The sequence below is a fragment of the Streptomyces canus genome, from assembly GCF_001514145.1.
GTDB classification, from domain to species: Bacteria; Actinomycetota; Actinomycetes; order Streptomycetales; family Streptomycetaceae; genus Streptomyces; species Streptomyces canus.
Genome location: NZ_KQ948671.1, coordinates 57,301 through 112,696, shown reverse-complemented (window position 1 = coordinate 112,696; position 55,396 = coordinate 57,301). Strand labels below are relative to the sequence as shown.

58 protein-coding genes (1 of these 58 cut by a window edge) are annotated in these 55,396 nt (G+C 68.0%); 30 read left to right on the top strand and 28 right to left on the bottom strand.

Annotation, left to right across the window (positions count from 1 at the left end; translation table 11 throughout):
- The 3 genes from AQJ46_RS38870 to bcp form a co-directional block, all read right to left on the bottom strand.
- Positions 1-71, bottom strand: the 5' end (the start) of a protein-coding gene (locus tag AQJ46_RS38870; RefSeq protein ID WP_059210060.1) for an HNH endonuclease. Its footprint begins 607 nt before the window's first position; only the first 71 of its 678 coding nucleotides appear in the window; it begins with the start codon at positions 69-71; the stop codon falls past the left edge of the window.
- Positions 68-709, bottom strand: a complete 642-nt coding sequence (locus AQJ46_RS38865; RefSeq protein WP_059210059.1) for an HNH endonuclease signature motif containing protein — start codon at positions 707-709, stop codon at positions 68-70. Before AQJ46_RS38865 ends, AQJ46_RS38870 begins: the two co-directional genes overlap by 4 nt.
- A 140-nt stretch (positions 710-849) precedes the next feature.
- Positions 850-1,317 carry a thioredoxin-dependent thiol peroxidase gene (gene bcp / locus AQJ46_RS38860; protein WP_059210058.1) on the bottom strand — a complete coding sequence of 156 codons (468 nt, stop codon included), beginning with the start codon at positions 1,315-1,317 and terminating at the stop codon, positions 850-852.
- A 93-nt stretch (positions 1,318-1,410) separates the two neighbouring features.
- Between bcp and AQJ46_RS38855 the strand changes: the two genes are divergently transcribed.
- Positions 1,411-1,740: a DUF3618 domain-containing protein gene (locus AQJ46_RS38855; RefSeq protein ID WP_057610870.1), complete on the top strand. Its 330-nt coding sequence runs from the start codon at positions 1,411-1,413 to the stop codon at positions 1,738-1,740.
- Between the two features lie 92 nt (positions 1,741-1,832).
- Positions 1,833-2,135: a GroES family chaperonin gene (locus tag AQJ46_RS38850; protein ID WP_202477632.1), complete on the top strand. Its 303-nt coding sequence runs from the start codon at positions 1,833-1,835 to the stop codon at positions 2,133-2,135.
- Between the two features lie 63 nt (positions 2,136-2,198).
- On the opposite strand, the gene AQJ46_RS38845 is transcribed toward AQJ46_RS38850, so the two are convergent.
- Positions 2,199-4,610, bottom strand: coding sequence for a transglycosylase domain-containing protein (locus AQJ46_RS38845; protein ID WP_059210057.1), 2,412 nt, complete (start codon positions 4,608-4,610; stop codon positions 2,199-2,201).
- A 202-nt stretch (positions 4,611-4,812) separates the two neighbouring features.
- On the opposite strand from AQJ46_RS38845, the gene AQJ46_RS38840 reads away from it, so the two are divergent.
- Genes AQJ46_RS38840 through AQJ46_RS38825 form a run of 4 tightly spaced genes read left to right on the top strand, consistent with a single transcriptional unit; the run spans position 4,813 to position 8,240 of the window.
- A complete protein-coding gene (locus tag AQJ46_RS38840; RefSeq protein WP_059210056.1) occupies positions 4,813-5,613 on the top strand; it encodes an ABC transporter permease in 801 nt (266 codons plus the stop codon).
- A complete protein-coding gene (locus tag AQJ46_RS38835) occupies positions 5,606-6,427 on the top strand; it encodes an ABC transporter permease (RefSeq protein ID WP_057610872.1) in 822 nt (273 codons plus the stop codon). The genes AQJ46_RS38840 and AQJ46_RS38835 overlap by 8 nt, the downstream gene beginning before the upstream one ends.
- 2 nt (positions 6,428-6,429) lie before the next feature.
- Positions 6,430-7,425, top strand: coding sequence for an ABC transporter ATP-binding protein (locus AQJ46_RS38830; RefSeq protein ID WP_225887502.1), 996 nt, complete (start codon positions 6,430-6,432; stop codon positions 7,423-7,425).
- Between the two features lie 32 nt (positions 7,426-7,457).
- On the top strand, positions 7,458-8,240 hold the full coding sequence (locus tag AQJ46_RS38825) for a DUF1707 SHOCT-like domain-containing protein (protein WP_059210055.1): 783 nt from the start codon (positions 7,458-7,460) through the stop codon (positions 8,238-8,240).
- A 39-nt stretch (positions 8,241-8,279) separates the two neighbouring features.
- Here the strand turns inward: AQJ46_RS38825 and AQJ46_RS38820 are convergent, their stop codons facing one another.
- Complete coding sequence (locus AQJ46_RS38820; protein ID WP_059210054.1) at positions 8,280-9,614, bottom strand: SGNH/GDSL hydrolase family protein; 1,335 nt, start codon at positions 9,612-9,614, stop codon at positions 8,280-8,282.
- Positions 9,615-9,809: 195 nt separating this feature from the next.
- Between AQJ46_RS38820 and AQJ46_RS38815 the strand changes: the two genes are divergently transcribed.
- Positions 9,810-11,177 (top strand): DUF445 domain-containing protein, encoded by a 1,368-nt coding sequence (locus tag AQJ46_RS38815; protein WP_057610963.1) that lies wholly within the window; start codon positions 9,810-9,812, stop codon positions 11,175-11,177.
- A 67-nt stretch (positions 11,178-11,244) separates the two neighbouring features.
- A complete protein-coding gene (locus AQJ46_RS38810; protein WP_059210053.1) occupies positions 11,245-12,702 on the top strand; it encodes an MFS transporter in 1,458 nt (485 codons plus the stop codon).
- A 548-nt stretch (positions 12,703-13,250) separates the two neighbouring features.
- Here the strand turns inward: AQJ46_RS38810 and AQJ46_RS38805 are convergent.
- Positions 13,251-14,696 (bottom strand): alginate lyase family protein, encoded by a 1,446-nt coding sequence (locus tag AQJ46_RS38805; RefSeq protein WP_404828514.1) that lies wholly within the window; start codon positions 14,694-14,696, stop codon positions 13,251-13,253.
- 112 nt (positions 14,697-14,808) lie between these two features.
- Between AQJ46_RS38805 and AQJ46_RS38800 the strand changes: the two genes are divergently transcribed.
- On the top strand, positions 14,809-15,180 hold the full coding sequence (locus AQJ46_RS38800; protein ID WP_059210052.1) for a VOC family protein: 372 nt from the start codon (positions 14,809-14,811) through the stop codon (positions 15,178-15,180).
- A 4-nt stretch (positions 15,181-15,184) separates the two neighbouring features.
- Here AQJ46_RS38800 and AQJ46_RS38795 read toward each other — a convergent pair whose 3' ends face one another.
- Positions 15,185-15,487, bottom strand: a complete 303-nt coding sequence (locus AQJ46_RS38795; RefSeq protein ID WP_059210151.1) for a hypothetical protein — start codon at positions 15,485-15,487, stop codon at positions 15,185-15,187.
- Between the two features lie 186 nt (positions 15,488-15,673).
- Between AQJ46_RS38795 and AQJ46_RS38790 the strand changes: the two genes are divergently transcribed.
- Both AQJ46_RS38790 and AQJ46_RS38785 read left to right on the top strand, forming a co-directional pair.
- Complete coding sequence (locus AQJ46_RS38790) at positions 15,674-16,099, top strand: Hsp20/alpha crystallin family protein (RefSeq protein ID WP_208617053.1); 426 nt, start codon at positions 15,674-15,676, stop codon at positions 16,097-16,099.
- 90 nt (positions 16,100-16,189) lie between these two features.
- Positions 16,190-16,606 carry a DUF2267 domain-containing protein gene (locus AQJ46_RS38785; protein ID WP_059210050.1) on the top strand — a complete coding sequence of 139 codons (417 nt, stop codon included), beginning with the start codon at positions 16,190-16,192 and terminating at the stop codon, positions 16,604-16,606.
- Positions 16,607-16,619: 13 nt separating this feature from the next.
- Here the strand turns inward: AQJ46_RS38785 and AQJ46_RS38780 are convergent, their stop codons facing one another.
- Positions 16,620-17,000: a hypothetical protein gene (locus AQJ46_RS38780; protein WP_059210049.1), complete on the bottom strand. Its 381-nt coding sequence runs from the start codon at positions 16,998-17,000 to the stop codon at positions 16,620-16,622.
- A gap of 188 nt (positions 17,001-17,188) precedes the next feature.
- Here AQJ46_RS38780 and AQJ46_RS38775 point away from each other — a divergent pair, with 188 nt between their 5' ends.
- Both AQJ46_RS38775 and AQJ46_RS38770 read left to right on the top strand, forming a co-directional pair.
- Positions 17,189-17,998, top strand: a complete 810-nt coding sequence (locus AQJ46_RS38775; protein WP_059210048.1) for an alpha/beta fold hydrolase — start codon at positions 17,189-17,191, stop codon at positions 17,996-17,998.
- Positions 17,995-18,570 carry a GNAT family N-acetyltransferase gene (locus AQJ46_RS38770; protein ID WP_059210047.1) on the top strand — a complete coding sequence of 192 codons (576 nt, stop codon included), beginning with the start codon at positions 17,995-17,997 and terminating at the stop codon, positions 18,568-18,570. The genes AQJ46_RS38775 and AQJ46_RS38770 overlap by 4 nt, the downstream gene beginning before the upstream one ends.
- Positions 18,571-18,681: 111 nt before the next feature.
- On the opposite strand, the gene AQJ46_RS38765 is transcribed toward AQJ46_RS38770, so the two are convergent.
- From AQJ46_RS38765 to AQJ46_RS38750, 4 genes are all read right to left on the bottom strand, one after another.
- Positions 18,682-19,347 (bottom strand): nitroreductase, encoded by a 666-nt coding sequence (locus AQJ46_RS38765; protein WP_059210046.1) that lies wholly within the window; start codon positions 19,345-19,347, stop codon positions 18,682-18,684.
- Between the two features lie 89 nt (positions 19,348-19,436).
- Complete coding sequence (locus AQJ46_RS38760) at positions 19,437-20,096, bottom strand: MSMEG_1061 family FMN-dependent PPOX-type flavoprotein (RefSeq protein WP_059210045.1); 660 nt, start codon at positions 20,094-20,096, stop codon at positions 19,437-19,439.
- Positions 20,097-20,244: 148 nt separating this feature from the next.
- Positions 20,245-21,024 carry a hypothetical protein gene (locus tag AQJ46_RS38755; protein ID WP_059210044.1) on the bottom strand — a complete coding sequence of 260 codons (780 nt, stop codon included), beginning with the start codon at positions 21,022-21,024 and terminating at the stop codon, positions 20,245-20,247.
- 46 nt (positions 21,025-21,070) lie between these two features.
- Positions 21,071-21,487: an SsgA family sporulation/cell division regulator gene (locus AQJ46_RS38750; RefSeq protein WP_059210043.1), complete on the bottom strand. Its 417-nt coding sequence runs from the start codon at positions 21,485-21,487 to the stop codon at positions 21,071-21,073.
- Between the two features lie 196 nt (positions 21,488-21,683).
- On the opposite strand from AQJ46_RS38750, the gene AQJ46_RS52935 reads away from it, so the two are divergent.
- Complete coding sequence (locus tag AQJ46_RS52935) at positions 21,684-23,207, top strand: sigma-70 family RNA polymerase sigma factor (RefSeq protein WP_079072609.1); 1,524 nt, start codon at positions 21,684-21,686, stop codon at positions 23,205-23,207.
- Positions 23,208-23,245: 38 nt separating this feature from the next.
- Entirely contained in the window at positions 23,246-24,043 is a 798-nt protein-coding gene (locus AQJ46_RS38740) for an SAM-dependent methyltransferase (RefSeq protein ID WP_059210042.1), read from the top strand.
- Between the two features lie 4 nt (positions 24,044-24,047).
- Here AQJ46_RS38740 and AQJ46_RS38735 read toward each other — a convergent pair whose 3' ends face one another.
- Positions 24,048-24,350 carry a zinc-ribbon domain-containing protein gene (locus tag AQJ46_RS38735; protein WP_059210041.1) on the bottom strand — a complete coding sequence of 101 codons (303 nt, stop codon included), beginning with the start codon at positions 24,348-24,350 and terminating at the stop codon, positions 24,048-24,050.
- 64 nt (positions 24,351-24,414) lie between these two features.
- Positions 24,415-24,648 (bottom strand): NUDIX hydrolase, encoded by a 234-nt coding sequence (locus AQJ46_RS38730; RefSeq protein WP_059210040.1) that lies wholly within the window; start codon positions 24,646-24,648, stop codon positions 24,415-24,417.
- A 294-nt stretch (positions 24,649-24,942) separates the two neighbouring features.
- Here AQJ46_RS38730 and chvE point away from each other — a divergent pair, with 294 nt between their 5' ends.
- On the top strand, positions 24,943-26,037 hold the full coding sequence (gene chvE / locus AQJ46_RS38725; protein ID WP_059210150.1) for a multiple monosaccharide ABC transporter substrate-binding protein: 1,095 nt from the start codon (positions 24,943-24,945) through the stop codon (positions 26,035-26,037).
- 33 nt (positions 26,038-26,070) lie between these two features.
- On the opposite strand, the gene AQJ46_RS55655 is transcribed toward chvE, so the two are convergent.
- Positions 26,071-26,274 carry a hypothetical protein gene (locus AQJ46_RS55655; RefSeq protein ID WP_159064107.1) on the bottom strand — a complete coding sequence of 68 codons (204 nt, stop codon included), beginning with the start codon at positions 26,272-26,274 and terminating at the stop codon, positions 26,071-26,073.
- Here AQJ46_RS55655 and AQJ46_RS38720 point away from each other — a divergent pair.
- On the top strand, positions 26,251-26,673 hold the full coding sequence (locus AQJ46_RS38720; RefSeq protein ID WP_159064106.1) for a hypothetical protein: 423 nt from the start codon (positions 26,251-26,253) through the stop codon (positions 26,671-26,673). The two genes, AQJ46_RS55655 and AQJ46_RS38720, sit on opposite strands and share 24 nt — an antisense overlap.
- A 21-nt stretch (positions 26,674-26,694) precedes the next feature.
- Here AQJ46_RS38720 and AQJ46_RS38715 read toward each other — a convergent pair whose 3' ends face one another.
- The 6 genes from AQJ46_RS38715 to AQJ46_RS38690 all read right to left on the bottom strand — a co-directional run bounded on the left by AQJ46_RS38715 (position 26,695) and on the right by AQJ46_RS38690 (position 31,782).
- The gene (locus AQJ46_RS38715) at positions 26,695-27,681 is read right to left on the bottom strand and encodes a BtrH N-terminal domain-containing protein (protein WP_059210038.1); all 987 of its coding nucleotides are present in this window, start codon (positions 27,679-27,681) and stop codon (positions 26,695-26,697) included.
- 105 nt (positions 27,682-27,786) lie between these two features.
- Complete coding sequence (locus tag AQJ46_RS38710; protein WP_059210037.1) at positions 27,787-28,299, bottom strand: nucleoside deaminase; 513 nt, start codon at positions 28,297-28,299, stop codon at positions 27,787-27,789.
- 40 nt (positions 28,300-28,339) lie between these two features.
- On the bottom strand, positions 28,340-28,888 hold the full coding sequence (locus AQJ46_RS38705) for a hypothetical protein (protein ID WP_059210036.1): 549 nt from the start codon (positions 28,886-28,888) through the stop codon (positions 28,340-28,342).
- Positions 28,885-30,633 carry a hypothetical protein gene (locus AQJ46_RS38700; RefSeq protein WP_059210035.1) on the bottom strand — a complete coding sequence of 583 codons (1,749 nt, stop codon included), beginning with the start codon at positions 30,631-30,633 and terminating at the stop codon, positions 28,885-28,887. Before AQJ46_RS38700 ends, AQJ46_RS38705 begins: the two co-directional genes overlap by 4 nt.
- Positions 30,634-30,708: 75 nt before the next feature.
- A complete protein-coding gene (locus tag AQJ46_RS38695; RefSeq protein ID WP_059210034.1) occupies positions 30,709-30,936 on the bottom strand; it encodes a DUF397 domain-containing protein in 228 nt (75 codons plus the stop codon).
- A complete protein-coding gene (locus tag AQJ46_RS38690; RefSeq protein WP_059210033.1) occupies positions 30,937-31,782 on the bottom strand; it encodes a helix-turn-helix domain-containing protein in 846 nt (281 codons plus the stop codon).
- 218 nt (positions 31,783-32,000) lie between these two features.
- On the opposite strand from AQJ46_RS38690, the gene AQJ46_RS38685 reads away from it, so the two are divergent.
- The 12 genes from AQJ46_RS38685 to AQJ46_RS38630 all read left to right on the top strand — a co-directional run bounded on the left by AQJ46_RS38685 (position 32,001) and on the right by AQJ46_RS38630 (position 47,261).
- The gene (locus AQJ46_RS38685) at positions 32,001-32,633 is read left to right on the top strand and encodes an ATP-binding protein (protein WP_059210032.1); all 633 of its coding nucleotides are present in this window, start codon (positions 32,001-32,003) and stop codon (positions 32,631-32,633) included.
- A gap of 99 nt (positions 32,634-32,732) precedes the next feature.
- Positions 32,733-34,034: a restriction endonuclease gene (locus tag AQJ46_RS38680; protein WP_063803886.1), complete on the top strand. Its 1,302-nt coding sequence runs from the start codon at positions 32,733-32,735 to the stop codon at positions 34,032-34,034.
- A gap of 189 nt (positions 34,035-34,223) precedes the next feature.
- A complete protein-coding gene (locus tag AQJ46_RS38675; RefSeq protein ID WP_059210030.1) occupies positions 34,224-34,616 on the top strand; it encodes a very short patch repair endonuclease in 393 nt (130 codons plus the stop codon).
- Between the two features lie 279 nt (positions 34,617-34,895).
- Complete coding sequence (locus tag AQJ46_RS38670; RefSeq protein ID WP_059210029.1) at positions 34,896-37,460, top strand: Z1 domain-containing protein; 2,565 nt, start codon at positions 34,896-34,898, stop codon at positions 37,458-37,460.
- Positions 37,457-38,482 (top strand): PD-(D/E)XK motif protein, encoded by a 1,026-nt coding sequence (locus AQJ46_RS38665; protein WP_059210028.1) that lies wholly within the window; start codon positions 37,457-37,459, stop codon positions 38,480-38,482. Before AQJ46_RS38670 ends, AQJ46_RS38665 begins: the two co-directional genes overlap by 4 nt.
- The gene (locus AQJ46_RS38660; protein WP_059210027.1) at positions 38,479-40,452 is read left to right on the top strand and encodes a hypothetical protein; all 1,974 of its coding nucleotides are present in this window, start codon (positions 38,479-38,481) and stop codon (positions 40,450-40,452) included. Before AQJ46_RS38665 ends, AQJ46_RS38660 begins: the two co-directional genes overlap by 4 nt.
- On the top strand, positions 40,449-41,345 hold the full coding sequence (locus AQJ46_RS56640) for a hypothetical protein (protein ID WP_208617052.1): 897 nt from the start codon (positions 40,449-40,451) through the stop codon (positions 41,343-41,345). The genes AQJ46_RS38660 and AQJ46_RS56640 overlap by 4 nt, the downstream gene beginning before the upstream one ends.
- A gap of 116 nt (positions 41,346-41,461) precedes the next feature.
- Positions 41,462-43,171, top strand: coding sequence for a DNA cytosine methyltransferase (locus tag AQJ46_RS58845; protein WP_318656735.1), 1,710 nt, complete (start codon positions 41,462-41,464; stop codon positions 43,169-43,171).
- 9 nt (positions 43,172-43,180) lie between these two features.
- Positions 43,181-44,539 carry a DNA cytosine methyltransferase gene (locus AQJ46_RS38645; RefSeq protein ID WP_059210026.1) on the top strand — a complete coding sequence of 453 codons (1,359 nt, stop codon included), beginning with the start codon at positions 43,181-43,183 and terminating at the stop codon, positions 44,537-44,539.
- Between the two features lie 69 nt (positions 44,540-44,608).
- Positions 44,609-45,226, top strand: a complete 618-nt coding sequence (locus AQJ46_RS38640; RefSeq protein ID WP_059210025.1) for a hypothetical protein — start codon at positions 44,609-44,611, stop codon at positions 45,224-45,226.
- A 68-nt stretch (positions 45,227-45,294) separates the two neighbouring features.
- Positions 45,295-46,059 (top strand): SDR family NAD(P)-dependent oxidoreductase, encoded by a 765-nt coding sequence (locus AQJ46_RS38635; RefSeq protein WP_059210024.1) that lies wholly within the window; start codon positions 45,295-45,297, stop codon positions 46,057-46,059.
- A 752-nt stretch (positions 46,060-46,811) separates the two neighbouring features.
- Positions 46,812-47,261 carry a hypothetical protein gene (locus AQJ46_RS38630; RefSeq protein ID WP_159064105.1) on the top strand — a complete coding sequence of 150 codons (450 nt, stop codon included), beginning with the start codon at positions 46,812-46,814 and terminating at the stop codon, positions 47,259-47,261.
- Between the two features lie 423 nt (positions 47,262-47,684).
- Here AQJ46_RS38630 and AQJ46_RS38625 read toward each other — a convergent pair whose 3' ends face one another.
- From AQJ46_RS38625 to AQJ46_RS38595, 7 genes are all read right to left on the bottom strand, one after another.
- On the bottom strand, positions 47,685-48,533 hold the full coding sequence (locus AQJ46_RS38625; protein ID WP_059210022.1) for a hypothetical protein: 849 nt from the start codon (positions 48,531-48,533) through the stop codon (positions 47,685-47,687).
- 655 nt (positions 48,534-49,188) lie between these two features.
- Positions 49,189-49,440, bottom strand: a complete 252-nt coding sequence (locus AQJ46_RS38620) for a hypothetical protein (RefSeq protein WP_225887501.1) — start codon at positions 49,438-49,440, stop codon at positions 49,189-49,191.
- A 173-nt stretch (positions 49,441-49,613) separates the two neighbouring features.
- Positions 49,614-49,796, bottom strand: coding sequence for a hypothetical protein (locus AQJ46_RS38615; protein WP_159064104.1), 183 nt, complete (start codon positions 49,794-49,796; stop codon positions 49,614-49,616).
- Positions 49,797-49,867: 71 nt separating this feature from the next.
- On the bottom strand, positions 49,868-50,983 hold the full coding sequence (locus AQJ46_RS38610; protein WP_059210019.1) for a WXG100 family type VII secretion target: 1,116 nt from the start codon (positions 50,981-50,983) through the stop codon (positions 49,868-49,870).
- A complete protein-coding gene (locus tag AQJ46_RS38605; RefSeq protein WP_059210018.1) occupies positions 50,980-51,315 on the bottom strand; it encodes a WXG100 family type VII secretion target in 336 nt (111 codons plus the stop codon). Before AQJ46_RS38605 ends, AQJ46_RS38610 begins: the two co-directional genes overlap by 4 nt.
- A 315-nt stretch (positions 51,316-51,630) precedes the next feature.
- Entirely contained in the window at positions 51,631-52,641 is a 1,011-nt protein-coding gene (locus AQJ46_RS38600) for an SEC-C domain-containing protein (protein WP_059210017.1), read from the bottom strand.
- Between the two features lie 100 nt (positions 52,642-52,741).
- Entirely contained in the window at positions 52,742-54,214 is a 1,473-nt protein-coding gene (locus AQJ46_RS38595; protein ID WP_059210016.1) for a glycoside hydrolase, read from the bottom strand.
- 278 nt (positions 54,215-54,492) lie between these two features.
- Between AQJ46_RS38595 and AQJ46_RS38590 the strand changes: the two genes are divergently transcribed.
- Positions 54,493-55,290: a class E sortase gene (locus tag AQJ46_RS38590; RefSeq protein ID WP_059210015.1), complete on the top strand. Its 798-nt coding sequence runs from the start codon at positions 54,493-54,495 to the stop codon at positions 55,288-55,290.
- Positions 55,291-55,396 lie beyond the last annotated feature (106 nt).

Genomic DNA, 55,396 nt, shown 5'->3' with positions numbered 1-55,396 from the left:
TCATCGATGTCCGAACACCGCGCGGCGGCCTCCGCCAGTTGTTCCTGTGTGTACCGTACGCCGTTGCTCATGAGGTCCTGGCCTTGCCCCGGCCTCGGTAACGGTCCGTCGTCGAGTGGCAGTTGGGACACAGGAACCGCAGGTTCTCGATGCGGTTGTCGCGCCAGTTGCCATTGATGTGGTCGACTTCCAGAGGGAGTGGACGTCCTCGCCAGACCGCTTCCGTGCCGCACAGGGCGCAGCGCTCCCGTACACCTGTCTCCTTCATCGCCCACCGGAGGCGATCACTGGGGATGCGTCGAGCCTGCCCGTGCGGCTGCTCGACGAGCAGGTTCTCCGGCGTTCGGGGCCGCCAGGTCTTGCCCCGCTGTGAAGGCGCCCGGAAATGCGAGACGTCGATGCCGTACGCCTTGATCCGCCGGCTGATGTGTGTGTGGTGCCCGCCCACCACCTCGAGTCCTAGCCGGCGCAGCACCTCGCACATGTTCGTCGACGCCGAGACGGCTTCCTGGAGGATCTCCCGCGTCCACTTCACCCCCTCCCGCTCGAAGTGCGAGATGTCCACGCCCAGTTTCTTCATCCGCTCGACGACGTACCGCCGGGTCGAACTCCGCGGATCCACCCCCAACCTCTGCAACGCCTCGGACAACGTCCGAGCTCCCCGAGCCGCCTCCTCCAGCCGCTCCCTGGTGTACGCACTGGCCCCCACCGAACCCCCTCCATTCCCGACCGCATGTTCGCGACCTCGTACGGAGTAACGAACCGCTTATCGGACAGTCACGCCCGAAACGTAAAGCGGCCTGCACCCGGCATTCCGGTGCGAGCCGCTCGGCAGGGGGACGTGGAGGCTCAGATACCCAGGTCCTTGATGATCTTCGCCACGTGGCCCGTAGCCCGGACGTTGTACAGGGCCCGTTCGACCTTGCCCTCCTCGTCCACGATGATCGTGGAGCGGATGACGCCCACGTAGGTCTTGCCGTAGTTCTTCTTCTCGCCGTACGCCCCGTAGGCCTCGGTCACGGCCTTCTCCGGGTCGGCCAGCAGCGTGACCTTCAGGGATTCCTTCTCGCGGAACTTCGCCAGCTTCTCCGGGGCGTCCGGGGAGATGCCGAGGACGTCGTACCCGGCGCCGGCCAGCACCTCCAGGTTGTCGGTGAAGTCGCAGGCCTGCTTCGTGCAGCCCGGGGTCAGGGCGGCCGGGTAGAAGTAGACGATGACCTTGCGGCCCTTGTGGGCGGAGAGGGACACGTCGTTGCCATCGGCGTCGGGCAGGGTGAAGGCGGGGGCCACGTCCCCGGGCTGGAGTCGCTCGCTCATTGGGTCAGCGTAACCGGGGGTCCTGACAGTGCGGTCGCGGTCGGAACTGACAGACTGTCCAGGACACGTAGCAGCGACCCCGGAGGCCCCACCGTGGCGGACACGTCGGACATCAGAACCCCGGCGCAGATCGAGGCGGACATCAAGCGCCGCCGCGAGTTGCTGGCCGAGACGCTCGACGAGATCGGGGTGCGGGTGCACCCGAAGACGATCGTCGGCGACGCCAAGGCCAAAGTCGTCTCCAACATCGACCACACGCTCGGGCGGGCGTACGTCTCGGTCAACAAGGCCGTCACGGACGTGAAGGCCCAGTTCGTGGACGAGGAGGGCGCGCCCCGGCTGGAGCGCGTCGTGCCCGTCGCCCTCGTCGCCGTGGGACTCGTGGGGCTGCTCGCCCTGGGAACCCGGCGCCGCAAGGGCTGACCCGGCCGCGTACACGGGCGCCGAAGACAGGTAGGTTCAGTGGCGTGAGCGCGAAGAGAAACGACACCCCGCAGGACAAGCTGCCCATCCGGATGCTGCACGACCGCGTACTCGTGCGGCAGGAGAACGGTGAGGGCGAGCGGCGGTCGGGCGGCGGCATCCTCATTCCCGCCACCGCGGCCGTCGGACGCCGGCTGGCCTGGGCCGAGGTGGTCGCCGTGGGGCAGAACGTACGGACCGTGGAGCCCGGTGACCGGGTGCTGTACGACCCCGAGGACCGGGCCGAGGTCGAGGTGCGCGGGACCGGTTACGTCCTCATGCGTGAGCGTGACCTGCACGCCGTGGCGGCCGACCGGTTCGAGGGTTCCGAGGACTCGACGGGCCTGTACCTGTAGACAGCGGTCCGAAAGGGGCCGGTGACCGACGTCACCGGCCCCTTTCGCCGTGTCGCGGGACGGTCAGTCCCATCTGTACGTGCTGACCAGGCCCGCGCCCTCCGTCGTCGCCCCGCCGCTCGGTGTGTCTCCGGTGGTTCCCCCGGTCGTGTCACCCGTCGTGCCGCCGTCGGTCGTGGTGCCGCCGTTCGTGGTGCCCCCCGTGGTCCCGCCGGTCGTCGTGCCGCCGTCGGTCGTACCGCCACCGGTGGTCGTGTCGCCGGTGGTGCCGCCCGTCGTGGTGTCGCCGCCGGTCGTGGTCGTGCCGCCGTTGTCCTGGCCCTGGGTCTGGCCCTGGGTCTGGCCCGGGGTCTCCTCGCCGCCGGTGGTGTCGCCGGTGGTGCCGCCGTCGTCCTGGCCGCCCGTGGTCGGGTCGACGGGGGCCTGGCTGCTCGGGGCCTGGATCTCGGCGCCCGGCTGGAGCTCGAGGTCGAAGTCGGTGGCCTGCTTCCCCTTCAGGGCGGCCTTGGTGTACTGCGCCCAGATCTCGGCGGGCGGCCCACCGCCGTTGACGCGCTGCAGACCCATCGCGCCGTACAGCGACTTGTGGGCGGCGGTCACCGGGTCCTGGCCCATGACGGAGACGACCGTGGCGAGTTCGGGGGTATAGCCGGCGAACCAGGCCGCGGTGTCCTCCTCGGCGGTGCCGGTCTTGCCGGCGGCGGGACGGTCGGCGGCCTGGGCGGCGGTGGCGGTGCCGTTCTCGACGACGCTCTGCAGGATCGAGGTGGTGGTGTCGGCGGCCTGGCGGCTGACGGCCTGGCTGCTGCGCTGCTTGGGCAGCTCGACGGTGTCCGCGCCGTCCTTGGTGATCTTGTTGATCATCGTGTACGTGCCGTGCCGGCCGTGGTTGGCGAGGGTGGCGTAGGCCTCCGCCATGTCGAGGACGCTCGCGGTGTTCACGCCGAGCGCGATGGACGGGGAGGCCGTCAGGTCCGGGGTGTCGGAGGGGATGCCCAGGTCGATCGCGGTTTGCTTGACCTTGTCGGAGCCGACGTCGACGGCCATCTGCGCGTACACCGAGTTGACGGACTTGTCGGTGGCCTCGCGGACGGTGATCTCGCCGTAGGAGCCCTGGTCCTCGTTCTCGGGGGCGTAGGTGCCGCCGTTCCATCCCACGACCGGGCGTTTGTTGGTGCCGTCGTAGTAGGTGTTGGGGGTGATGGACTGGCCGTCCTGCGTCTCGGAGTCGTTCTGGACGGCCGCGGCGAACACGATGGGCTTGAAGATGGAGCCGACCTGGAAGTCGCCGCGGGTCGCGCCGTTCGTGTACTGCTTGACGTAGTCGACGCCGCCGTACATCGCGACGACCTTGCCGGTCTTCGGGTCGACGGAGGCGCCGCCCGCGCGGACGTAGTTGTCGACCTTGTTGTTCTTCTTGTCGAGTTTCTTCATCACCTGGTCGTTGACGGCCTTCACGAAGGCGTCCTGCTTGCTCTTGTCCAGGGTGGTGGTGATGCGGTAGCCGCCGGCCTCCAGCTGCTCCGCGGTGACGATCTTGTTGGTGGTGAGGTAGTCCTTGATCGCCTGCACGATGTAGCCGCGCTGCCCGGACAGGCCGGTGGAGACGGTCTGCTCCTTGGGCATCGGGAACTTCAGGCCGGTGCGCGCGGACTGGGCCAGCCAGCCCTTCTTGACCATGCCGTCCAGGACGTAGTTCCAGCGGGCCTCGGCCGCCGCCTTGTTCTCGGGGTGTGCGACGACGTCGTACTCGCTCGGCGCGTTGACCAGTGCGGCAAGGTAGGCGGCGTGGGCCGGGTCGAGGTCGACGGCGTCGATGCCGTAGTAGGCCTGGGCGGCGGACTGGATGCCGTAGGCGTTGCGGCCGAAGTAGCTGGTGTTGAGGTAGCCCTCGAGGATCTGGTCCTTGGACTGGGTGCGGTCCAGCTTGATCGAGATGAAGAACTCCCTGGCCTTGCGGGTGACGGTCTGCTCCTGGGCCAGGTAGTAGTTCTTCACGTACTGCTGGGTGATCGTGGAGCCGGACTGCTTGCCCTTGCCGGTGGCGGTGTTCCAGCCGGCGCGGAGCATGGCCTTGGGGTCGATCGCGGACTCGCTGTAGAAGTCGCGGTCCTCGGCGGCCAGTACGGCGTGCTGGGCGTCCTTGGAGATCTGTGCGAGGGAGACGTTCTCGCGGTTGACCTCGCCGTCGCGGGCGAGCTGGCTGCCGTCGGCGTAGAGGTAGACGTTGGACTGCTTGGTGGCGAGCGCGTTGGCCGGCGGGATCTTGACCATGGAGTAGCCGAGGAAGAACAGGCCGGCCAGGACGATCAGCCCGAGGACGAAGGTGCTCAGCACCATGCGCCATGTCGGGATCAGCCGTCGCCAGCCCGTACGCCGGGGCCGCTTGGCCTTCTTCTTCCCACCGGGCTGTTCAGCCGCTTGTGGGTCTGTCGGTGCCCAGCCCTCGGTCGGCTGCTGCGGCTGGTCGCTCATCTCGTGCACGGACTCCTGTTTCGCCTCGTACGTTCCCGTACGCCCTCGTACGCCTTCTGCGTCCCCTCTTGAAGACTCTCGCACCCTGCGTTCCGTTCCCGGATATGGCGCGCGTCTCGCCCGGAAAATGAGTGGCCCGCCCCGTCACCTGCGCACTAGGCTCCTGCGCTTTGGTGCCGGCGGGCCGAGGAGGGCTGTGGATGTGGGTTCCTGGCGGTTGTACGCGGCCGTCGCTGCGGGCGGATTCAGACGGTACGCGACATATCGCGCGGCCACGCTCGCAGGGGTGTTCACCAACACCGTCTTCGGTGTGATCCTCGTCTACACCTATCTCGCGCTGTGGGACGAGAAGCCCCATCTCGGGGGCTACGATCAGGCGCAGGCGGTCACCTACGTATGGCTGGGGCAGTGCCTCTACTCGACGCTGGCCATCCAGGGCGGCGGGGCCGAGAAGGACGTGATCGAGCGGATCCGCACGGGTGAGATCGCGGTCGATCTGTACCGGCCGGCTGACCTCCAACTGTGGTGGCTGGCCAGCGACTTGGGCCGCTCGCTGTTCCAGCTGCTGGGACGCGGCGTGATCCCCTTCGTGTTCGGCGCGCTGTTCTTCCCGATGGCGCTGCCCACGGACGTCACCTCGTGGGCGGCCCTGTTCGTGGCGCTGCTGCTCGCGATGGTCGTCAGCTTCGGGATCCGCTATCTGGCGGCCCTGAGCGTGTTCTGGCTGATGGACGGCATGGGCATCATGCAGGCCGTGATGATCACGGGCGTCTTCTGCTCGGGCATCGTGTTCCCGCTGAACGCCTTCCCGGGGGTGCTGGGTGACATCGTGCGGGCGCTGCCGTGGGCGGCGCAGCTCCAGATGCCGGCGGACGTGCTGATGGGGGAGGCCGATCCGCTCGGTGCGTACGCCTTTCAGGCGACGTGGGCGGTGGTGCTGCTGGCGGCGGGGCGGCTGCTGCAGTCGGCGGCGACGCGGCGGGTGGTGGTGCAGGGTGGCTGAGATGTCCCGTCTGGGTGAGGGTGTGCGGGCCTACTGGTTGATCGCGGGCATGTGGGTGCGCTCCTCCATGACCTACCGCACCTCCTTCGTCGTCACCATGTTCGGCAATCTGCTGATGACCGGCCTGGACTTCGTCGGGATTCTGCTGATGTTCTCGCAGGTCGACTCGCTGGGCGGCTGGGGCCTGCCGGAGATCGCCTTCCTCTACGGCCTCTCGGTCACCTCTTTCGGGATCGCCGACCTGGTGCTCGGCTCGATGGATGTGCTGGGCGCCCGGATCCGTGACGGCTCCTTCGACATCCTGCTGGTGCGGCCGGCACCGGTGCTCGCCCAGATCGGCGCGGACCGTTTCGCGGTGCGCCGGCTGGGCCGGATCACCCAGGGCACGGTGGTGCTGGTCTGGGCGCTGGCTTCGGTCGACGTCGACTGGAGTGCGGCGAAGGTGCTGCTGGTGCCGGTGATGGTGGTCAGCGGTGCGGCGATCTTCTGCGCGGTGTTCGTGGCGGGCGCGGCCTTCCAGATCTTCGCGCAGGACGCCTCCGAGGTGCAGAACGCGTTCACGTACGGCGGTACGACGCTGCTTCAGTACCCGCCGACGGTGTTCGGGAAGGACTTCGTGCGCGGGGTGACGTTCATGCTGCCCCTCGCCTTCGTCAACTGGGTGCCGGCCTCTTATGTCCTGGACCGGCCGTACCCGCTGGATCTGCCGCAGTGGGCGGCCTTCGCACCGCCGCTGGTGGCGGTGGCGTGCGGTGCGCTGGGCGGGCTCGCGTGGCGGGCGGGCCTCGGTTCGTATCGGAGTACGGGGAGTTAGGGGTGGACCAGGTGGTGGACGTGGCGGTGGATGCCTTCATCGAACTCGACCGCGTCGAGAAGGTCTTCGACGTGCGCAAGAAGACGGGTTTCCTCAGGCGGGAGCGGCGCCAGGTGCGGGCGGTCGACTCGATCTCCTTCACCGTGGCGCGCGGCGAGATGGTCGGGTACATCGGCCCGAACGGCGCCGGCAAGTCGACGACGATCAAGATGCTGACGGGCATCCTGACGCCGAGCGGTGGTCGGCTGCGGGTGGCGGGGATCGACCCGTCCCGGGAGAGGACGAAGCTCGCCCACCGCATCGGCGTGGTCTTCGGTCAGCGCACGACCTTGTGGTGGGACCTCCCGCTGATCGACTCGTACAAGCTGATGCACCGCATGTACCGCATCCCGGACGCCCGTTACCGCGAGAACCTCGACCGCTGCGTCGAACTCCTCGAACTGGCCGACCTGTTGGACGTCCCGGTACGACAGCTGTCGCTGGGGCAGCGGATGCGGGGCGACATCGCGGCGGCTCTGCTGCACGACCCCGAGGTGCTGTACCTGGACGAGCCGACCATCGGACTGGACGTCATCTCCAAGGCCAAGGTGCGGGGATTCCTTCGGGAGTTGAACACCGAGCGCGGCACGACGGTCCTGCTGACCACGCATGACCTCCAGGACATCGAGCAGCTCTGCTCGCGCGTGATGGTCATCGACCACGGGCGCCTGATGTACGACGGTCCCCTCACCGGCCTCCATGAGGTGGGCGAGAGCGAGCGGACCCTCGTGGTGGACCTGGAGCGGGAGTTGCCGCCGATCGAGGCGGCGCCCGCGCGCGTGGTGAAGGTGGAAGGGCCGCGGCAGTGGCTGGCGTTCCCGGCGTCCGAGTCGGCGGCGCCGCTGGTGGCGCGGGTCGCGGCGGAGTACCCGCTGGTGGATCTGTCGGTGCGGGAGCCGGACATCGAGGCGGTGATCGCGAAGATGTACGCGGGAGAAGCGGAGAAAGCGGTGTCGTAGCCGTGGGGAGGGGTTGCTCGTAGGCTGGCCCCATGACGGACGAACTCCCGGAGCTGCGTGCCTCCGACGCCGATCGTGAGCGAGTCTCCGAGGTCCTGCGGGAGGCCCTCGCGGAGGGGCGGCTCGACATGGAGGAGTTCGAGGAACGGCTGGACGCGACGTACAAGGCGAGGACGTACGGCGAGCTCGCGCCGATCACCCGGGATCTTCCGGTCGGTCAGGTGGCCGCTCCCAAGGTCGACATGCTGAAGCGGCCCGAGCCCGACGGGAGTTGGGCGTCCCGGATCGTCGGCGGTGAGGGCTCGTCCACGTGGGCCGTCGCCGTGATGTCCGGGTTCCAGCGCAAGGGGCGGTGGACCGTGCCCCGGCGGTTCAACTGCTTCGCCTTCTGGGGCGGTGGTGAACTCGATCTGCGGGAGGCGAACTTCGCCGACGGCGAGGTCGAGATCAACTGTGTCGCGATCATGGGCGGGGTGCAGGTGATCGTGCCGCCGGGGGTCGAGGTCGTGGTGCGGGGGATCGGGATCATGGGCGGGTTCGACCACCGTGAGCAGGGTGTCCCGGGGGAGCCGGGCGCGCCTCGGGTGGTCGTGACCGGGTTCGCGTTCTGGGGCGGGGTCGGGGTCGAGCGGAAGGTGACGAGGGCCGAGCGGCAGCGGCTCCGTGAGGAGCGGCGGCAGCAGCGGCTCGATCGCCGGGAGGCGGTCCGGGAGCTGAGGGAGTCGGTCCGGGACGACGTCCGCGACGCGCATCGGCGGATGATCGGCGGACACCACGACAGGATGCGCGACCGGCGCCGACGGGGTGAGGACTGAGGGGCCGGTGGGCAGCGACCGGCCCCCACCGACCCGCGGCTACAGCCGTGCCGCCGTCGACCCCTTCAGGTACTCCAGATCGAAGGTGTCCGCCATCCGCTCGTACCCCTTGTCGTTGGGGTGGAGCCGGTCCCCGGAGTCGTACATCGCGCGGAGCGCACGGGGGTCGTAGGGATCCCTCAGCGCCTTGTCGAAGTCGATCACCGCGTCGTAGACCTTGCCCGAGCGGATCTGCGCGTTGATGGTCTGGCGGACGTCCTCGCGGGCCTCGGTCCAGGTGGTGCGCTTGCCGACGGGCATGAGGGTCGCGCCGACGACCTTGATGCCGCGCGCGTGCGCCTGGCGGACCAGGTCGCGCAGGCCGGTGAGGATCTTCTGCGGGTCGGCGGTGCCCGGCGTGCGGAGGAGGTCGTTGATGCCGAGGTCGATGACCACGATCTTGACGTTGGGGCGGTCGAGCACGTCCCGTCGGAAGCGGCGGATGCCCGCCTGGTTCTCCAGGGGACGGCCACGGGCGTCCGAGAGGACCCGGTTGCCGCCGATCCCCGCGTTGACGACGCTGTAGCGGGGCAGATCCTGCCCGGCCACGAGCGCGGTGCGCAGGCGCCGGTTCAGGTAGTCCGGCCAGCGGGCGTTGGCGTTGGCGGTGGAGTTCTTGCCGTCGGTCAGCGAGTCGCCGAAGGCGACCACCGTGCCGTCGGCCTCGCCGCTGAGCACGTCCAGCGCGGTGAGATACCGCCAGTGGTCGACCTGCTCGGTGTACGGCGTCCCGGTCTCGTCCTCGGTGAGGTCGCCCTCGCCGGCGTACGACGTCTGCCGTGCCGTCGGGTGGTAGGTGACCGGCCCGGACAGGCTGGGGGAGTAGGTGGTGACGAGGACGTCGCTGCCCGCCGGGAGGGCCAGGGCGGCGGCGTCGCTGAGCACCTGCCCGCCCGCGGCGATGACGACCGTGGTGTTGCCGGCGAACGTGAGCGGCCGCAGGGTTCCCGCGCGCGCGGCGGCGGTCTCCGTGCCGGCGGCGAGGGCGATCGAGGCGTGGGTGATGGTCAGCGCGGTCCGGCCGTAGAGATTGGACAGCGTGACGCGGGCACTCGTACCGCCGACGGCGGCGTGCACGACGTTGCGGACGGAGCGGCCGGTCATGCCCTCGGCCTGGGTGCCGGGCTCGGCGCCGACCGGGGAGGCGGACCAGGTGCCGACCCAGACCCCGGTGGAGGCGGGTGCGGCGGAGGGGCGTGCGGGCCGGGAGCCGGACAGTGCGGTGCGGTCCCTGGTACCGGTGTCGGCCGCCACTCCGATGTAGATGGCGGTGGACATGGCCACGATCACGGCGATGATCGCGGCAAGCAGGGCGTAACCATGACGCCGAGTCATGTGGTGCTGTTCTCCTAGGGCGATGGGAGCCCGAGGCTCCGATCTGATCACCTCATGATGAGGCATGAACCTGAGAGCAAGGGACGAGACCCCCTGCGGTTCGCTCGTCCGGAATGACGCCGGGAACTCTTGTTCCGTTCCGGGAGTCGCTCAGGAAGGGACAATGTGTGAGGGATCACCGAACGGGTGGAGCGGATGGAACGCACGAAACCTCAGGAAACGGGACCATCTGACGTGGAGCAGCATGCCCGGCCGGACGGGGCCGTGAACCGTGCCGTCCCCGCTTCGGCCGTACGTGCGATGAACACCTTCAGCGAGGCGGACCTGGAGAAACAGCGCGGGGTGCGGCGCATGAAGCTCACCGCCACCGGACTGCTGCTCCTCGTGGCGGTGGTGTACGTGCTGGCCAAGTGGGCGCACAACTCCGGGGCCGGTCCCTGGGCCGGCTATGTCGCCGCGGCCGCCGAGGCCGGCATGGTGGGCGCGCTCGCCGACTGGTTCGCCGTCACCGCCCTCTTCCGCCACCCGCTCGGCCTGCCCATCCCGCACACCGCGATCATCCCCACCAAGAAGGACCAGCTGGGGGTGTCGCTGGGCGAGTTCGTCGGCGAGAACTTCCTCTCCGAGGCCGTCGTACGACAGCGGCTGCGTGCCGTGGGGATCGGCAGCCGGCTCGGGGCGTGGCTGGCCGAGCCCGAGCACGCCGACCGGGTCACCGCGGAGCTGTCGGCCGCGCTCAGGGGCGCGTTGACCGTCCTGCGGGACTCCGACGTCCAGGCCGTGGTCGGGGAGGCGATCACCCGGCGGGCCGACGCCCAGGAGATCGCGCCCGGCATCGGGAAGATGCTGGACAAGGTCGTCGCCGACGGCGGGCACCGGCGGGTCGTCGACCTGGTGGTGGCCCGGGCCCACGACTGGCTCGTGCTCCATGACGAGCAGGTCATGGACGCGGTGCAGGGGGGCGCGCCCGGCTGGACCCCGCGTTTCGTCGACAAGAAGGTCGGCGAGCGGGTCTACAAGGAGCTGCTGCGCTTCGTGACCGAGATGCGGGACATGCCGTCCCATCCGGCGCGCGGCGCGCTGGACCGGTTCCTGACGGACTTCGCCTCCGACCTCCAGTCCGACACGGACACGCGCGCGCGTGTCGAGCGGCTCAAGGGCGAGGTGCTGGGGCGCGGCGAGGTCCAGGACCTGATCGCGTCCGCCTGGACCGCCGTACGGTCGATGATCGTCTCCGCCGCCGAGGACGAGCGCAGTGAGCTGAGGCTGCGGGTGCGGGCGTCGCTGCTGTCGCTGGGGGCGCGGATGGCCGTCGACCCGAAGGTGCAGTCGAAGGTCGACGGGTGGGTGGAGGGGGCCGCGGTGTACGTGGTCACCACCTACCGGCGGGAGATCACCTCCCTGATCACGGACACGGTGGCCGGCTGGGATGCCGAGCACACGACGCGGAAGATCGAGGCGCACATCGGCCGTGACCTTCAGTTCATCCGGATCAACGGCACGGTGGTCGGGTCGCTCGCCGGGTTGTTGATCTATACGGTGTCGCGGGCACTGGGGGCGTAGGCGGCCTGGTCGAGGGCACCCGGGTGGCGTTCGCTCGACGATCGCCCGACGGGGAGGGGGCCCTTCCGTGACCACAGCCCAGGCCGATACCGGCCGTACCGTGACGACGAACATCCCCGCCAGACTCGACCGGCTTCCCTGGTCGCGCTGGCACTGGACGATCGTCATCGGACTCGGCACCGTGTGGATCCTCGACGGCCTGGAGGTCACGGTCGTCGGCAACATCGCGAGCCGGCTCTCGGAACCGGGGAGCGGACTGTCCATCTCCTCCGGGCAGGTCACCGGGATCGCGGCGGCGCTGTATGTGGCCGGGGCGTGCCTGGGGGCGCTGTTCTGGGGGCGGCTGACGGACAAGTGGGGCCGCAAGAAGCTGTTCATGATCACGCTGGCGGTGTATCTCGCCGCCACGGCGCTCACGTCGGTCGCCTTCGAGTCGTGGTGGTTCTTCCTGTTCCGCTTTCTGACCGGGTTCGGGATCGGCGGGGAGTACGCGGCGATCAACTCCGCGATCGACGAGCTGATTCCGGCGCAGTACCGGGGCCGGGTCGACCTGATGATCAACGGGAGTTTCTGGCTGGGAGCGGTGGGTGGCTCGCTGCTGTCGATCGTCGCGCTGAACACGGACATCTTCGCGAAGGACGTGGGGTGGCGGCTGACGTTCGCGCTGGGGGCGGTGCTGGCGTTCGTGATCCTTCTCGTACGGCGGCATGTGCCGGAGAGTCCGCGGTGGTTGCTGATCCATGGGCGGGACGAGGAGGCGGAGAGGATCGTCTCGTCGATCGAGCAGCGGGTGGAAGCGGAGCGGGGCGGCGAGTCGTTGCCGCGGCCCGAGGGTGAGATCACGATCCATCAGCGGCGGAGTGTGACGTTCCTGGAGATCGCGCGGACGGTGTTCTCGGACTACCGGCGCCGGTCCGTGCTGGGGTTCTCACTCTTCATCGGCCAGGCCTTCCTCTACAACGCGATCACGTTCGGGTTCGGGGCGATCCTCACGACGTTCTTCGACGTGCCGACGGGGGACACCGGGTACTACTTCGCGGTCATCGCGATCGGTAACTTCTTCGGGCCGCTGTTGCTGGGGAAGCTGTTCGACACGGTGGGGCGGCGGGTGATGATCTCGTCGACGTATCTGCTGTCGGGGCTGCTGCTGTTCGGGACGGCGTGGTTGTTCGACCAGGGGTCGTTGAGCGCGGGCACGTTGACGGCGTGCTGGTGTGCGGTGCTGTTCTTCGCTTCGGCGGGGGCGTCGAGTGCCTACCTCACGGTGTCCGAAGTGTTCCCGATGGAGACGCGGGCGATGTCGATCGCGTTCTTCTACGCGCTGGGCACGGCGGCGGGCGGCATCAGCGGACCGCTGCTGTTCGCCGACCTGACGAGCACGGGCAAGGTCGGCGACACGGTGCTTGCCTTCCAGATCGGCGCGGGGCTGATGTGCGCGGCGGGTCTGGTGGCGGCGTTCCTCGCGGTGCGGGCGGAGCGGCGGTCGCTGGAGGACATCGCGAAGCCGCTGACGGCGTCGGCGTGAGCGTGCCCTTGCCTCCGGCGGTTGAGCGGGTGCGGGTTCGGTGGGGGCGGGCGTGGTGCGCAGTTCCCCGCGCCCCTGAGTGCCTGCGGCGGCCTGTTCCGGCTTCGGTGGGGGCTGGTGTAGCGCGTGCGGTGTGGTGGGTGGGTCGGGGCCGGGGTGGGGGGTGTCCGTCCTCGGTCCGGCGGTTGCTGGTGCTTGAGATGGGCTCGGTGTCGGACGCCGGCCGCTGCGGGCGGACACCCCCCACCCCGCCCCCTTGCCGCCGTACGCGGCTACCGGCCCGTCGGGGTGTGCGGTGCGGCGAACGGTCCGTTGTGGCGCGTGAGGGAGGGATCGGTCCGTCGGGGCGTGGGGTGCGGGTGCCGGCTCGCCGGGGCGCGGGTGCGGCGAGAGGTCCATCGTGGAGCGCGAGGTGACGATCGGTCCGTCGTGGCGCCGGTGACTGCAACTCCCCAGGGGCGCGGGGAACTGCGCGACCAGCCACGACGGACCCGCAGCCGCCCCAGGACCTGGCGAGGCACCTCAGTAGGCACCCGATCCCGTACCCCCTACTCCGCGCCCCCACGCCGCACCCGATCCCGCCGCCGCAGCAAAAGCAGTCCCCCCGCCACCGCAGTGATCCCCGCGGCCGCAGACCACCCGGCGATGTCGTCGGAACCGGTGGCCGCAAGGTCCTGCCCGGCGGCCGGGGACGCCGTACCCCCCGTCTGGGGCAGCGTGCCGGAGTCCGGAGAAGCGCTCGCGCCGGCCGCCGGAACAGGAGAGGCCCCCGTATCCGAAACCCGGTCCCGCGTGAACGCCAGCGTGCCGAAGCCCAATTGGTCGTAACCCCCGCTGTTGGGGCCGTAGTCCCCGCCCCCACCCTCCGGCGCGGACCTCGCCGCGATCCGTGTGACGTACGACGCCGAAAGCCCCCGCCGCTTGGTGTAGTGGTTGGCGATCATCGCCCAGATGGGCCGGGTCATCGCGGGGTCGACACCGGCCGCCGCGGACGCCGTCTCCCGCCCCGACCACCCTCCGATCGCCCCCTTCGCACGGGTGTTCGCGGTGTAGGAGACCTCCCCTCCCATGCCCCACTTCGCCACATACTGGGCGCCCTTGAGGAACCGGCTGTCGTCGTAGCCGTACAGGTCGTACCCCTGGTTCCACGCCATCTCGCAGAACGTGCCCATCAGGCCGACGCCGAGAAGCGCGTGCCCCTGGTCCCGGCCCGCCTCCAGCCACTCGGCGAGGCCGTCGTCGTACACGACAGGGATGGCGTTCCTGACGGAACCGAGGCCCTCGCCGTGCTTGAAGTAGTCGACGGCACGGGCGACTTGGGAGGCGTCGTCGCAGAAGATGCCGGTGGCCAGGACGCAGGCCATGGCGCACAGATCCCAGTTCGTCCAGTAGTTGGTGACGACGGCACCGTTGTGCCGGACCAGGAAGTCGTCGCTGAGCGGGGCGAAGACCTTGGTGAGCATCTCCTGGAAGCGGGAGAGGTCGAAGTCCGGGTGATCCCGGACGAGTTCGGCGGCGTTGGCGAACTGGTAGCCGTACAGCCCGGCGGCGAGGAATCGGTCCGCGCTGCCTTCGAGGGAAGTCAGCTTCGCCGACCAGGCGTTGAGGATCGCCACGGCCGTGTCGGCGTACACGCTGTCGCCGCTGACGTGGTGGCGCAGGCCGTTCTGGTACGCGGCGTGGATGTCGTTGTAGAGCGTCGCGTAGTTCTGCGGGCTGCCCGCGCCCCGGTACACCGTCGCCTGCGGGTTGGGCGCCCAGCCGCTCTGCGCATGGCGGTTGGCGGTCAGCTTGGCGAAACCGGCCGTGTAGGGCGCGGCGCCCGACTTCACCTTCGCGGCCATACGGGCGAGGTCGGCCTGCGTGTGCAGCAGACCCGGGTGCGCGAAGGCGGAGTCGGCGGCGGTGGCGGGCACGGCTGTCGCGGCGGTCACCGCGACACCCGCGGCTCCCGCCGCCTTGAGCATGCTGCGACGGCTGATCTGTGAAGTCACGAACGTCATTCCTCGCGTGCCGGTGGCTGGGGACGCTCAGGAGACGCGAGGGTGGGGAGGCGATAACAAAAAGACGCAGCACGTCGCCGATGACGACAAAGGAGCCGTGCCCATGAGCGTCCGCAGGATCATGCCCGACATCCATGTCGAGTCCGGCGAGGCCCTGACGGCCAACCGCGCCTTCTACGGCCTCCTCGGCTTCGAGGAGGTCATGGACATGGGATGGGTCGTCACGCTGGCGTCGCCCGCCAACCCGACCGCCCAGATCAGCTTCCTCACCGAGGAGCGCACCGCCCCCGTCGTCCCCGACCTGAGCGTGGAGGTCGAGGACGTGGACGCCGTGTACGCGCAGGTCGTGGCGTCGGGCGCCGAGGTCGTACGGGAGCTGCGGGACGAGGAGTGGGGCGTACGGCGCTTCTTCGTCCGGGACCCGAACGGCGGGGTGGTCAATGTGTTGACCCACCGGGCCGGGGGAGGCCGGTGACCTCTCAGGCCTTGCGGTCCGCCACCGCCCACGACGCCAGGGCCACCGCTCCCGCCACCCCGAACACCGCCGGCCACGCGCCCACCTTCTTGGCCAGCGGGTGGGACCCGGCGAAGGCGGCGACATACGCGGCCGTCAGCGCCCCGGCGGCCTTCCCGCCGGCCCGTTCCCGCCACTGCTGGGCCGCCGCGGCCCCGGCGACGGCCAGCACCGCCCCGCCCAGCTGCCGCTTCCTCGTCCAGCGGGCCACGCCGTACCCGCCGACGAGCCCGCCCGCCGCGACCACCGCACTCGGAACCCTCGCCATGTCTGCCTCCTGAACGATCACGCTCGGCGCGGTCACGATCGCCACCGCCGATGAGGCCGAGGCTAGCCCCGGGCCGACTCCCGGAAACGAACCTGAGTCGGGGCTTGTCAAGTTTCCTGGCTCCGAGCTATATAAGAAGGCGTAGGGCATCGCACCGCAGAGTCTGTGGAAAGGAGATGGACTGTGATGCTCATGCGCACTGACCCCTTCCGTGAGTTCGACCGGCTCGCGCAGCAGGTTTTCGGTTCCACCGCCCGTCCCGCCGCGATGGCGATGGACGCGTACCGGTCCGGGGACGACTTCGTCGTCCACTTCGACCTTCCCGGGGTCGACCCCGAGACGATCGAGCTGGACGTCGAACGCAACGTCCTGAACGTCCGCGCCGAGCGCCGCGTCCCCGCCCCCGAGGGCGCGGAGTTGATCGTCGCCGAGCGCCCCACGGGCTCCTTCACCCGTCAGCTCTTCCTCGGCGACACCCTCGACACGGAACGCATCGACGCCTCGTACGACGCCGGCGTCCTCACCCTGCGCATCCCGGTGGCCGAGCAGGCCAAGCCACGCCGTATCCAGATCACGGGCGGCGACAGCGAACGCAGGCAGATCAGCGGCTGAGCCCCGTCCTCGCAATAGACAGCGGCGTCCCGCGGGCCGGTGTGTCCGTCCGCGGGGCGCCCGGCGCGACAACCCTCAGGAGACCCGTACATGAGCGCGAACCGACCCAGCTGGACCGACCTCGCCGAGGCGGTGCAGGACGCCGGACAGTACGTGACCGCGGCGGAGGTGGAACACGTCCTGCGCGTCGTCCTGTCCGCCCTCGGCGACCACGTCACCGGCGAGGAACGCGTGGACCTCGCCCGGGCCCTGCCCGAGGAGGCGGCCAGGATCATCGCCTCCCGCATCCCGCTCAACAGACCCCTGTCGGCACCGGAGTTCGTGGAGACGGTGGCCGCCCGCATCGACGGCGCGACCCCGGCGACGGCCCGCTGGCACGTCAGCTCGGTCCTGAGCGTGCTCCCGGAACTGGTGGGCGACGAACTCGTCGACCGTGTCCTGGCCCAACTGCCCTCCGGCTACGCCCTGTTGTTCGGCAAGGCGGAGCTGGCGCCCGCGGCGGCCTGACGCACCCGCTCGCTCACGTGCCCTCGCCCTCGCGTGCCTCGGCGCGCAGTCGCAGCTCCGCCACATAGGCGGAGGCGATGGCGCAGCCGACGGCGGCGAGGGCGGAGCCCACGGCGACGGGATTGACGTACCCGGGGATCACCTCGGCCGGGTAGCTGCCGCCGCCTGTCATCTCGCAGTCGAACGAGAGAGGGAGGTAGCCCACCGAGTAGTCGATGACATGGACGACCTGCTCGTTCCCACGGCACGGGGGGATCGGCGCGGAGTTCGCTCCGCCGTCCTCCGCCTCCAGGACCGCGCCGGCGAGATGCAGCAGCCCCCACGCGTACACGGCGACTGCCCCGGTCCCCGCGAGCGCGGCGGTACCGCGCAGACACGGAATCAACGACGACATCCCGGCCCCCTGACCACTCGTTTTCCGGGTCCGCAGAGTCCAGCAGCACGCATGGCCAACGGCTGTGGCGGAGCCCACAGTTCCGGCAACAGGGCTGTCACAGATGGGACGGGGAAGACATCTGGCGCGAAGGGCGCGGGGCGGGCCAGTCTTCCCTTACGCACGGAACGACGTGACAGGGAGGGCAGTTGCCGTACCTGACCACCGGCGACGGCACCCGCCTCGCCTACCGTGACCGCCGCGACCCCGGCCCCGGCCCCGAGCCATCCGTGTTGCTCCTGCACGGCCTCGCGGGCCATCTGGGCGAATGGGACGACCTGGCAGGGCGGTTGGCGTCGTCCGGGCACCGCGTGGTGTCGTACGACGCCCGTGGCCACGGTGAGAGCACCCGCCGCCCGCCGACGGTGAGCCGCGCCGCTCACGTAGAGGACGCCGTGACCCTGCTGCGGGAACTGGATCTCGCCCCCGCGATCCTCGTAGGCCAGTCCCTCGGCGGCCATACGGCGATGCTGCTCGCGGCGGACCATCCCGAACTGATCCGGTCCCTGGTCCTGATCGAGGCGGGTCCGGCGGGCCGGAACTCGGAGCTGCCGGGCGAGATCGCGGGGTGGCTGGACAGCTGGCCCCTTCCCTTCAGGTCCCTGGAGGAGGCGAAGGCCTTCCTCGGCCACGAGGCATGGGCTCGGGGGCTCGAAGAGCGGGCGGACGGCCTTCGTCCACGCTTCGACCGTGACACGCTGGTCCGGACGATGACGGAACTGTCCGCCGACGGCTACTGGCCGCAGTGGTCGCGGATCCGCTGCCCCACGCTCCTCGTGCGCGGCGCGTCCGGCACCATGAAGCCCGCGGAGGCGGCCGAGATGCTGACCCGTCGCCCGGACACCCGTACGGCCGTCGTCCCGGGCGCCGCCCACGACGTACACCTGGACCAGCCGGAACTGCTCCACCGGGAGATCGAGAAGTTCCTGGCCGACGAGTCGACGAGGAGAAGCCCGTGACGTACGTCTTCCTGGAGACCGAAAGGCTGCGGCTGCGGGCGTTCACCGACGCCGACGCCGAGCGTCTCGTCGCCCTGGACGGCGACCCCGAGGTGATGCGCTTCCTCACCGGCGGCGCGCCCACGCCCCCCGGGACGATCCGCACCCGCACCCTGCCCCGCCTCCTCCACGACCACCCCGGCCTCGGCACCCGCGGCTACTGGGCGGCCGAGGAGAAGTCCACCGGCACCTTCCTCGGCTGGTTCGAGTTCCGCCCCCTCGACGACGGCAGCCCGGCCGTCGTAGAACTCGGCTACCGCCTCAACAAGGCGGCCTGGGGCCGGGGTTACGCCACCGAGGGCTCCCGCGCCCTCATCGACAAGGGCTTCAACGACCTCGGCGTCGAACGTGTCACCGCCAACACCATGACCGTCAACAAGGGCTCGCGCCGCGTGATGGAGAAGTCAGGCCTGACCTTCCTGCGCACCTTCTTCGGCGACTGGCCGGAGGCGATCGAAGGCTCGGAACAGGGCGAGGTGGAGTACGAACTCCTGCGCACCGTCTGGGAACAACGCCGACTCGAGCACTCATGAACACCGGGCGCCCGCTTCCTCGGCAACCCGAGGCTCGCCCTGCTGGAGCGGCGACGGGCTCAGGACAGGACGGTCGCGCCAGGGCGGTCCCGTGGTACTTGACCGCAGCGGTCAGACTCCGATGAAGCGCACTGTTTCTGTCATGTCCGCCCGCCCGGTGCGCAGCGGTGGCACGCCTTTCTTCTCGTATCCCACCGCGACACCGCAGAACAGCACGAGCCCGTCATCGGCGCCGACCATCCGGCTGACGGTCTTGCGATACATCGTCCACATCACCTGAGGGCAGCTGTGCAACCCTTCCGCTCTCAGCAGCAGCATGACCGTCTGCAAGTACATCCCCGCGTCCCCCCACTGCCCGGGCCCCATCGTCCGGTCGAGGTAGCAGAACAGCACGACCGGGGCCCCGAACGCCTCCGAGTTCAAGGCGGCGATCTTTTTGGGCCTGTCGAGGTCGTCGCGCTCGATCCCCAGTGCTTCGTACCGCTGGGCGGCCGCGGCCGAAAAGCGGTCCAGATACGGCGAGGTCAGTTCGGTCGGGTACATCGGGTACTCCCGCTCGTCACCCGGGTCGCCCGCCAATGCCCTGGACGTCGCGCGCCTCTTCAGTTCGACCAAGGGCTCGCCGCTCACGACATACAGATGCCACGGCTGGAGGTTCCCACTCGATGGAGCCCGCGTCGCTGCAGCCAGCACTCGTTCGAGTGCCTCTTTGGCCACCGGCACATCGCTGAACGCCCGCACGGCCCGACGACTGTCCACCGCTTCATACACGTCCACGTCTTCTCGTCCCTCTCAGCCAACGACAGCAACCCCTCCTTCGTCTTCAGCGTGCATGAAGGCATCAGAGGGGTCGTATCGCCGGCCCGTTACTCGTACCGGTACTTCAGCGAATCCGCCTCCGCCTGCTCGATGTCGGCGATCGTCAGCTCCGGCATCCGCAGCTGGGCCAGCGTCACCTCGGCCGAGGTCGGCTGGGCGTCCGCCGGCAGCCATTGGTCAGGCTTCCAGGCCCCGCTGCGTAGCAGCGACTTGGGGCAGTGCGGGTAGACCTCCTCGATCCCCAGCACCAGCGCACTGGCCGGCGGCTTGCCCACGGCGGTCAGCTGCGACAGCAGCTCCGGGCGGGTGGAGACGCAGGCCCGACCGTTCACCCTGAGCGTCGTGGTGCGCCCCGGAATGACGAACAGCAGCCCGGCCCGTCCGGTGGCGACGACGTTCTGCAGGGTGTCCAGACGCTTGTTGCCGGTCGCGTCCGGTATCGCCACCGTCCGTGCGTCCAGGACGGCGACGAATCCGGCGGGGCCGCCGCGGGGGGAAACGTCACAGTTGCCCTCGGCGTCCGCGCTGGCGACCAGGACCAGCGATGAGCATCCGATCAACCGCCGGGTCTGTTCGGTGAGTTCGGTCATCTGCTTGCGCACGGCCGCGTCGCTGGGGAGTTCGTAGGCCCGGCGCAGCGCCTCCTGGTCGGGCAGGGCGTCGAGACGGAGCGAGTCGAAGGCACTGCCGGCAAGAGGTGTCGTCATGCCCCGACCATAATGGGCCGACCTGCGAGCCTTCTTGGCGTTTTCTGCCCGGACGGGAATCGATCCCAAGGGGATCCCCGTCGAAGCCGCGCTGCACGGCCTTCGGCGGGGGTGTGCCGTGCTGCCCTCGTAAGACGCAGACTTCGGACTACGCCCAGTCGTCCGGTGCGCCCGCCGTGCGGCCGAAGGCCCAGATACGGTCGAACTCGGACTGGAAGTTCTCGTACCAGTGGCCGTCGCGGCCCGGGCGCAGGGTGAACACGGCGTCCCCGGTGGCGGAGCTGTGGGAGTAGATGTCGACGTGGATGAGCCCGTTCGGTCGCTCCGGGTCCAGCAGGACGAGGCCGAACGCGGGGACGAAGGGGAGGAACCGCACCTCGACCCGGGTCCCGGCCCCCGGGGTCTCCACCAACTCTCGCAACAGGTCGAGGGAGGAGCGCAACCGGTTCTCGTACACGGCCGGCCGGTCGGGCATCGTGCTGCGCCGGGCCGCCTCCGCCGGAGTGGAACCGCTCGGGTCGATCAGCGCCACCCTGACCGTCGCCCCGGCGGCCGCCCGGCCCTGCAACTCGTCGATCAGATTGCGCAGGGTCCGCCCCAGCGTCACCCCGACGATCCTGATGTCCTGCGCTCCGCGCACCTGTTGGACGAGCTCGGGTTTGTCGTGGGCCAGGAAGTCCTCCGCGGAGACCTCCCCAGCGATCCGTGACCGCACCTGCTCCGCCAGGTCCGTCAGCTGCCTGCGGCTGCCCAACAGACCCCCGGCGAGCAGGGCCAGCGTCGCGAGGGTGGCGGCGGCCAGCGTCTTGCCGCCGACCAGGTCCAGTGCGCCGAGCACCGCGAGGGCCAGGGACAACAGGGCCGTCGAGTAGATCTCCAGGTTCTCGCCGCGGGACAGGTCACGGCCCACTCGACGCAGGAAGCGCATGCGGGTCAGTGTGGGGGTGGGGTACGCCCCTGTCGAGATCGCCGGGTCACACCTCACCGAGCAACGCCGCCAGCCCATGGTCGAGCTCCGGCCCCAGATCCTCCGTGCCCGGCTCGACGACGGCGTAGGAGCGCAGCAGGAAGCGGCGGAGGGCGGCCGTGCCGAAGCGGATCACGGCGAGGCCCAGTGGTGAGTGGAACTCGACGACGGTCCGGGCCCAGCCGTACGGCCGTATCCGTACGTCCCCCTGCCCGGCCGGTCTCCCGAGCCCCTCCTCCAGCAGCGCCCGCCCGAACATCCACGTCACGCCCTCGCCGTCGGCCGACACATGCGCGGGGAAGTCGATGTGCACGGCGAACGGCTCGGCGGAGCTGTAGCGCAGCGTGGGACGCACCGGGAGTTCCGGGTGGTAGGAGGTGATCAGGCGGGCGCGGACGGTCTGTTCCAGGGTGGTGAGGCGCATGGGTGGCGGTCTCCGTCTCGGTGGGGAGCGTGGGTCGGTTGCCATGTCGAGCCGCAGGGGTGCCCCTTGATTACGCGGGGCCCGGAGTCCGTTCATGTGACCTGAGTCACGGCCGGAACTGAATGGTTGAAAGTTTTGTCATCTACGCTGACAAACCCTTGAAGCGTCCCGTCGCCGGGAACTGGAGCGTCCCCGCATGACCGACCAACCGGCCAGAGTGCCCGCCCAGGCACCCCCCTCCGCGACCGCCGCGTACGTGCGGATCTACGAGGAGGAACAACCACGCCTCGTCGCATACGCCCGCTCGCTCACCCGCAACACCTGGGCGGCCGAAGACCTCGTCGCCGAGGCGCACTTCCGCGTGTGGCGGCGGCTGTCCGCCGGGCACGAGATCGACAACGTCCCGGCGTACCTCATGACCACCGTCCGGCACCTCGCGTCCTCCGTCGCGAGCGCCACCCACGAGACCCCACGGGACCCGCAGATCCCCGAACAGGCGTCCCCCGGGCATGTGGAGGACCCGGCCGAACAGGTCTCCTCCACCGACCTGTTGGTACGCGTTCTCGGTGAACTCCCCGAACGCTGGGTGCAGGCCCTGTGGCTCGCAGACGCCGAGGGCCAGCCGCTGGAGACGGTCGGCCGGCAGATCGGCGCCAAGCAGGGCGCCACGGCCGTACTGCTGCACCGCGCCCGCGAGGGCATGCGCCAGGCGTTCCTGCGCTCGCAGACCGAGGCCCCCGACGATCCCGCGTGCGAGGTCCACTGGGTCCGCATGCCGGCCTACGTCCGCGGCAACGCGACCCCGCGCCAGTCCGAACGCCTCCTCGCCCACGTCGACGCCTGCGACGGGTGCCGGGGCCGCCTCGCCGTCCTGATCCGCGCCAACAACCGGCTGCCCGCACTCGTGGGCCCCGCGCTGCTGGTCTTCGTGGTGGGCGGCGGCACGGGGAAGTTCCTGGCGTCGCTGACGGCCGGGTCCGCGGGGGCGGCGTCGGTGACCGGTCAGGGTCTTCTTCATACGGCCCGTGCGGCGGGCCCGAAGGCCAAAGCGGCCCTCGCCTCCGGTACGGCGGCCGCCGCGGCCATCGCGGTCGTGCTGGTCCTCGGAGTGAACGAGTCGCCCGCGACGGCGACTTCGCCGGGGAAGGCGCCGGTGGCGCAGGGGCCGCTGGCACAAGCGCCGGTGACGGGGCCGTCCGCGGGGGCGGCGGGGGAGACCCCGGGGGGTGCCGCGCGGCAGGTCGAGCGGGATCGGGATCGGACTCGGGAGGACGGGGCGGAGGCGGTCGTCACCGAGGACGTCGGGGAAACGGCGAACCCCGGCAATTTCGGGAGCGGTTCGGGCAGCTCGGACGGCGGGGGTGCCGAGGGCGACCCGGGAGCGCCGGAGCAGCCCGCGCCGGAGGTGCCGGAGCCGACGCCGGCACCGCCGAAGGAGCAGCAGCCCGAGCCCGAGCAGCCGAAGTCCGGCACGCCGGGGGAGGAGTCCCCCGTACCGCAGCCGATTACGCCAACTCCCGCTGACCCCGACCCTGTTGGTGAGTCACCGGAACCCCCGACGTACTCGGAACCTCCGACCACTCCGGAGCCACCGGAGCCATCGGACCCGCCCGCACCGGAGACCCCGGCGCCACCCACTCCCGGCGACAAATGCGGCCACGAGCCACACCCGGAACTTCCGCCCCGGACAAGAGAGTTGAGCCAACGTACGCATAACTGACGCGGTCAGGCGCCCGCCGCCGCCCGAGAGGAGCCCCCGTGAGAGAGAACGGCTTCCGTGCCGAGGAGATCGACACCACCAAGCCGCACCCCGCACGGATCTACGACTACCTGCTGGGCGGCAAGGACAACTACGAGGTCGACCGCCAGGCCGGCGAGCAGCTCATCGCGGCGGCCCCGGAGGCACGGATCGGCGTACGGGCCAACCGGGCCTTCCTGCGCCGGGCCGTCCGCCACGTCGTCGGCACCGGTGTCCGCCAGATCCTGGACATCGGTACCGGCCTGCCCACCTCACCGAACGTCCACGAGACGGCCCTGGAGGTGGCACCGGACATCCGCGTCGCCTACGTCGACAACGACCCGATCGTGCACACCCACGCCGGCGCCCTGCTCAGCGCGGCCGGCAAGACCGGCATCGTCCTGGCCGACCTGCGCGACCCGCGGGCGATCCTGGACGACCCCGACGTACACGCCGTCATCGACTTCGACGAGCCGGTGGCCCTGCTTCTGGTCGCCGTGATCCACTTCCTCACGGACGCGGACAAGCCCGAGGAGATCATCGCCACCCTCCGCGACGCCCTCGCCCCCGGCAGCCACCTGATCCTCTCCCACGCCACGGGCGACTTCGCCGACCGCAGCGGGGCGGCGGCCGTCTACAGCAAGGCGACGGCCTCCATGAACCTCCGCACCCGTACCGAGATCGAGCGCTTCTTCGACGGCTTCGAGCTGATCGACCCGGGCGTGGCCCAGGTCCCGTTCTGGCGCCCGGACACACCCCCGCCGCCGCGCTCGCGGGAGATCGGCTTCTACGGCGGGGTGGCCCGCAAACTCACCTGAGCCCTTACTGGTGGTACGGCTGCTGCGGTGCCTGTCCGCCCTGCACCTGACCCCCGTGCCCGCCACCGGCGGCGGCCTGCGTCTGCAGCTGCTCCGCCTCCTCCGCGCTCACCTTGCTCTCCGCACCGCAGAACGTGCACTGCGTCGCGTACTTCGTGGAGATCGGGAACAGCGGCACGAAGAACAGCGTGAACTTCGTGACGCGCTTGCGCAGGGTGTGCGCGGCCGGGTTCCCGCAGCGCCCGCACACCAGCGTGAGTATCGCGAGCTGGTACAGGTATCCCTTGGTGCCAAAGAGGATGAGCATGATGTCGTCGCCTTCCAGGGTCGGTGCTTGAGAGGCAGTATCCCCGCGACCGGCGTCCGACCGCTCAGAGCTCCGGCAGTACGCGGTCGAAGAAGGCCAGGTCCTCCTCGAAGACAGGATGCAGCCCGGCGAACTCTGCTGCTGTGACCCAGCGCACGGCACTCACCTCGCCGGGGTCCATGACCACGTCCCCCGCCTCGGCCTCCGCGGTCCACCAGTGCAGCCGGAACCCCTTGTCATGGATCTCGGACTCCCACACCTTGGCCCACGTCCGGTCCGGCGTTCCCGACCCGCACACGCTCTCTGTAACTGATCCTGTTCACAGCGTTGACATCTCCCTCACCCGCCTTTACCGTCGCGCCGGCATATAGAACGCGTGACGAAATTTCGGACATCTGTAAGGCGGTTCCCTGTGCACGCCCGGAACAGCGGGAGCAGGCCTGTACGGCAGGACCGCCGCCCCCCTGACGTTCGGCCCGTTTAGGGCATTCGGGTATCCACCCGCTCCACCCGCACGGCACCCGTCCGGGTGCCTGCACGTCTGATGCGCCGTCATCGTGTCAACGACGAGAAGAACAAGGACCCATTCACGATGCTCAACCGAAGAGCCGCCCTCGCCGCCCTCGCCGGAACCGCCTCCCTCGCCCTTACCGTGTCCGCCTGCGGCAAGGAGAGCGAGGGCAGCTCTCAGAGTCGCTCCGAGGGCGGTACCGTCGGCATCGCCATGCCCACCCAGTCCTCCGAGCGCTGGCTCGCCGACGGCAAGAGCGTCGTCGAGGGTCTGAAGAGACGGGGGTACAAGACCCAGCTGGTCTACGGCGACGACGACCCGAAAGCCCAGCTGTCACAGATCGGGACCCTGATCGAGCAGGGCGTCGACGCGCTGATCATCGCGGCCATCGACGCCAAGTCGCTGAACGGCGTGCTTCAGCGGGCCTCCGACGCGCGCATCCCGGTGATCTCCTACGACCGGCTCATCCTCGGCACCGGGAACGTCGACTACTACGTCTCCTTCGACAACGAGATGGTCGGCCGGATAGAAGCCAACTACATCATCGAGAAGCTCGGCCTGGAGAAGGGCAAGGGCCCGTTCAACATCGAGCTCTTCGCCGGTTCCCCCGACGACAACAACACCAAGTACTTCTTCAAGGGCTCCATGGCGCTCCTGCAACCGTTCCTGGACAGCAAGCAGTTGGTCGTCCCGTCCCGTCAGACCGGGCTGGGCCAGCTCACCATCCCGCGCTGGGACGGACCCACCGCGCAGAAGCGCATGAGCGGCCTGCTCACCCGGTGGTACGTCGGCAGGACGCTCGACGCGGTCCTGTCGCCGTACGACGGCATCTCCCGGGGTGTCCTGTCCGCGCTGGAGGCGCAGGGCTACGGCTCCGCCGGCAAGCCCCTCCCGATCGTCACCGGCCAGGACGCCGAGCTGCCCTCGGTGAAGTCGATCATCGCGGGCCGGCAGTCGCAGACCGTCTACAAGGACGTCCGCGTCCTCGCCGGCGCCGCCGCGTGGATGGTCGACGACATCCTCAGGGGCCGGGCGACGCGGATCAACGACCGGTTCAGCTACAACGACGGCGTCAAGGACGTGCCCGCCTACCTGCTCCAGCCGCAGAGCATCGACAAGACCAACTACGAAGTACTGGTCAGGGACGGCTACTACACCGCCGAGGAGCTCACGTAGCGACGGGATGTGTGCCGAGCCCGGCCCCGGCCCTCAGGTTGGCTGCTGCTCGGACAACTCTCGGAGCAACGCGCTGTATTCGTCGGGATGCCGCTCGCGCAGGATCCCCAGCCACAGGCGACCACTCTCAGCGAAGACCGCTGGTTCCATCTTCAAATGAAGATGGTTGACGACGTAGAACGCGTTGTCGTACGGAAGTTGAGGTGGCTGTCCGTGGCTGTCCAGTTCGTCCGACACGGCTTCAGCGGAGTCCGTTGCGGGTTCAGAGCCGCGAAGTTGTGCTCCAAGGGCTCCAGAGCCGCGAGCCGGCCGATACCAGCGCCGTCGAACTCCTCGACCACCTCTGGGACGTCGTCGTCACCTCAGTCGCACCCGACGCCGCTGGAATTCCTCACCGGCCAGCTCCCCGAACCCACCAGCGCCTGGCTGCTGGGCTGCGCCCTGCGCCTCGCCGGCGTCGACGACGGCGCACGCTTTTGGTGGCAGTACGCCGCCGGCGCCGAATTCACCCCGGCCGCCTATTGCCGACACGTGCAGCCAGTACTTGGCGCCCTCGCCTCCGTCGCCGGCCCAGAGCAGGTCAGAGTGGTGGACACACCGCTGGCCACCCACCTGAAGTACCGCGTCGGGAAGTGAGGCCCGGGCCTTGCTTCAGGACTACAGACGGCTCAGCGCCTCCATGGCCTCGCGTTCGATGCGTGACAGCTCGTGGAGGGCGGCGCCCGCCCGTCCGAGGTACTGCTCATCGCCCGCCTCCCCGGCTCGGGTGATCAGTGCGGCGACCTCCGTCCACAGCGAGGCGGCCTCGGCGTACAGCCGGTGGCCGGTGCGCAACTGGGGACTTGGCTCCAGCACTTGGGAGCACTCGGCGAGGAAATCGCGGTAGAGATTGCGGAACAGGGCGCCACCGGTACCGGCCTTCTCCATCAGGAGGGCGGCCTGCGGCAGGTCCCGCCGCGGGTCGTCGGTCCGCCCGAGCCAGGTGCGGACCAACTTGCCGCTCTTCTCGATCCCGCGATGACCCAGGTTGGCGATCGGCGGGTTGAGAAAGGCGACGGCGCAGGCGGTGATGGCGGGAACGATCCTCGTGTGAGCAGCGGGGAGGTCCTGGGGAACGGTGAGGGTGAAGGACCGGTGCCTTGCGGTCATAGGCCCACGCGCGGCCCGAGCCTGAGCGAGACCGCCGAGACTCGTGGACACCGCTCCGCCCTGCTGCTCGGTGTCCACCAGGTAGGCGACCTGGTCGTCGTAGCCGTACATGGCGACGACATGACCACCGAAGTGCACCTTCGCCCCGAAGTAGTCCAGGTGGAAACTGTCGAGCTGCAGCCCCACGGGCCGGCCGCCCGCAATGACCTCCACGACGTTCGCCCAGCCTTTCCGGGGCGAGGCGGTCTCCTTTACTACGAGATCCAGCCCGAGCGTCTCGGCCAGATTCCTGGTGAGCTCGAAGGGCTTGACCCGTCCCCCGAGGAAGGGGAACCCCATGCTCTTGCTGTCCCAGTAAACGAAGGAGAGCCCGCGGCCCAGGCCAAAGAGCATGGGCTCGGAGAGATCGAGTCCTTGGTGGCGGAGGAGTACGCCGAGGGTGGTGGTCTCGCAGTGCTGGGTGGCGCGGACGTCGATACCGCTGACGGTGGTCACTTAATGCTCTCCTGGTCGGGTTGATCGACCCGGTCATCACGCCACGATGACACCGCGTCGCCTTACGAGGAGTGAAGTCGGCCCATGCCTACCGCGAGGTGAACCTCAGAGCTTCGGCTCAACGGGGAAGGGAAGTTTGTCCGCCCAGCCGGCAAGAGCCGACGCCGCGATCTCGCGGGCCTCGCCGCCTGCGGAGGTCTCCGTGAGGAGGGTCCGTTCGGCGTTGGGGAGGGCGAGCTCGCGGTAGAACTGGAGGTCCTCGAAGCCGTTGACAGCGACGTCGTGACTGGTGGCGGCATACACGAGACGAGGGACGCGCGCCCAGTAGCAGGCGGTCAGGCACATGGGGCACGGCTCGCTGCTCGAGTACATCACGGCGTCTTCCATCAGATGGCGCCCGAGCTTCGTACCGGCGGCACGCAGGGCCATGACCTCGGCGTGTGCCGTGGGATCGCGGAGCTCGACGACCGAACTGGTACCGGTGGCCACGACCTCGCCGTCGATGACGACGATCGCGCCGAACGGGGTCTTGCCCTCGTCTTCAAGGGCGTGGCGGGACAGTTCGATGGCTTGGGTGAGGAAGTCGTGGTCCTGAGGGGTCTCGGGAGCGTAGGGCACCTGTTCTCCAAGTGTTCCGTCGAGCCGGTTGCGGGTGCACTTACATGTAGATGGAGGGATCGGCGTCGCCGAAGGGGCCGTCAAAATCCATGTCGTAGCCGGTGAGGGGCGTGGTCGCTCCGGCGGTGGTGACGGTGTGCAACGCCAGTTCGGCCTTGTGGGGGTCGGTCCAGTCCCCGTTTTTCAACAGTTCGACCATATCCGGGATGTCTGCGCCGGACTGGTCGCCGCGGAGTATGAGCCGGTGGATGCGCGGAGCGGCGGACGAGCCTGCCGGGCAGAGCAGAACTCCCGTGGCGGACAGCCGCTCGTGCCACTCGGCGAAAGCCCGGTCGACAGCGGGCGGTCGGGAGATGGTCTCGGAGGTGAGAGGGAGGTTGTGCAGGATGACGCGGGTGAGGGTGAGACGGTCGCCGCGTCGCAGCTGAGCGGTCATCAGGGCGTGGTCCACCTCGTTACGGAAGGCCGTGAACTCGGGCTGAAGCCAGACCTGGCCACACTGCACGACCACCGCTGCGGTCACGTCCGGCGCTTCGATCCCGGCGAGGCGTTCGCGCCAGGAAGCCATGTCTATGACGGGGTCGGTCACGATCCCTCCCGGGTGTGGGCGCCGACCAGTTGCAGGACGGCCAGGCCGGTGACGACGGCCTCGACGGGGTCGTTCTCCCCGGCGGCCCCGGGCAGAACCCGCGTGGCAAGGCGGGCGGTCGCCTGCAAGGCAGGAGCGGGGAGTACGGCGAGAAAGTCACGCAACTCGGAGTCCCTCTCGGCGGGAGCGAGCGGGGCCAGGCGACAGGCGACGGCGAGAATCATCGCGGCGGGCCGCCGCTGGGGCTCGACCAGCGGGACGGGCAGCCGGTAGGTGCGGCCGCCTCGGGCGTGCCGTATCTCCGCGCTGGCCGAACCGGGAGGGTCGGCGCGGCAGACGAGACTCAGGAGGGCCTCGCGGGCCTCGGCTGCCGTGGTGAAGTAACGGTGGGTGGCGAAGGTCCGCAGGTAGGCACCCAACAACTGGTGGTCGGGCGTGAATTCGGGCCGTATCAGTTCCGGCGGGTGAGGCAGCCGTGCATCGCGCAGAGTCGCGAGTGCCGTCACGGAGACGAGGGCCCAGAAGTGGTCGTAGTCCTCGACCGCACCGAGAACCCGTCGGGCGGCGTCGGCCTCGGGCGTGGAGACGCGCCCTTGACCGCCGTACAGGGACTGACGCAGCTGGCTGAGGATGGAGGCCCCGTCCCAGTAGTTCCCCATGAACTTGGTGCCGGTGAGGATCTCGTACGTCCCGTACAGCGCGCTGGCCTGATGGGCACCGTGGAACTCGGTGAAGTCGCCGGTCCACAGAAGCACTTGGAGCGGGCTGGTGAGAATGGAACCGAGTTCGTCCTGGTGGGCGGCGGACTTGGGGTCGGGGTCGACACAGCGCAGGATCTTCAGCCGGGCGTCGGTGGTGAGGGCGGCCAGTTCACGGGCGGCCCGGCTCGAGGCGACGCCGCGTACCGACATCAGCAGGGCGGTGTTGGCGAGCCACGCCAGGTAGCGGCTGAGGGCGCCGAGCGGCGGAGCGGGGTCGGACAGCCGTCGGCAGTGACCGATCACCGAGTCGATGAGCGCGTGGGCGCAGGAGACGACCTGGATCGGGTCGGCACCGCCGGCGAGAGTGGCCCGCACGAGGCGGTGCAGCACATCGAGATGAACAGTGACGGCGTCGTCGACGGCCTCGACCGGCACCTCCGCCTCCACCAACTGGTCGACGAGGTGCCGGATGGCGGTCGGGTCGTTGCCGGTCGCGGCCTGGCTGACGGTCCCCAGGTAGGAGTTGACGATGGGGTCGTGCTCAAGGCCGGGGGACTGCGAGCCGGGACGGCTGCCGCCCATGTTGCCTCTGCCGCCTCTGTTGCCACCCTGCCGAGCCAGCGCGTCGGCGAGGGTGTGGCGTAGCAGCTGATTGCGGCCACCGATGCTGGCCAGCCCGAAGAGCCGTACGAAGGAGAAGACGCCGTAGATGTTGGCCAGCAGGAACAGCAGCGCGCCGTAGGTGGCACTGGTGGCGTTGTCGCCGAGCAGCCCACAGCCGGTGAACAGCGCCGCGAACCATCCGATGAGTACCCACTCCCGGAACGCGATGTGCCCGTCGATCGCCCGTAACGACGGCCACGAACTCGCCGCGGAGAAGGTCAGCGCGAAGATGACCGCCTCACCGGTCAGCAGCGTCGCGAAGAAGGCGATGCTGAACTGGGTCGCGTCGACGACGTCGTCATGGCTACGGGGATAGGCGAGAGCGACGAACGCGAGGCCCACGGCGCACAGGAACAGCCAGATCTGTCTCCATACCTGCACTGTCGCTCCGTGTCCCCTGAGCCTCACTGGTGGTGCTCAACTCTTGCAGGATTGACGGGTGTTGCCAACAGTTGATCAGGTCGGTTCGGAGTCGACCGGCCGGTGCGGCAAGTTGACGCTCGCCAGGAACTCGGCCCAGGACAGAGCCGACACTGTGAGGTGCTGATGCTTAGGGCGCTTCGAGTCCCGTATGAGTACACCGGAGGGGACGAACGCGGCTTCGACGCACTCGGTCGCATTGCCGCCGCTGTACGACGACTTGAACCAGGCAGGATCAGAGGCACTCTGAGGACCGACGGGCATTCATAGCTCCTTGCGGGCGCGATGGATCATGGCGGAGGAAGCCTCCATGTCCAACGCTTGTGCGCGCAGGTACTCGAACGCAAGTCTGTATCGCTCCAGTTCCTCGTCCTTCTCCAGGAAGAGGGAGCCGGTGTGGAAGTCGACGTACACGACGTCGAGGCCTGGATCGGCACCGCCGATGATGACGAAGCTGCCCAGAGCAGCCGCGTGGGCTCCTTTGGAGAAGGGCAGAACCTGGAGCGTTATGTGAGGCGACTCGTTGGCTTCGAGCAGCCGGTCGAGCTGTTCTTTCATGGTTGCCGGCGACCCGACGAGACGGCGGATCACGGACTCGTCGAGGATGGCCCACAGGCGTGGCGGTTTCGGGCGGGAGAGGATGTCCTGCCGCTTCATGCGGATGTCGACCAGCCGCTCGATCTCCACGGGTTCCAGCGACACCTCGTTGGCCTTCTGCAGAGCCGTGCTGTAGGCGCGGGTTTGCAGAAGGCCAGGGACGTAGACACACGAGAAGTGACTCTCGTGGACTGCCTCGTCCTCCAAGGTGAGCAGCAGGTTCATGCTCTCGGGGATGGAGTCGGCGAAGGAACTCCACCAGCCTCGCTGCTTGGCGTCCTTGGCGAGCCTGACAAGGGCCGCACGCTCGGCGTCGGTTGCCCCGTACTCGCGGCAAAGTGCGTCGATGACGATCCACTTGACCGGTCCGGCCTGGGTTTCGTACCTGCTCACCGTTGCCTTGGAAACACCGACGAGTTTTCCGGCGTCCTCAAGCGTCAGGCCTTTGCGTGCGCGCAACTTGCGCATCATCGCGCCTAGTTGACGACGCCGGGTTGTGGTGCGTTCGGGCATGTGGCTCCTCCGCCAAGTACCGGGTCGTCAGGCCCGGAGATCTCATCAGGCTAGGCAGGGAGCAGCCGGACCCACCATCAGATTCACTCGATGGGTTCTCGTGAGAAGTTACACAGTGAGACTTCTCTGTGTCATGCTCGCTCTCAGTCCGCTACACAGTGCAGTCGTGTGAACACGGCAGGCGCAGCATCTGTGTGGCTTGGGAGGGAGGAGTAGCCATGCCGGGCTACGAGATGTCCGAGCCCCAACTCCGCTGTGTCCTGCCCTTTGAGGCGGTGCCGGCGGAAGTACGCCTTCTCCGGAAGGCCGCTGCCAAGCAACTGAACCTGTGGGGCGTGTCCACAGCGACGGATGAGGCAGAGCTGCTCGTCACGGAGCTGGCGACGAACGTCTTCAAACATGTCGGCGAAGGTGTTTCAGCGACTCTGATCCTTGAACGGAGGGGAGAGCGGTTGAGGCTCGAAGTTCACGACAAGAGCCAGGCGGTGCCGACATCCAAGTCGGCAGGTTGTGACGAGGAGTGCGGCCGCGGTCTGCACCTTCTCGCGGCGCTGGCTGTGGACTGGGGAACTGTCCTGACCGCCGTCGGCAAGGCGGTCTGGTGTGAGATCGCCATCAGCTCGGGACGCGCGTGCCGACGCATCGAGCGGGCCGTCGAGGCGCTTGAGCGATACCAGGGACGCATCGGTGGCCTTGGTCTGTTCGGAGGGAGGCGGGATACGGCTCTGGAAGAGTCAGCGATCGAGCTGATCGCGGACCTCCTTCACTGGACCGCCGCCCGTGGCCATGATCCGGACGACATGCTCGACCGCGCTCAGGTGCACTACGAGGCTGAAGCGGACGCAGCCTGACGGGCTCCTGCCATGGTCAAGGGGTGCACGAGTTCGTCAAGCGCTGACTTTTCGGATTGTGTAATGATCACTCCTTCGTAGGTCGCAGGAAGGAGTGCTATGGGGGAGTCGCTGCGCGTGGGGCAGGTGCTGCGTTATTCGAGCGCAAAAGACCCAACCGCCCCCGTGCTCGATGGATATACAAACTTCCACTACGTGACGGATGCTCCAGGTCACAAGAAGGCACTTCTCGAGTCCGGCATAAATGGCATGGCGAAGGTCTCCGCGAGGGGGAAGCAACGGCGGCCGGCCATCCTTATCCGTTCCAGTCCGTGGAAGGCCGGTAGCGAGCAGACGCCGTGGCACGACGTGTTCGATATGGACAACGGTCACGTGCGGTACTTCGGTGACCACAAGGTCGGACTGGCCAAGTCGCCCGGAACCACCACAGGGAACGCTGCCCTTCTCGACGCCTTTACGGAGCATCAGGCGCCGGCACCGGAGGGGCGAGCCGATGCGGCCCCTCTGCTGCTGTTCCGGGCTGTGTCACGCAACGGCAAGGTCAAGGGCTTCGTCGAGTTCTGTGGACTCGGGGTCATAGAACGGGCAGAGCGGATCGTTCAGTGGGCAGGACACGAGCACACAACGTTCACCAACTACGTGTACGACATTGCCCTGATCGATCTCACTGTCGAGAACGATCAGGTCGACTGGGACTGGATCACTGCGCGTCGTAAGCCGGCCGTCTCCGATCAGAAGGCCCTGGCCAAGGCGCCACGCGCCTGGCGGGAGTGGGTCAAGCGGGGGCACTCCGCTCTGCCCCGGGTCCGCCGGCGCGTTGCTCGAGCCCGCGTCACGAAGGTGCGTGATCAACGTCCTGTGCCAGGCAGTCGGCGAGACGAAGACCTCCGGTTCATCTATGAGCAGTTCGACAGACGCAAACATGACTTCGAGGCCGTTGCTTCCGCCGTCGCCGCTCGTGTGCTGAGAGGTTCCGGACACAACTACCGCGAGGGATGGATCACTCGGCGCTCCGGAGACGGTGGCGCGGATTTCGTCGGTCGTATCGACCTCGGGACAGGTCTGGCCGGTACCAGCCTCGTCGTCCTCGGCCAAGCCAAGTGCATACGTCCGGACACCAGTGTCTCCGCTGAACAGATAGCACGAGTGGTTGCACGCCTACGCCGCGGCTGGATCGGCGCATACGTCACCACCGGAGCTTTCTCGGAGCCGGCTCAACTCGAGATGGTGGAGGACCAGTACCCCATCGTTCTCGTCAACGGGCTGGATCTGGCTCGCGAGTTGCGCGACATGGCCCGAGACGATCACGGCAACGACCTTGCAGCATGCCTGGACCACATCCTCTACGCCCAAGGTGTACCGATCACCAGCCGGCGCCCCGAAGAGATCCTTCTGGAGTGAGCCTTTCGGCAACGCCGGACAAGCTCAGTGTGCCCGCTGGCGAGACAGCGCCGAGGCGTACTCCGTCATGGGGCCCCTGGTGCTCCAGGAGAACATGAGACAGGACAGGACAGGGCTTGCGCGGAAGCGTGGCCGCGAGAGACTGGTCCCATGTCCCCGACCGCATCGTCCCCAGCCGTTTCAGCTCGTATGAGTCGGCAAGCGTCTCATAACACTCAGCCGGAACTGACTGTACGGCGACTGCTACACGCCGACGGGCTGCGGTACCGAGTGCATTACCCCGTACCGGGCATGCCGCGGCGGAGCATGGACATCGCCTTCAGTAAATTGAGGATCGCTGTGTTCCTCGACGGCTGCTACTGGCATGGCTGCCCGGTGCACGCCACGCATCCGCGGGCCAACGCCGAATGGTGGCGCTCGAAGCTCGACCGGAACATCGCGCGTGACCGTGAGACGACCGATCACCTGACTGCCGCCGGTTGGACAGTGCTGAGGTTCTGGGAGCATGAGTCGGCCGATGACGTCGCCCACCTGATCGAGACCACGGTGCGGTCTCGCAGGTCGGCCTCGGGCGCCTCCTGACCCCCTGGGGCGGCGCATCGGTGGGCGTGCCGTTCCTGGTTGTCGCGAGCAGGTGTTTCCGCGTGGGCTTCGTGAAGCTCCGGGTTTCCACACCAAAGCGAGGCCACGATTCTGCGTATCAGGACGCGCCCTGCACAATATCGTGTAGATGTTGTGTGCACGGGGGCGCGTCCCGGTGCATTTCAAGGTGTCTGTGTCGCGGATGGGCTGATCGACGAGGCACAGCGCCTCGCAGCCCGGTTGGCTCCAGCGAACAGAAACGGGGAACGGTCGACTCCCATGACCGACGAACTCGACGGAATGTACGACACGTTCAAGGCCCTGCTCGATTCGTTTCCCCCGGCGGAGGCGGTCAAGCGGCTGGAGCAGTTCGGCATCCCTCCGGAGATCGTGCAGCAGATCCGTGAGCGGCACGAGCAGCAGACGATTCGCATCAAGGAGCTCGAGGAACCGCACGCCGTGATCCTGGGCAACCGCGACACCTGGTACACGGGACCGCATGCCAAGGACAAATGCTGGCCAGCCGTCGCGGACCAGCTGCGCAAGGACGGTTGGCCCGAGGATCCCGCGATCAGGAGCCTCGACGACTCCTCGACTCGTGTGGTCTCCCTGCTGAACCACCCGAAGGAGAAGCGGTTCTCCACACGTGGACTCGTGGTCGGCTACGTGCAGTCCGGGAAGACGACCAACTTTACGTCCGTCATGGCGAAGGCCGCGGATCGCGGCTACAAGCTCTTCATCGTCCTGGCGGGTATCCACAATGGACTACGCCGCCAGACCCAGGCCCGTCTCGTGCAGCAGCTCGTGGAGCCGAATCCCTCGCTGTGGTCGCAACTGACCGGCTTGGAGAAGGATTTCACCCCGCAGGAGAACCCGGCCTCGTATTTTGGCAAGAGCAACAAGACCCACGTGCTGTGCGTGGTGAAGAAGAACGCGACGGTCCTGCGCAAGCTCGCCAAGTGGCTGGAGAAGGCCTCGACCTACCTTGAGGACTGCCCTGCGCTGATCATCGACGACGAGGCCGACCAGGCCACCGTGGCGACGAAGTCGATCAATCCGTTGATCCTGAACATCATGAGCCACTTGCCCAGGTCGGCGTATGTCGGATACACGGCGTCCCCGTTCGCGAACCTGTTGATCGACCCGAGCGCCGAGGACCTGTATCCCAAGGATTTCGTCGTCAACCTGCCCCAGCCCGCCGGGCACTTCGGCACCGAAGTCCTCTTCGGCCGTTACGCCCTCGACGGTGAGGACCCGGAGCAGGTCGACGACGGATACGACATGATCCGTTCGGTACCGGAGGACGACGTCCCTGCCGTGCGCCCCGGGACCAGAGCCGACGTCGAGGGTTTCGAGCCCGTCATCACCGACACCCTGCGGCGGTCCGTCGAGTACTTCTGGCTGGTCACCGCGGCCCGGCGCGTGCGCGGCACCGGCAACCCGCACAACACGATGCTGATCCACACCAGCGTCAACACCGCGGTCCACAACAGTTTCAGGAGGCCCCTGGAGTTTCTGCGTAAGCGGGCCGCGCAGTCGCTGGGGAGCTCCGACTATCTCTCTGGGCTGCGCGCCTTGTGGGACATGGAAACCGAACGCGTTCCGGCCGAGGACTTCGACGAGACGAAGGTGCCGTTCGAGGAGCTGGTTCCGCAGCTGCCCGGGGTGCTTGACAGCTGTCGCGTCATCATGGACAACTCCAGCAGTGAGGACCGACTCGACTACGAGAACGGCCCGGTCGTCGCTATCGCCGTGGGTGGCAACACCCTCTCGCGAGGACTCACCCTCGAAGGGCTGTCCGTCAGCTACTTCGTCCGTTCGGTCTCGGCGTACGACACCCTGCTCCAGATGGGGCGCTGGTTCGGCTTCCGCAACGGGTATGCCGACCTGCCGAGGACCTGGATGACCGACGAGCTCGCCGAGTGGTTCCGGCACCTGGCCACGGTTGAGACCGAGATGCGCCGCGACATCGACATCTACATGACCGAGGACGAAGACCCGCTCACCTTCGCCGTGAGGCTGCGAACACACCCAGCCCTGCGGGTGACTGCGGCTGCGAAGATGCGCGACGCCGTTGTGGCAGCTTCCTCGTACGGCGGCAAGCGGGTCCAGACCCGTTACTTCCACACGGACGAGGAGTGGCTGCGCGGGAACATCGATGCGGCGCGCACGCTGATCGCCGCCGCTGTCTCCAACACGCACCGCGTGGAGGCGCGTGCTGCGGACGGACGCTACGTCTTCCGCGACGTGCCGCACGACTTCGTGCTCGATTTCCTGTCGAACTACCAGTTCCACAAAAAGTCCCCGGAGAACGACGCCAAGCTGATCAGCAACTACATCCGCAAGCGGGTCACCAGCGCCGGCTCGCTTGGGCGCTGGAATGTCGCCATTGTGGGCAACGCCGCGGGGAGGGGGCAGGACTTCACCTTCGCGCCCCACGTGACCGTCGGGCTGAACAACCGTGCCCGCCTTCTCCTGTCCAACCCCGACCCCGACTTCGCCGACATCAAGACGCTGATGAGCCGCAGGGACGCGGCAGTTGACCTCGCCGGGGACATCGGAAAACTGACCGAGAAGGGGATCAAGGAGGAGCGGCGCAAGCAGCTCCCTGACGCCGGTTTGCTTGTCCTCTATCCGATCGACAAAGTGTCCGAGCCCGACCCGTCGAAGAAGCTCCGTGCGGCGCTCGACGCGGAGGAGCACGTGATCGGCGTAGGCCTGGTCTTCCCTGAGCCGCGGAACGGCGACAGCACCGTGGAGAGCTACATCTCCGCGGACTTGTCCAATGTGAACATCGAGATCGAGGAGGAGGACTACAGCCTCGTCGACGGTGAGGACGCATGAAGGAGGACGAGTTCCGCGGCCTCGTCGAGCAGCACTGGGCCGCGCTGGAGGCCGAACAGACCACGGGGGAGCGTCGACTGCGGGTGGCGGAACTGTCCGTTGACACCGGCAGTGGCCCGCTGGCGGTGGCCGTTGACCACGAGGGGCACCGTCATCTCCTGGTGCCGATCCACACGCACATAAAGGTTCGCACCGGCCTGGACGGGCCAGTGCTCCGGCTGCGCAAGCGTCCCTTGGAGGATGCGGAGAGCTACCAGACCTACGCGGACCTGGGCTGCCTGCGCGACGATCTCAACGACCTGTTCACCGAGCTGTGCGTGGACGTGTTGGAGGAGGCCGTCGAGTTGCCGGACAATCCCGTCAAGGCGTTGTACCGAGTGCTCGATCGCTGGAAGTCGCTCTTCCGGACGCAGGGGCCGCCGCTGGGGCCGGAGGAACTTGCCGGACTTTTCGGCGAGTTGACCGTGTTGAACCGTCTCCTTGCAAAGGACCCGAGTGCGCACCGGATCTGGCACGGGCCCCAGAGGTACCGCCACGACTTCTCGGCTGCGTTCAATGCCGTCGAGGTGAAGGCGAGTACGAGTAGCGAGGGTCGGCGACCACGGATCCACGGGCTCGACCAACTCGAAGCTCCCGACGGTGGAAGGCTCTGCCTGGCCTGGTTTCGGTTGCGCCGCACCACGACGAGTGGAGTGGGCGCGCGGTTCGTGGAGACGGTGGACGAAGCCCTTCGCTTGTGCGACGACGAAGGAGCCCTCCTCGAACTTCTCGCGAAGGCCGGTTACCGGCTCGCCGACGCCGACCTCTATGAGGACGTGCGTTTCGCGATAGGTGAGGAGCGGTGGTACCGAGTCGACGCGGACTTCCCGGGATTGACCGGCGAAGCGCTCACCACGGCCGGCGTGCCGGTGTCGGTCCTGGACGTCGAGTACACCATCGACCTGTCCGGTGAGGTTCCCGCACCGATGGAGCCCGAGCAGGTGTCCCAGATGATCGAGAACCTGGTCCAGGAGCCCGCGTGACCGAGCCTCGTTGGTTCTCCCAGCCCTATCCGCCGGAAGGCGCCAGCGCCGCCGAAGGCATCCGCAACCAGCTCGGACGCCCGGAGCTCGATCTGCTCACCATCCTGGTGCGTGAGTCCGCGCAGAACAGCTGGGACGCCCGGATCGAGGACTTCCCCGATCCGGTCGACTTCCGCATCGACATATGGACGGTCGGCCCGGCGCACGCCGGCGCTTGGCGAGAGCTTCTCCTCGACGGCGCGCCCATGAGCGCGGAGCACTTCCCGTTGCGTGAGACCCTCAAGCGTCGTCCCGCCCGAGTGCTCGCCGTCTCCGACCGCGGCACTCGAGGACTCGGCGGCCCCACTCGCGCCGACGATGCCGTCGGCCCCGAACGCGACTTCGTCTCCTTCATCCGCAACATCGGGGAGCCACGCGACACCGCTCTCGGCGGCGGCACGTACGGGTTCGGCAAGGGCATCTTCTACTTGCTGTCGGGATCCGGAACCGTTCTCGTCCACTCTCGATGCCGCATGCCCCGGGGCGGCTACGAGACGCGGCTGATCGGCTGCACCCTGTGGAAGAGCTACGTGGCCCAGGAGGGCGATGCGGAGCGTCGGTACACAGGCCGCCACTGGTGGGGCGACACCTCGGGGGACGTCGTCGAACCACTGGTTGGCCCGGCGGCGGAGGCCGTTGCCCAACAGTTGGGGCTTCGAGGGTTCGGCCCGGACGAGACCGGGACGACCATCGTCGTCATCGACCCCAACCTGGACGAACTCGAACCGACCGCAGCAGCCGACTACTTGGCCGAGACCGTCGCCTGGCACCTCTGGCCCAAGATGATCTCCGCGGACGGCAAGGACCCGGCCATGCGTTTCTCCGTCACCTGCGACGGCGTCGAACATCCTGTGCCGGATCCCCGGGACGCCCGTCCGCTGAACATGTTCGTCGACGCGTACGAGGCGATGACGGGGCCAGGCGGCAGGGATCTGGCGTGCCTCAAGCCGAAGCAGCATCTCGGGCGACTCGGGTTGGTGAAGCGGATCATGCCTCCCCTGGAGCCCACGCGCGCTTCGCGCATGCTCGACATCGAGGACCTTGTGCATCACGTCTGCCTGATGCGGCCCGCGGAACTCGTCGTCACTTACCATCCGGGGCCGAAGCCGCCGAGTGTGAACCAGGGCTATGCCGGGGTCTTCCGTGCGTACGAGGCCATGGACGATGTGTATGCGAAGGCTGAGCCGCCCACGCACGATGCCTGGCACCCGCAGTCGTTGGACCGGCCCGAGAGCACCTTCGTGAGGACGACGTTCCAGCGCATCGGCGAGGCGCTGAGCGAGCTGCTGTCCTTGAGCGGGACTGCCCGCTCCGGTGCCAGCAATGTCGCGCTGGGGGCCGCCAGTTCATTCTTCTCCGGTCTCGTGGGCGGAGCCTGGGGCATTGGTGGGGCCACGGCCTACTCCAAGCCGGGCAGCACCGCCACGCGTGCCGCGAAGCAGGAGGAGCGCTCACGCCGGTCGGCCGGCCGCCCCGCCACGAAGGGCACGTCGTCCGGCAGTGAAGAGGGATACTCCGCCGGCAGTCCAGCCGATTCCGGTGCCCAGGGGGAGTCGTACGGACCGGGGAGCGGTGAGGCGGGCGCCGTACGACGGCGCCCGCGTGTGCAGTACGTGGGGGAGCCGTACTACGAGGATCGCGGCGACGACGAACTGCTCGTCCAGGACTTCCGCCTGCCGGTGGACGGTCCGCAGCGGGTTCGCATCGACCTTGCCGTCACGCTCCCCGGAACCGGCGGGCGTGAGACCGATCCGCCGATCGGGGCGAGCATGCCGGTCCTGGTCGGCTGGGAGAACGGCGACGGCCGTTTGCACACCATCGACGCGCTTGTCATCGAGGGCGGCGAGACCATATGGCGTGCACTTGTACGCCCGGCCCCAGACACCATGACCGAGATCGGTATCAAGGTCGAAGCGGTGAAGGAGTCGTGACCCGCCGCGTTCTCCCGTACCGCGTCCCGTCCGAGGACGTCGTCACTGCCGAGCCGTGGCTGCTGGTGACCGAGGACGGCGAGGTCCCGATGCCGGAGGCGCTGCCGGACTGGGACTACCAGATGGACCTGCACCTCCGCAGAACCGTCAGTGTCGATCTCGATCGTGCGCGTTCCCAGTCGGGTCTTGCGACCGATGCGGCGCTGACCCTCGCCGTGGTGTGGACAGCCACCGGCTCCAACCTCAGTGGACCGGCGGAACATGCGCGACTGGCCGACAGCGGCACGATCATCGCGGAGTTCGACATTGTTCTGCGCGGTGCGGACCTCGGCGGCCTGCTCGCACTCGACACCGCCCTGGTCCTGGCCGAACGCCGTCCCGACGCCCGTCCGTCCTCGCCACGTCGTGCCGGCTCGGTGCTGTGGAGCGATCGGGAGGAGCTGCGCCTGCAGGGCGACGCACCGCAGTTCCCCATGGCGGTGATCGATTTCTCACTGACGTCGTTCCCCGACGAGGCCGCATGGCACCTGCAGATCAGCGGTGGCCTGGAGAGCGCAACCATGGGCTCGCTGCTCCTGCTCGTCAACGAGCGAAACACCGTCACCGCCACCGCATTCGAGAACGCGGGCAAGCCACGTCCGATCGACCGGGTCGTCCTTTCCGCGGTTTACGCGGACGCCGCCCGCATCATGATCGAGCACGCCTTGGCAAACGACGACTTCACCGAGGACGGCGATTTCCCGGAGGGTTCGCTCGGCGCGACCATGGTGAGCCTTTTCGACCGGCTCTTCCCGAATCAGCTGGTCACTGACATCCGTCTGCGCCAACGACAGTCACCTGCTCTGTTCGCCTCGGACCTGCAGGCGGCGGTCAAGATCTTCGAGGGGTCATGATGAGCTTCCTTTACCCCCGACTGCTCGCGGAGCAGGCCAAACCGCTCTTCGAGGAGTACCGATACCTGCCGATCGCCGAACTGGCCGGTCGCGTCGGCTTCTCCCACGAGTCGGCCGTGTACGTGGCCACCGGCGGGGACCGGATCTCCGCCGCCCAGCTCCGCGAGCTGCGCGCAGGGGTCGTCGACCTTGCCAAGAGCGCGGGTTTCCCCGACGGCTCCGACCGCGCACGCAACGCCGAATTCGACCTTCAACTCGCCGCTTTGCTGCACGCCGAGATGGGAGTGGTGCCCGCCGAGGCTGCCTCTCGGGACGTCTGGGCGTTCCTTGCCCTCGTCGTTCTCCCGGATGTGGCGTTCTGGCGTTATCCCGAGCCGCCGAGGGACCGTGTCCTCGGCACCGACCTCACCCGCCATGTCTTCGGTCGCCTGTGGTGGCGCGCTCAGCTCGTACGAGCCTCCGACGATCCGGAGCCGTACGGCGCGCTCAAGATCCTCGGGGAGGCGGCGTTCGACCAGATCTACGCCCGACGTGCCGCGCTCGGCGGTAGTCCGCACATGGTTCGCGCGATTCTCCGTGTGTGGAAGGACCTCGATCTCCAGGGCCTGAACGAGCGTGAGACGCTTCGCGACTTCCTGAAGAGGTTGCTCAGGCTCGCCCCGTTCGTGCTCTTCGACGGCATAGAGCAGCGCGCCCTGGACGACGAGCTGCGGGCAGTAGCTCAGGAATCCGTCGATGCGCAGCGCCCTGCATCGTCGCTCGCTGGGCGGGATACTCCCCAGAGCACCGTGGTTGTCAATGCCGCGCATCCCGCCACCCTGCAGGAGACGCCCGCTGCGCCTGTGCAGCCCGTTCCGATGGCACCGACCGAGGCCCGTCGGTTCCGTTCCGTCGAGATATGTGCGGGGTGTGGCGCACAGGCGCTCGGCCTGGAGTGGGCCGGGTTTGATCCCGTGGTACTCATAGACAGCAAGGCCGATGCCTGTTTCACGATCGGGCGGAATAGACCCGAATGGGACACCATTTGCATCGACCTCGTGCAGTTCCCCCTCGATGAGCGCCCGGACATCAAGGGTGCCGACCTCCTCAGCGGCGGCCTTCCACGGGTCAAGTCCATGGCAACCGTCGGGCGCGACGAGGACACTGAAGAGCGCAGGGTTCTGCGGGCCGCGATCGAGCTGGTCTGCTCCGTGAAGCCGAAGGCCGTGCTTCTGGAGAACGTCCCGGATTTGGCAGAGAGCCCGGAGTTCGAGGTCGATCGTGAGTGGATGGGAGCTCAACTCGGAGAAGCCGGGTATCGCACGACGTGGAAGATCCTCAACGCTGCCGACTTCGGTGTGCCGCAGAACCGCAGGAGCAGCTTCCTTGTTGCTCTGCAGGAGCCGTACTTCCCACGGTTCTCCTGGCCCGAACCGGACGGTAGGGCCGCCCCGACCGTCGGTCAGGTGCTGGGCCCGTCCATGTCCTCGCGAGGCTGGCCGGGGGCGGACGAGTGGGCCAAGAATGCCAACCGCATCGCGCCCGCACTGGTCGGCGGCTCCGACCGGAGAGGTGGCGCCGACCTGGGCCCCACCGGTAGTAAGAAGGCGTGGGCCACGCTCGGTGTGAATGGCAACAGCCTGGGCGACGAGCCTCCAGGCGTTGATTTCCCCCCAGGCGAGATGCCCAAACTGACTGTTGAGCAAGCCGCACAGATCCAATCGATCCCCGAGGAGTGGGCCTTCGCCGGGGGAAAGACGTCCCGCTACCGGCAGATCGGCCACGCCATGCCCCCGCCCCTTGCCGCCGCGGTCGGACGCGCCATCGCCGCGGCCCTACGAAGCTAAGATCAGCCCATGCACGCGTCCTCCTCCAGCAACCCCAAGATGATCACCGTTCTAGACCTGTTCTCGGGCTGTGGCGGCTTTACGCAGGGATTTCACGAGTTCCGGCCCGAAGGGGCGGAGGACGGCGGGCCGGTTTTCCAAAGCATCGCCGCAGTCGAGCACAACGCCGCCGCGGCTGCCACGTACGCGGTCAACTTCGGCAGCGGTCGGCTCGACAAGCGGCTTCCTGCCGCCCGCATCCACTTCGGGGACATCGAGAAGTGGGAGCCGACCGAGGACGACCTGCATGCGGATGTCGTGGTCGGTGGGCCTCCCTGCCAGGGCTTCTCCGCCTTGAATCGGAATAAGAAGGGCACGGAGCGCAACCGCCTGTGGGAGGAGTACGTTCGCATCGTTGCGAAGGTTCGTCCTCAGGTATTCGTCATCGAGAACGTAGATCGCTTCCTTAAGTCGGGTGAATTCCTCAACCTGCTCAAAGAGGTTGAGGAGGGCGGCAAGTTGGCCGAGTATCGCCTGGTCGATCCTCCGGGGTACATGTCCGTCGACACGGAGGAAGAGAAGATCAAGCGCTACCTCCTCAACGCGGCTGACTACGGTGCGGTTCAAGCGCGCCGGCGCACCATCGTCATCGGTGTCCGCAAGGACATCGAGAATGGACATGCGATGTCCTACCCGGCCCCGGTGCGGAGGCGCCGCCCGAAGAACGGCGCGGGTGTCGCTGCACAGATGCTCGAGGGCGTCGGTGCCGAACCTCTTTACTGGGAGACCGTGGACCGGGTATTCGAGGAGTCCGCGAAACTTCCGCTCTCGAGCACTGAACTCCCTGGCGGCGAGGAGCGGATCGAGGACATCGGGGCGTACCTTCCGGGCATCTTCACGACAGATGATCTCCACTTCAAACGCCAACCGAAACAGCTTTCGGTGGCGCGCTACCTCGCCATCCCTCCGGGTGGGAACCGCAAGGATCTGGAGGGCAAGTGGTACACGGTGAACGAAGACGGCGTCTTCGAGTTCTTCACTGTGCCGAACCCCTTGGGTGTGAAGACCAAGGTCGAGTACCTGTCGACAGACAGCTGGGACAATCACACGACCGGCACTGGTGACGTCATGGGCCGGCTCCGCTTCGGCGAGCCATCCGTCACCATTCGCACCGAGTTTTTCAAGCCGGAAAAGGGCAGGTATCTCCACCCCGCGGAGCCCCGTCCGATCACCCACTACGAGGCTGCGCGAATCCAGGGATTTCCCCGCGAATTCCGCTGGTGTGGCTCCAAGACAGAGATCGCAAAACAGATCGGCAACGCGGTTCCGATTCCTCTGGGGATGGCGGTCGCTTCGGCTATTTACGCCTTCTTGCGGCAGTCGGCTTGACAGGGACAGTGGTTCGGTTCTGGGACAATCCGTTCGGTTGACCACTCGTCCAACCCGAGAGACACGGGAATGAACAACGACTGCCGCGACCAGGTCCAGCCACACCTCCAGTCGGGAGAACAGCTGATCGCGGTGTGCGAGGGTGAGATGGCCCCCGGCGTGCCGGAGCGGCCGGTCTCGTTGCGGCAGCCGCCCCGGGAGTCGGAGCTGGAACGCCGGATCAAGTCCCGTCTCCCCGGCGCGGTTCAGAGGTTCCTGCGGCCGAGCGAACCGAAGCCCGTCGGCGGTGTGGGGCGAACCATGGAGGGCGCCGAGCTGGCGGTCGACAACACCCTCGCTCAGGCGGCCCATGGCAAAGGCATGTACGGCGGCTGGGAGAGTCAGGCCGGGCAGTTCCTGGTGGCTCACTACAGTGCCGCCCGTTTGCCTGCTACCAGGTTGGCGGTCGCGTTCACTGACCGCCGAGTGCTCGTGCTCGCGGACCGCGCGAAGCTTTGGCAGACCACAACGGCGTACGAACTGCAGTGGGAGGCACCACGAACTGCCGTCGTCGGTGTCCGCGCGAATCCCAAGGGTGTGCTCCAGCGAGGCCGTTTCGAGCTGGCGTTCGCGGACGGGTCGTGGATCGCGTTGGTGGCGTCAGTGCCGACGCATGCCGAGACGTTTGCGGCACGGTTGGGTGGCTGATAGATCGCCGAGTAGGGCCAAGAGGCCAGCAGGGAGAGGCTGTTACCTGCTACGGCTATGTTTTCGCCATGACTCGGATCTCCGGAAGTGATCAGCAGGCCCAGCGGCTGGTCGGCAAGGTCGTGGTTGTTACCGGCGCGGCTCGCGGGCAGGGGGCTGCGGAGGCTGCCGCCTTGGCTCTGGCGGGGGCCACCGTGATCGGGACCGATGCGCGGCCGGAGGGCAGTGAGTGTCGGCGGCTCGATGTCAGTCGTGAGGCCGACTGGGCTGAGTTGGCCGCCGAGCTCAAGGAGACCCACGGCCAGGTGCATGGGCTGGTCAACAACGCGGGGATCATTCAGCGGGATCGGATCGACAGTGTTCGCGCTGAGGACTTCGCTCAGGTGCAGGCCGTGAATACCGTTGGGCCGTTGCTCGGGATCCAGTACCTCTCCCCGCTGATGACGAGTGGGGCGTCCATCGTGAATGTCGGGTCGTCCGCTGCGCTCACCGGGTACTACCCCGTCGCCTACACCGCCAGTAAGTGGGCTCTGCGTGGGGTGTCGAAGGTTGCCGCCATGGAGTTGGGGCCTCGGGGGATTCGGGTCAATACCGTCCATCCCGGGTACATCGAGACCGAGATGACCGCCGGGGCTACGGAGGCTTTTCGGGACGCGACCATCGGGGAGACGCCGTTGGGGCGGAGCGGGACCGTTGATGACATCGCTCCGCTTGTTGTGTTTCTGCTGAGCGACGAGTCGTCTTTCATTACCGGTGCCGAGATTCCCGTGGACGGGGGGCTCACCGTGCACGGTGGGGTCAAGTCCATCTCGGATGCGATGAGGGCCGACTGAGGGGGTTCGCGGTCCCGTCTCCTGCCTTGTTGCCGTCGGGCTGCCCGCTTCCTCGCAGTGTCGTGCTTCCGCGGACCGCTTGAAGGGCGCTTCGCGTCGCCTTCGGCGATCGGCCTGCGGCCGACCCTTGACCCAGTCCGCTTCAGCACGGGGGAGAAGCGAGCGGGCGGCCCGGAGAGTCTGGGGCCCGAGTCGGTGGGCCCCAGGTGGGTTGGGAGGTTGGCCGGAGCCGTTGGGATGTGGGTCGCGTTTTCATGGCATGCCGGGATGGGGAGGCGGCTTGCTGCACCCCCCCGAAGGAGCCGGCCGCGGCATGCAGATAACCGAGCGCGGTCTGGTCCGAGTTCGCGTAGTGGGTGGCGTTCAGTCGCAGTCGGTCGGCGTCGGTCCTTGGACGTCATCTCATTCGGTGAGTCTGCGGTGGCAAAACCTCGCCTTCACCAACATCGCGTGCACCCTCGTTTGGTGCTCGGTCTTACGCTCGTAGCGGTGGGCGACAGCCAGCGAGTCAGGACGTTGCGGCGTTCGATGGTCCAGCGGTGTCAGCCCAGTCGCTGCGAGCACTTCTCCAGTGGCAGGCCCGCGTCACCAGTCGGACAATGGAATTCCGTTCAGCGTAGTTGCGGGCTTACGACCATAACCGGTTGCCCACCACTCGTTTCCACGATTCGCCCTTCAGCTCGGGCGCAGGCTGCCGCTTCTTCCGTTCAGCTCAGCAACCCGGCACAGCTCTGCATGGAGGTGTTTCCGTGATGACGAAAGCCAGCGAGCAGCAAGCTCCAACGGGTGTCCGCTCCCGAACCAAGTGGGATGTGTACTGCCCTGAGGAAGACCTCAACGTCATCATGTTGTTCCCCAGCGAAAATTCCGCCAACCAGGCCGCGGCCGAACACAACGCCCAGTTCACTCCGGCACACACGGCTGGGGCGGTGGTGCACACGCCCAGCGACGAGGACCCGCCGCACCTTACTGAGGCTCAGCGCGAAGCGTTCAAGCAGAACGAATCGGACTTTGCCGAGTTGGAGAAGCGCAGCCGCTCGGTGCGCGAGGCTGCCGAAGCCCGCCTGCGTGACGCGAACTACGATCCTGGCGGTCCACTGTTCTGCTATGTCTGCACGTGCAGCAGCTTCCTTTCATCTGACGACAACGGCGTTGTATGTCAACGGGACTTCTGTCGGCACTCGGCGCAGCAGCATGCCTGAGTAATCCACACCGGATTCACGGCATGGCACGCCGCCCTACCTGTCCGAAGACACCGGCGCTCAGGAAAGGAACAGAGCAATGGCAAATGGGAATGATCTGACAGACGCTCAGAAGGGCGTGTACAAGGAGAACGATGCCGCCCTCGAAGAGGCCGAGGAGCACCTCCGGACGGCCCAACAGAAGGCCTACGCAAGGTTGAAGGAAGTGGGCATCGACGGTGGCGATGAAAGCTGCATGCGCTGCGGATGCCCAGAGTATGTGGCGACACCCCACCACCCCTTGGCCAATTGCCCCAGAGAGTTCTGTGGGCACTCCTTTGCCAGCCATCATTGGTGAGACAGCTCGTCCGGAGGTGTGATGCCCGGCCGCCATGATGCATGGCGGCTCGGCACCGGATTGCACGCGCGGTAGTGCTGAACCGCTTACCTGACGTCGACGAAGTCGCCGGGGGCCGTCGCTGTGGCGGTGGTGGGGGTGCCCGCGAAGACGTAGCGGTAGTAACCGTCGACCGTGGCCTTGGTGGTGGTCTTCAGGACGCCGGTGCTGTTGGTCTTTATCGTCTTGAGCGTGGTGTAGGTGTTGCTGCCCTTCTTGCGGAACTGAAGCTTCGCGGGCTGGGACCCGTAGCCCGCGTACTTGCCCGTCGACCAGTTCGCGCGGGTGAGCTTGCCCGTGACCGTGATGGTCTTGCCCTTCTTGACCGGCTCGGGTGTGGCGTTGGCGGTCAGCGTGGAGGCCTTCTTGATCGCAGTGGTGGCGACGTCGTCGTTGTAGCTGGCGTTCGCGTACAGGTCCCAGGCGCCCAGGAACAGCTTCCAGGTCCCGGCCACGCCGTTGTCCTTCATGTCGGTGGCGGGGTGGATGTTGAAGACGGCCTTGCAGGTGTAGGTGCCCTGGGTCGCCGTCTCCGTGCAAACGGGGTCGTCGTCCGTCCCCAGGCCGCCGGTGATGCCGTCCGTGGTCGAACTGTCAGTGCCCTGCCACAGGAAGGCCTCGGTGAGGGCGATGCCGTTCTGGTCCTTGGCGGTGTACGTGACGGTGACGGACTTCGTGCCGGTGGTGCCGAGGACGATGTCCTTGCCACCGTTGATGACCGCTTGCGAGAACTTGGTGTTGCCCAACGAGTCTCTCGGCTGAACGGACTTCGAGGCGAAGGAATCGAGCTTCGCCGCCGCACCCGTCCGCTCCGCCGCCTGGGCGGCCACCGGAAGAGTGAGTGCGGACAGTACGACGGTGCCGGAGATGACGGTGGCCGCAACGCGTATACGCATGAATCCCCCACGGGAATCTGAGAGGCCCGCCCAAGTCCCCCCTTGGCCAGGCCTGTTGATCACCGCATCATATGGACCCACTTCGGGATCAGTGAAGATCCTTTGGGTAAATAGTGTGTCTTTCCCGGCAGGGGCCCGTCGCTTGCCTCGATGCGATGCGTACCGGCTGAGGGGTTGGGGAGCCGCCAACTGCTTTGTTGCTGTTGGGCCGCCCGCTTCTCTGCATTGTCGTGCCTCCACGGCCTGCCTCAAGGGCGCTCCCTGCGGTCGCGTCGCCTGCGGCGATCAGCCTTCGGCTGCCCCTTGACCCAGTCCGCTCCAGCACAGGGGAGAAGCGAGCGGGCGGCCCGGGGAGAGCGGAGCCCGGCCGGGTTCGCGGCCGCGATGGTTGGGGCGTGGGCCGGGGTTTGTGGGGCGCGGGCGCGTCTCGCATGCACGCCGGGTCGGTTCGGCGGCGGTCCGTGAGTGGGGTGTGCGCATGGGCGTGGCGGGGGCTGACAGGTCGCCGAGTTGACCAAGAGGTCCAGTGAACCGCGAAGTGGGCGGTCCTATGGCCAAAAGCGCTGGTGAGATGCTTTGTGCTGCTCGTGGGAAGAGGGTTCTTCGGGCTCGGACATGGTCGCATCCGTGTTGCAGCTTCCATTCGGCGGCGCCTTCAGAACAGCCAGACGCCGAACGCTGTCACCGCCAGGCCCACGGTCAGGAAGAAGGTGGCCAGGAGGGTGAGCGGAAGCAGTTGTGCGCGGCGGCGCGACGGGGCCAGCCGGCGCCAGGTGCTGAACGCCGCGTACATCCCGATGAGAGCGATCGCACAGCCGAAGAACACGGCCAGGAAGCCGAAGAAGCCGGTCCAGGTGGGGGGATGGTCAGGGTTGTTGTGCGCGACCGCCGCGAAACTCCTAGACAAGCCGGCTCCCGACATACCCGAGGGCGAGGATCACCGGACTGATCACGTACCCGCCCCACGTTCTGTCCTCGACGCCCAGCACAAGCGCAGCGCTCAATGTGAGACCGAGAACCACGATTCCGACCCCTACCACCAGGCACCATCCGGTTTCGGAGTCCCCGTTCGCCCATGTGCTAGAAGAGCCGTGCACCGAAGTACGCCAGCATGAGACCGATGGCAAGGATGAAGGGTCCGACCACGTGGTCACCCCACTTCTTCTGGCTCTTGCCGCGCGAGATCAAGACGGTCGCGACAACACCGGTGACCATGATCACGCACCCGATGATCAGCATCAGGTATCCGAAGAAATTGATCAAGGTCAGAGGGTGGTTCGGATTCGGCGTCCACACGGCCGCGAGGGCAACGCCCCTGAGAGTGCTCACTCGTCCTACTCGTCCTTCATCAAGTCCTGGATGTCGGACTCGATGCCGGATCCAGCGGCGTAGACGCCGGTGTTGAGGGCGGTACCCACGGTGTTCCTGAAGGCGCCGTCCGCGAGTTTCCCCCGGTCGCTGAGGTGCTCTCCGCCGAGGCTGCCGTGTTCTTCCAACGCGTGATTGACGCCATGGTTCTGGGCATTGCCGAGAGCGCCCGTAGCAGCGTTCGTGAGCGCGTCCTGGCCTATCGTCGAAGCGTCCGAACCGTTGGCGACGTCGAGCGTGATGCCACCCGCGATATTGCCGGCCGCGCCGTTGAGGCTGGTCCCGAGAAGGCCCTCCCCTCGCAGCAGATCGCCTGCCGCTCCGGTCAGGTGTCCTCCCACCGATCCGGCTCCTGCGGTGAACGCGGCCGTTCCGAACGCGGCCCAGCCGCCGTTCTCCAGGTCGTCCCCCACAGTTGCCGGCTGTCCGTGGGCGGCCTGGTTCAGCATCAGGCTTCCGGAGTCGGCAACGAAGTTGGTGGCCAAGCTCTCCGTGGCCTTCACGCCGAACCGTCCGAGCCAAGACGCCAGCCTCACCAGCGTCCCCGTCGTTTCGGCGCTCATCGCACCGAAGCGCTCCAGCAGCCCGGCAACCCGCTCCGCCGCCGCCGTGAACAACCGAACCAGATCCACGACCCTGGCCACCCGCTCCGCCACCGCCGTGTTCGCGACGAGGTCGGAGAGGAACCCGGTGAAGAACGACAGCGCGACCCCGGCGATCTCCATCTCCGCGATCTCGACGCAGATGTCGATGATCTCCTTGTTGATCCCGTCGATCTCGTCGGCGTAGGACCGCAGTCCGTCGGCGACGTGGTGGAAGTTGTCCGCGATCTCCCGGACGACCTGCTTCTGCTCGCCCCAGTGCCTCTCGAAGGCGTCCCGTGCGTCCCCGTGCCAGCCCTGCCGGTCGACCCCCGCGATCGCGGAGTCCACGGCCCGTACGACATCCGTCAGTTCGGTGCCCATGGCGTCCCAGGAACGGGCTATGGAGCGGAGCGTGTCGCCGTCGCCGCCGGGGAGTTCCACGCCGGACGCCTGGAGGATCTCCAGGACCTTGCCGTCGATCCAGTCGTTGACGCTCACGAACGGCCACCCGAGGTGCCGGCCGCGGCATGCAGATAACCGAGCGCGGTCTGGTCCGAGTTCGCGTAGTGGGTGGCGTTCAGCCGCAGTCGGTCGGCGTCGCTCCTCAGTACGTCCGGCAGGTGCCGGAGCGCCTTCACCGTGCTGTCGAGCAACTGCCGGTACTTGTCCGCCGCCCCGTCGCAGGTCCCGAGCAGCCCGAACGCCTCACCGATCACGGCCGCGCTCCCCGAGAACGCCCCGATTGGCCCGGCAAGCCCCGACGCCTCCCGGTCGAACCTGCCCGCCAGTTCCGTCAGCGTCTCGGGGTCCACGCCGAACTGCCTGCCCATCCCACTCCCCGTTCGCAAGCCGTCGTAACGGCCAGCATCCTTGGAGGGGAGCCCTCCGGGAAGGAACTTTTACGTTTGCGAAGCAAGGGCTGACGCACACTTTGCGCCGCTCTGGCCTGGGCAATGCCCACGGTGGTGGTTCGGGGGGCGTTGCCGCCGGGCCGCCCGCTTCTTGGTCAGTGTCGTGCCTCCACGGCCTGCCTCAAGGGCGCTCCCCGCGGTCGCGTATCAGGTGGGGTGAAAGGTGGGACACCAACGCCGCCATCAAACAGCAGGGGGCCGAGGAGCAGTACCTTCCTCGGCCCCCTCTCCGCGTCACTCCCCGTGGCACTCCCCATAAACCCGTCCCGACCCGCACCAGCACGCCGTCCCCCGCTGCGGCGGCCACTCCACCGCGCGGCCCCGTGCCGCCAGGGTTGTCGCGTACTGGGGGAGCAGTGAGGCCTCTGCCGGGGACATGCCCTCCGATGCCGCGAAGGCCTCGTACGACGGGACCGTCCCCGTCACGATGCCGAGGTTCGCCGTGCCGGAGGCGGACAGTTCGCGCAGGGAGGCCTCTATCGTCGCCAGGTGCTCCTCGTGGGAGGGGTACTCCGCGGAGAGGGAAGGGTAGGCGTCCACCAGCTCCGTCAGTTCGGATGCGGGCCAGTGCAGGACCGCCACCGGGAACGGGCGGGACAGCGCCTCCCTGAACGTGCCGAGTTCCGCCCGCAGGCGGGAGATCTCCGCCTCCAGCTCCGCCGGGTTCTCCGAGCCGAGTGACCAGACGCGCTTCGGGTCGTGCAGCTCGTCCAGGGAGACCGGGGAGGTGTGGAGGGTGTCCGCCAGGACGTCCCAGTCGTCGTGGGCCAGGCCCAGCATGCGGCGGACGCGGTGCCGGCCGAACAGCAGAGGATGCGTGGAGTACGGGGGTTCCGGTACGTCCGTGAGGAGCACCCTCGCGCCCTCCGTGAACGTCTCCTGCGCCTGCTCCAGCTCGTCGTGGGACTCCAGGGCCTCCGCGACGATCACCCAGGGGGCCGGGTCCCGGGGCGCCGCCACGCGGACGCCCTCGATGATCGCGCGGGCCTCGGCCTCATGGCCGTACTCCCAGAGGTTCGCGGCCTTGAGGGCTCGTACCAGATGGGGGTTCTCCAAGCCCTGGGACGAGGACAGCAACCGGTCGTAGAGGGAGGACGCGGCGGGGCGGTCGCCGGCCAGTTCCAGATGGGCCGCGGCCTGCAGGAGCAGGGCTTCGGCGTCCTCGGGATACCGGTCGGCGGTCCGCTCCAGGCGCGCCGCTTCGGCGTTGTGGTCGACGTTCTCGGCAGGCGTGTCGGGGCGCATGGGTGACACCGTACTGCCGATCAGTGACAAAGAAGAGGGAGGTGCAGGCCAGGGCCCGGTTAACAGGAGAAGAGGTCAGGGCCCGGCCCGCACCCACGCCTCAGATCGTCACGCCGTCGATCTGGAGCGTCTGCACGGCCTTCGCCGCGAACGGCACGGCCACCGACTTTCCGCTGAGGAACGTGTTGGAGTACGACACGTACTTGTCGCCGCCCGTCGTCACCGTGTTCCAGCGCGGGACCAGGCCGCCCGAGCCGCCCGTGACCGTCGTGAAGCGGGACAGGTCGAAGGTCAGGGTCTGGGCCGATGTGGAGGTGTTCAGGGCCACGATGACCAGGCGCTTGGCCGAGGAGTCGTAGGCCGCGACCGCGTTGCTCACGCCCGTGTCGATGATCTTCATCCCGGGGCGGATGTGCCGGGCGAACTGGGCCATGACGTAGTACTTCGTCTGGACCGCGGTCGGCTGGAGGGTGCTCTGGTCGTACGCGATCATCGCCCAGCCCGTCGACGGGTCCATGACCTGCCAGTAGACCCAGGCCGTGGGGTGCAGCCAGCGGAAGTCGTAGAGGAGGTTGAAGGCCATGGTGTAGCCGGTGCCGTCGCTGTCGCCGGTCTCGGAGTTCCACAGCTTCTTGCCGGCCGTGGTCACGACGTCCGTGTACAGGAGGTCCCTGCGTCCGCCCGAACCCTGGTAGCCGTGCACGTTGACCTGGTTGACGTACCCCTTCGTCGTCGAGCTGAAGGAGTTCCAGGTGGTGCGGGCGAGGTCGTAGCTCGTCTCGTCGGAGGCCGAGATCTTCACGCCGGTCAGGCCGCGGTTGTTCAACTCGCTGCGCAGGTACGGCAGTACGGCCGACTGGACCGTCGCGTCCATGTGGCAGCCCTCCTGCGTGCCGGTCGCCGTCCACCAGGACGAGGAGGGCTCGTTGAAGGCGTCGACCGTCGAGAAGTTCACGCCCCAGTTGTTCTTGGCGTACAGGGCGGTCGCGGCCAGATGCGACGCGTGCTGGCGGTAGTTCCAGGTTTGCAGGTTGTTGCCGCCGCCCGAGGCGCCCGACGGGTTGTGGTTGCTGCACATCCACCACATCGGGGAGTTGGCGAAGAGTTCGGAGGTCGCGCCCCTCGACGTCGCCTTCACCAGCATCGCCCGCTGATTGGCGTCCGCCGTCCAGTCCCAGGCCGAGGACGTGGGGTCCTCGTTGTTCCAGTCCTGCCAGTAGCCCTCGATCTGCTTGAACGCGGGGATGTTGGCCGAGGCGACCATCGACTCGCCGTTCACGGTGTTCCAGCTCGACGCGCCCAGGTTGTAGCGGGCGATGTTGAGGCCGAGACCGGGGAGCGAAGTGCCGTTGTAGGACGTCGACTTGGTGGTGAAGAAGATGTCGGCGAAGTCGTCCCGGGCGCCGAAGACGTTGGCCCACCAGGCCAGGGAGGTGCCCCAGCCCTCCCAGGTGCCGTACGACGTCCCCGGGCTGACCGCGATCGTTGCGTCCGCACGGGCGGTACCGGTGGCCAGCGCGCTGCCGAGGAGGGTGCCTCCTGCGGCTGTCAGCAGCGTTCTGCGTCGGATCATGGCTACTCCGAACTCCGATGGATCGACGCGGCCTTCTGACCCGCGTCGTGGCCTGCCCCGTTCATGCCACGACGAAGCATCGGGTGTGGCCAATGGGTTGTCGAGAGTTCTGACAGCCCTTCCTAAAACCTGTGGAGGAAGTTCGGTATGCCGGACACGCGGGCCGCTCCGCGGGCTCCCCGTCGACCGCTCCGCCCGCTCTACGAGGCGTTCGGCACTGGTGAGTTGAAGGCCGTGCCCTTATCGTGCGGGCGGCCCCGTCCGAGGAGGCGTGAGGTATGCGGCAGCGCATCATGCACCACGGAGCCCGGCGCCGGCGCGAGCGTCGCCGCCGTGCGGTGTGGACCGGCGGCGAACTCCTGGTCAGCGTGGGCGTCGTCCTGCTGCTGCTCGTCGTGCACCAGCTGTGGTGGACCAACCGGGAGGCCAAGGAGGGCGCTCGGCACGGGGTCGAGGCGCTGGAGCGGGAGTGGGGGCGGGGTGGGGGAGCCGATTCGGGTACGGCCGCCGGCTCCGGGTCCCCGTCCGTGTCCTCTTCCACGGCTTCTACGGCGTCCCCGGGCTCCCGGGCCGAGCGGGATCTCCGCGCCGCCGCCCAGGACCCCGCCGCCCTGACGCCGGACCGGTCCCAGGCGTACGCCATCCTCACCGTGCCCCGTCTTCACCTGCGCGTCCCCGTCGCCGAGGGCGTCGGCAAGCGGAGCGTGCTCAACAAGGGGTACGTCGGCCACTATCCCGGCACCGGACAGCCGGGCCGGGCCGGGAACTTCGCGCTCGCCGGGCACCGCAACACCCACGGCGAGCCCTTCCGGTACATCAACCGCCTCGCGCCCGGGGACACCGTCCGGGTGGAGACGCGGAGCGCGGTCTACACGTACGCCGTGGACAGGACCCTCCGCCAGACCTCGGCCCGCGACTCGGGAGTGCTCCGCCCGGTCCCACGCTCGACGGTCCACCCCACCTACGGCTACACCACACCCGGTTACTACCTCACCCTCACCACGTGCACCCCGGAGTACACGTCCCGGTACCGGCTGGTGGTGTGGGGCAAGCTGGTATCGATGCGGCCGCGTTGAGGGGCTCAGTGCTCGGGCACCGCGATGTCCGCGCCGTGGGCGAGGCCGCTGCCGGAGGAGGTGGCGATGGCGATGGTCAGGGCGACTCCGGCGCAGGAGCCGATGT

Bases quoted from the DNA above. Each gene is read 5' to 3' on its own strand.
- bcp (WP_059210058.1), bottom strand. From the start codon at position 1,317: ATGAGCGAGCGACTCCAGCCCGGGGACGTGGCCCCCGCCTTCACCCTG.
- AQJ46_RS38850 (WP_202477632.1), top strand. From the start codon at position 1,833: ATGCTGCACGACCGCGTACTCGTGCGGCAGGAGAACGGTGAGGGCGAG.
- AQJ46_RS38845 (WP_059210057.1), bottom strand. From the start codon at position 4,610: ATGAGCGACCAGCCGCAGCAGCCGACCGAGGGCTGGGCACCGACAGAC.
- AQJ46_RS38825 (WP_059210055.1), top strand. From the start codon at position 7,458: ATGACGGACGAACTCCCGGAGCTGCGTGCCTCCGACGCCGATCGTGAG.
- AQJ46_RS38820 (WP_059210054.1), bottom strand. From the start codon at position 9,614: ATGACTCGGCGTCATGGTTACGCCCTGCTTGCCGCGATCATCGCCGTG.
- AQJ46_RS38815 (WP_057610963.1), top strand. From the start codon at position 9,810: ATGGAACGCACGAAACCTCAGGAAACGGGACCATCTGACGTGGAGCAG.
- AQJ46_RS38800 (WP_059210052.1), top strand. From the start codon at position 14,809: ATGAGCGTCCGCAGGATCATGCCCGACATCCATGTCGAGTCCGGCGAG.
- AQJ46_RS38795 (WP_059210151.1), bottom strand. From the start codon at position 15,487: ATGGCGAGGGTTCCGAGTGCGGTGGTCGCGGCGGGCGGGCTCGTCGGC.
- AQJ46_RS38790 (WP_208617053.1), top strand. From the start codon at position 15,674: ATGCTCATGCGCACTGACCCCTTCCGTGAGTTCGACCGGCTCGCGCAG.
- AQJ46_RS38785 (WP_059210050.1), top strand. From the start codon at position 16,190: ATGAGCGCGAACCGACCCAGCTGGACCGACCTCGCCGAGGCGGTGCAG.
- AQJ46_RS38780 (WP_059210049.1), bottom strand. From the start codon at position 17,000: ATGTCGTCGTTGATTCCGTGTCTGCGCGGTACCGCCGCGCTCGCGGGG.
- AQJ46_RS38760 (WP_059210045.1), bottom strand. From the start codon at position 20,096: ATGACGACACCTCTTGCCGGCAGTGCCTTCGACTCGCTCCGTCTCGAC.
- AQJ46_RS38755 (WP_059210044.1), bottom strand. From the start codon at position 21,024: ATGCGCTTCCTGCGTCGAGTGGGCCGTGACCTGTCCCGCGGCGAGAAC.
- AQJ46_RS38750 (WP_059210043.1), bottom strand. From the start codon at position 21,487: ATGCGCCTCACCACCCTGGAACAGACCGTCCGCGCCCGCCTGATCACC.
- AQJ46_RS52935 (WP_079072609.1), top strand. From the start codon at position 21,684: ATGACCGACCAACCGGCCAGAGTGCCCGCCCAGGCACCCCCCTCCGCG.
- AQJ46_RS38735 (WP_059210041.1), bottom strand. From the start codon at position 24,350: ATGCTCATCCTCTTTGGCACCAAGGGATACCTGTACCAGCTCGCGATA.
- chvE (WP_059210150.1), top strand. From the start codon at position 24,943: ATGCTCAACCGAAGAGCCGCCCTCGCCGCCCTCGCCGGAACCGCCTCC.
- AQJ46_RS38695 (WP_059210034.1), bottom strand. From the start codon at position 30,936: ATGCCCGTCGGTCCTCAGAGTGCCTCTGATCCTGCCTGGTTCAAGTCG.
- AQJ46_RS38690 (WP_059210033.1), bottom strand. From the start codon at position 31,782: ATGCCCGAACGCACCACAACCCGGCGTCGTCAACTAGGCGCGATGATG.
- AQJ46_RS38685 (WP_059210032.1), top strand. From the start codon at position 32,001: ATGCCGGGCTACGAGATGTCCGAGCCCCAACTCCGCTGTGTCCTGCCC.
- AQJ46_RS38680 (WP_063803886.1), top strand. From the start codon at position 32,733: ATGGGGGAGTCGCTGCGCGTGGGGCAGGTGCTGCGTTATTCGAGCGCA.
- AQJ46_RS38675 (WP_059210030.1), top strand. From the start codon at position 34,224: ATGAGTCGGCAAGCGTCTCATAACACTCAGCCGGAACTGACTGTACGG.
- AQJ46_RS38670 (WP_059210029.1), top strand. From the start codon at position 34,896: ATGACCGACGAACTCGACGGAATGTACGACACGTTCAAGGCCCTGCTC.
- AQJ46_RS38665 (WP_059210028.1), top strand. From the start codon at position 37,457: ATGAAGGAGGACGAGTTCCGCGGCCTCGTCGAGCAGCACTGGGCCGCG.
- AQJ46_RS38645 (WP_059210026.1), top strand. From the start codon at position 43,181: ATGCACGCGTCCTCCTCCAGCAACCCCAAGATGATCACCGTTCTAGAC.
- AQJ46_RS38640 (WP_059210025.1), top strand. From the start codon at position 44,609: ATGAACAACGACTGCCGCGACCAGGTCCAGCCACACCTCCAGTCGGGA.
- AQJ46_RS38635 (WP_059210024.1), top strand. From the start codon at position 45,295: ATGACTCGGATCTCCGGAAGTGATCAGCAGGCCCAGCGGCTGGTCGGC.
- AQJ46_RS38630 (WP_159064105.1), top strand. From the start codon at position 46,812: ATGACGAAAGCCAGCGAGCAGCAAGCTCCAACGGGTGTCCGCTCCCGA.
- AQJ46_RS38625 (WP_059210022.1), bottom strand. From the start codon at position 48,533: ATGCGTATACGCGTTGCGGCCACCGTCATCTCCGGCACCGTCGTACTG.
- AQJ46_RS38605 (WP_059210018.1), bottom strand. From the start codon at position 51,315: ATGGGCAGGCAGTTCGGCGTGGACCCCGAGACGCTGACGGAACTGGCG.
- AQJ46_RS38600 (WP_059210017.1), bottom strand. From the start codon at position 52,641: ATGCGCCCCGACACGCCTGCCGAGAACGTCGACCACAACGCCGAAGCG.
- AQJ46_RS38595 (WP_059210016.1), bottom strand. From the start codon at position 54,214: ATGATCCGACGCAGAACGCTGCTGACAGCCGCAGGAGGCACCCTCCTC.
- AQJ46_RS38590 (WP_059210015.1), top strand. From the start codon at position 54,493: ATGCGGCAGCGCATCATGCACCACGGAGCCCGGCGCCGGCGCGAGCGT.